Source organism: Desertibacillus haloalkaliphilus (assembly GCF_019039105.1).
In the GTDB taxonomy this organism is placed as follows: domain Bacteria; phylum Bacillota; class Bacilli; order Bacillales; family KJ1-10-99; genus Desertibacillus; species Desertibacillus haloalkaliphilus.
In genome coordinates this window covers 57672-115342 of record NZ_JAHPIV010000014.1, presented here as the reverse complement: position 1 = coordinate 115342, position 57671 = coordinate 57672, and the positions used below count along the sequence as shown (strand labels likewise).

The 57671-nt window shown below is 36.3% G+C and carries 70 protein-coding genes (1 of these 70 only partly in view); 62 read left to right on the top strand and 8 right to left on the bottom strand.

Annotated elements, in window-relative coordinates; all coding sequences use genetic code 11:
• The 19 genes from KH400_RS16275 to KH400_RS16190 all read left to right on the top strand — a co-directional run.
• Positions 1-1524, top strand: the 3' portion of a protein-coding gene (locus KH400_RS16275; protein ID WP_217226358.1) for a hypothetical protein. Its footprint begins 1092 nt before the window's first position; 1524 of the gene's 2616 nt are visible here — the last part of the coding sequence; its start codon lies beyond the left edge, outside the window; the stop codon is at positions 1522-1524.
• Between the two features lie 676 nt (positions 1525-2200).
• On the top strand, positions 2201-3289 hold the full coding sequence (gene ltrA, locus KH400_RS24185) for a group II intron reverse transcriptase/maturase (RefSeq protein ID WP_246589726.1): 1089 nt from the start codon (positions 2201-2203) through the stop codon (positions 3287-3289).
• Positions 3290-3303: 14 nt separating this feature from the next.
• On the top strand, positions 3304-4068 hold the full coding sequence (locus KH400_RS26430) for an HNH endonuclease (protein WP_312889229.1): 765 nt from the start codon (positions 3304-3306) through the stop codon (positions 4066-4068).
• 311 nt (positions 4069-4379) lie between these two features.
• The gene (locus KH400_RS16265) at positions 4380-5027 is read left to right on the top strand and encodes a hypothetical protein (RefSeq protein WP_217226357.1); all 648 of its coding nucleotides are present in this window, start codon (positions 4380-4382) and stop codon (positions 5025-5027) included.
• Positions 5028-5054: 27 nt separating this feature from the next.
• Positions 5055-6020, top strand: coding sequence for a hypothetical protein (locus KH400_RS16260; RefSeq protein WP_217226355.1), 966 nt, complete (start codon positions 5055-5057; stop codon positions 6018-6020).
• A 324-nt stretch (positions 6021-6344) separates the two neighbouring features.
• Positions 6345-7067 (top strand): hypothetical protein, encoded by a 723-nt coding sequence (locus KH400_RS16255; RefSeq protein WP_217226354.1) that lies wholly within the window; start codon positions 6345-6347, stop codon positions 7065-7067.
• Complete coding sequence (locus KH400_RS16250; RefSeq protein ID WP_217226353.1) at positions 7064-7645, top strand: hypothetical protein; 582 nt, start codon at positions 7064-7066, stop codon at positions 7643-7645. Before KH400_RS16255 ends, KH400_RS16250 begins: the two co-directional genes overlap by 4 nt.
• Before the next feature lie 21 nt (positions 7646-7666).
• Positions 7667-8308, top strand: a complete 642-nt coding sequence (locus KH400_RS16245; RefSeq protein ID WP_217226352.1) for a hypothetical protein — start codon at positions 7667-7669, stop codon at positions 8306-8308.
• Between the two features lie 18 nt (positions 8309-8326).
• Positions 8327-8659, top strand: a complete 333-nt coding sequence (locus KH400_RS16240; protein WP_217226351.1) for a hypothetical protein — start codon at positions 8327-8329, stop codon at positions 8657-8659.
• An 82-nt stretch (positions 8660-8741) separates the two neighbouring features.
• Positions 8742-9059, top strand: coding sequence for a hypothetical protein (locus tag KH400_RS16235; protein WP_217226349.1), 318 nt, complete (start codon positions 8742-8744; stop codon positions 9057-9059).
• 546 nt (positions 9060-9605) lie between these two features.
• Positions 9606-10970, top strand: coding sequence for a 5'-3' exonuclease (locus KH400_RS16230; RefSeq protein ID WP_217226348.1), 1365 nt, complete (start codon positions 9606-9608; stop codon positions 10968-10970).
• A 12-nt stretch (positions 10971-10982) separates the two neighbouring features.
• Entirely contained in the window at positions 10983-11267 is a 285-nt protein-coding gene (locus KH400_RS16225; protein ID WP_217226347.1) for a hypothetical protein, read from the top strand.
• Between the two features lie 356 nt (positions 11268-11623).
• On the top strand, positions 11624-11839 hold the full coding sequence (locus tag KH400_RS16220; protein WP_217226346.1) for a hypothetical protein: 216 nt from the start codon (positions 11624-11626) through the stop codon (positions 11837-11839).
• A gap of 74 nt (positions 11840-11913) precedes the next feature.
• Positions 11914-12309 (top strand): hypothetical protein, encoded by a 396-nt coding sequence (locus KH400_RS16215; protein ID WP_217226344.1) that lies wholly within the window; start codon positions 11914-11916, stop codon positions 12307-12309.
• Between the two features lie 37 nt (positions 12310-12346).
• Positions 12347-12646 carry a hypothetical protein gene (locus KH400_RS16210; RefSeq protein ID WP_217226343.1) on the top strand — a complete coding sequence of 100 codons (300 nt, stop codon included), beginning with the start codon at positions 12347-12349 and terminating at the stop codon, positions 12644-12646.
• A 103-nt stretch (positions 12647-12749) separates the two neighbouring features.
• Positions 12750-13625 (top strand): hypothetical protein, encoded by an 876-nt coding sequence (locus KH400_RS16205; RefSeq protein ID WP_217226342.1) that lies wholly within the window; start codon positions 12750-12752, stop codon positions 13623-13625.
• 64 nt (positions 13626-13689) lie between these two features.
• Positions 13690-15468 carry a phosphoadenosine phosphosulfate reductase domain-containing protein gene (locus KH400_RS16200; RefSeq protein WP_217226341.1) on the top strand — a complete coding sequence of 593 codons (1779 nt, stop codon included), beginning with the start codon at positions 13690-13692 and terminating at the stop codon, positions 15466-15468.
• 24 nt (positions 15469-15492) lie between these two features.
• Positions 15493-16041 (top strand): DUF6036 family nucleotidyltransferase, encoded by a 549-nt coding sequence (locus KH400_RS16195; protein ID WP_217226340.1) that lies wholly within the window; start codon positions 15493-15495, stop codon positions 16039-16041.
• A 5-nt stretch (positions 16042-16046) separates the two neighbouring features.
• Positions 16047-16532 (top strand): hypothetical protein, encoded by a 486-nt coding sequence (locus tag KH400_RS16190; RefSeq protein ID WP_217226338.1) that lies wholly within the window; start codon positions 16047-16049, stop codon positions 16530-16532.
• A 41-nt stretch (positions 16533-16573) separates the two neighbouring features.
• On the opposite strand, the gene KH400_RS25345 is transcribed toward KH400_RS16190, so the two are convergent.
• A complete protein-coding gene (locus tag KH400_RS25345; RefSeq protein ID WP_217226337.1) occupies positions 16574-17209 on the bottom strand; it encodes an RsfA family transcriptional regulator in 636 nt (211 codons plus the stop codon).
• A 325-nt stretch (positions 17210-17534) separates the two neighbouring features.
• On the opposite strand from KH400_RS25345, the gene KH400_RS16180 reads away from it, so the two are divergent.
• The 4 genes from KH400_RS16180 (at position 17535) to KH400_RS16165 (ending at position 20127) form a co-directional block, all read left to right on the top strand.
• Positions 17535-17894, top strand: a complete 360-nt coding sequence (locus KH400_RS16180) for a response regulator (RefSeq protein ID WP_217226336.1) — start codon at positions 17535-17537, stop codon at positions 17892-17894.
• 13 nt (positions 17895-17907) lie between these two features.
• Positions 17908-18396 (top strand): hypothetical protein, encoded by a 489-nt coding sequence (locus tag KH400_RS16175; protein WP_217226335.1) that lies wholly within the window; start codon positions 17908-17910, stop codon positions 18394-18396.
• Between the two features lie 169 nt (positions 18397-18565).
• Entirely contained in the window at positions 18566-19798 is a 1233-nt protein-coding gene (locus KH400_RS16170; RefSeq protein WP_217226333.1) for a DNA polymerase IV, read from the top strand.
• Positions 19795-20127: a YolD-like family protein gene (locus KH400_RS16165; RefSeq protein WP_217226332.1), complete on the top strand. Its 333-nt coding sequence runs from the start codon at positions 19795-19797 to the stop codon at positions 20125-20127. Before KH400_RS16170 ends, KH400_RS16165 begins: the two co-directional genes overlap by 4 nt.
• Before the next feature lie 129 nt (positions 20128-20256).
• On the opposite strand, the gene KH400_RS16160 is transcribed toward KH400_RS16165, so the two are convergent.
• Positions 20257-21090 (bottom strand): ATP-dependent DNA ligase, encoded by an 834-nt coding sequence (locus tag KH400_RS16160; protein ID WP_217226331.1) that lies wholly within the window; start codon positions 21088-21090, stop codon positions 20257-20259.
• 124 nt (positions 21091-21214) lie between these two features.
• Here KH400_RS16160 and KH400_RS16155 point away from each other — a divergent pair, with 124 nt between their 5' ends.
• From KH400_RS16155 to KH400_RS16140, 4 genes are all read left to right on the top strand, one after another.
• Complete coding sequence (locus KH400_RS16155; protein ID WP_217226330.1) at positions 21215-22681, top strand: stalk domain-containing protein; 1467 nt, start codon at positions 21215-21217, stop codon at positions 22679-22681.
• 509 nt (positions 22682-23190) lie between these two features.
• Positions 23191-24063, top strand: coding sequence for a DNA-processing protein DprA (locus KH400_RS16150; protein ID WP_217226329.1), 873 nt, complete (start codon positions 23191-23193; stop codon positions 24061-24063).
• 24 nt (positions 24064-24087) lie between these two features.
• Positions 24088-25236, top strand: coding sequence for a phosphoribosyltransferase (locus KH400_RS16145; protein WP_217226328.1), 1149 nt, complete (start codon positions 24088-24090; stop codon positions 25234-25236).
• Between the two features lie 977 nt (positions 25237-26213).
• On the top strand, positions 26214-26363 hold the full coding sequence (locus tag KH400_RS16140; protein ID WP_217226326.1) for an aspartyl-phosphate phosphatase Spo0E family protein: 150 nt from the start codon (positions 26214-26216) through the stop codon (positions 26361-26363).
• 450 nt (positions 26364-26813) lie between these two features.
• On the opposite strand, the gene KH400_RS16135 is transcribed toward KH400_RS16140, so the two are convergent.
• Positions 26814-27293 (bottom strand): hypothetical protein, encoded by a 480-nt coding sequence (locus tag KH400_RS16135; protein ID WP_217226325.1) that lies wholly within the window; start codon positions 27291-27293, stop codon positions 26814-26816.
• 70 nt (positions 27294-27363) lie between these two features.
• Entirely contained in the window at positions 27364-28449 is a 1086-nt protein-coding gene (locus KH400_RS16130; RefSeq protein WP_217226324.1) for a hypothetical protein, read from the bottom strand.
• 1020 nt (positions 28450-29469) lie between these two features.
• On the opposite strand from KH400_RS16130, the gene KH400_RS16125 reads away from it, so the two are divergent.
• The 9 genes from KH400_RS16125 to KH400_RS16085 all read left to right on the top strand — a co-directional run bounded on the left by KH400_RS16125 (position 29470) and on the right by KH400_RS16085 (position 34467).
• Positions 29470-30207: a helix-turn-helix transcriptional regulator gene (locus tag KH400_RS16125; protein ID WP_217226322.1), complete on the top strand. Its 738-nt coding sequence runs from the start codon at positions 29470-29472 to the stop codon at positions 30205-30207.
• 13 nt (positions 30208-30220) lie between these two features.
• The gene (locus tag KH400_RS16120; RefSeq protein WP_217226321.1) at positions 30221-30949 is read left to right on the top strand and encodes a hypothetical protein; all 729 of its coding nucleotides are present in this window, start codon (positions 30221-30223) and stop codon (positions 30947-30949) included.
• Positions 30950-31009: 60 nt separating this feature from the next.
• On the top strand, positions 31010-31336 hold the full coding sequence (locus KH400_RS16115) for a single-stranded DNA-binding protein (RefSeq protein ID WP_217226319.1): 327 nt from the start codon (positions 31010-31012) through the stop codon (positions 31334-31336).
• A gap of 35 nt (positions 31337-31371) precedes the next feature.
• On the top strand, positions 31372-31893 hold the full coding sequence (locus tag KH400_RS16110; protein ID WP_246589723.1) for a restriction endonuclease: 522 nt from the start codon (positions 31372-31374) through the stop codon (positions 31891-31893).
• 20 nt (positions 31894-31913) lie between these two features.
• The gene (locus tag KH400_RS16105) at positions 31914-32492 is read left to right on the top strand and encodes a hypothetical protein (protein WP_217226318.1); all 579 of its coding nucleotides are present in this window, start codon (positions 31914-31916) and stop codon (positions 32490-32492) included.
• An 85-nt stretch (positions 32493-32577) separates the two neighbouring features.
• Positions 32578-32817, top strand: coding sequence for a hypothetical protein (locus KH400_RS16100; RefSeq protein WP_217226317.1), 240 nt, complete (start codon positions 32578-32580; stop codon positions 32815-32817).
• Positions 32818-32895: 78 nt separating this feature from the next.
• Positions 32896-33201 carry a hypothetical protein gene (locus KH400_RS16095; protein ID WP_312889225.1) on the top strand — a complete coding sequence of 102 codons (306 nt, stop codon included), beginning with the start codon at positions 32896-32898 and terminating at the stop codon, positions 33199-33201.
• 483 nt (positions 33202-33684) lie between these two features.
• Entirely contained in the window at positions 33685-34005 is a 321-nt protein-coding gene (locus KH400_RS16090) for a hypothetical protein (protein WP_217226316.1), read from the top strand.
• Positions 34006-34194: 189 nt separating this feature from the next.
• Entirely contained in the window at positions 34195-34467 is a 273-nt protein-coding gene (locus KH400_RS16085; RefSeq protein WP_217226397.1) for a hypothetical protein, read from the top strand.
• 220 nt (positions 34468-34687) lie between these two features.
• Here the strand turns inward: KH400_RS16085 and KH400_RS16080 are convergent, their stop codons facing one another.
• Entirely contained in the window at positions 34688-35353 is a 666-nt protein-coding gene (locus KH400_RS16080; RefSeq protein WP_217226314.1) for a DUF421 domain-containing protein, read from the bottom strand.
• Positions 35354-35423: 70 nt separating this feature from the next.
• Positions 35424-36044 carry a lysophospholipid acyltransferase family protein gene (locus KH400_RS16075; RefSeq protein ID WP_217226313.1) on the bottom strand — a complete coding sequence of 207 codons (621 nt, stop codon included), beginning with the start codon at positions 36042-36044 and terminating at the stop codon, positions 35424-35426.
• 297 nt (positions 36045-36341) lie between these two features.
• On the opposite strand from KH400_RS16075, the gene KH400_RS16070 reads away from it, so the two are divergent.
• The 3 genes from KH400_RS16070 (at position 36342) to KH400_RS16060 (ending at position 37504) form a co-directional block, all read left to right on the top strand.
• Entirely contained in the window at positions 36342-36506 is a 165-nt protein-coding gene (locus KH400_RS16070) for a hypothetical protein (protein ID WP_217226312.1), read from the top strand.
• A 364-nt stretch (positions 36507-36870) separates the two neighbouring features.
• Positions 36871-37233 (top strand): hypothetical protein, encoded by a 363-nt coding sequence (locus KH400_RS16065; RefSeq protein WP_217226310.1) that lies wholly within the window; start codon positions 36871-36873, stop codon positions 37231-37233.
• A 169-nt stretch (positions 37234-37402) separates the two neighbouring features.
• A complete protein-coding gene (locus KH400_RS16060) occupies positions 37403-37504 on the top strand; it encodes a YjcZ family sporulation protein (protein ID WP_217226309.1) in 102 nt (33 codons plus the stop codon).
• A 69-nt stretch (positions 37505-37573) separates the two neighbouring features.
• Here the strand turns inward: KH400_RS16060 and KH400_RS16055 are convergent, their stop codons facing one another.
• A complete protein-coding gene (locus tag KH400_RS16055) occupies positions 37574-37759 on the bottom strand; it encodes a hypothetical protein (protein WP_217226308.1) in 186 nt (61 codons plus the stop codon).
• 725 nt (positions 37760-38484) lie between these two features.
• Between KH400_RS16055 and KH400_RS27440 the strand changes: the two genes are divergently transcribed.
• From KH400_RS27440 to KH400_RS16035, 4 genes are all read left to right on the top strand, one after another.
• The gene (locus KH400_RS27440) at positions 38485-38673 is read left to right on the top strand and encodes a single-stranded DNA-binding protein (protein WP_438821121.1); all 189 of its coding nucleotides are present in this window, start codon (positions 38485-38487) and stop codon (positions 38671-38673) included.
• Positions 38674-39466: 793 nt separating this feature from the next.
• Positions 39467-39613, top strand: a complete 147-nt coding sequence (locus KH400_RS16045) for a hypothetical protein (protein ID WP_217226307.1) — start codon at positions 39467-39469, stop codon at positions 39611-39613.
• Positions 39567-39890 carry a hypothetical protein gene (locus KH400_RS16040; protein WP_217226305.1) on the top strand — a complete coding sequence of 108 codons (324 nt, stop codon included), beginning with the start codon at positions 39567-39569 and terminating at the stop codon, positions 39888-39890. The genes KH400_RS16045 and KH400_RS16040 overlap by 47 nt, the downstream gene beginning before the upstream one ends.
• Positions 39891-40456: 566 nt before the next feature.
• Entirely contained in the window at positions 40457-41746 is a 1290-nt protein-coding gene (locus KH400_RS16035; RefSeq protein WP_217226304.1) for a replication initiation protein, read from the top strand.
• A gap of 135 nt (positions 41747-41881) precedes the next feature.
• Here the strand turns inward: KH400_RS16035 and KH400_RS16030 are convergent, their stop codons facing one another.
• Positions 41882-43078 carry a tyrosine-type recombinase/integrase gene (locus tag KH400_RS16030; protein WP_217226303.1) on the bottom strand — a complete coding sequence of 399 codons (1197 nt, stop codon included), beginning with the start codon at positions 43076-43078 and terminating at the stop codon, positions 41882-41884.
• Positions 43079-44240: 1162 nt separating this feature from the next.
• On the opposite strand from KH400_RS16030, the gene KH400_RS16025 reads away from it, so the two are divergent.
• The 19 genes from KH400_RS16025 (at position 44241) to KH400_RS15935 (ending at position 57401) form a co-directional block, all read left to right on the top strand.
• A complete protein-coding gene (locus KH400_RS16025) occupies positions 44241-44864 on the top strand; it encodes a metal-dependent hydrolase (protein ID WP_217226301.1) in 624 nt (207 codons plus the stop codon).
• Between the two features lie 72 nt (positions 44865-44936).
• Positions 44937-45326, top strand: a complete 390-nt coding sequence (locus KH400_RS16020; protein WP_217226300.1) for a hypothetical protein — start codon at positions 44937-44939, stop codon at positions 45324-45326.
• Positions 45323-46324, top strand: a complete 1002-nt coding sequence (locus tag KH400_RS16015; protein ID WP_217226298.1) for a helix-turn-helix domain-containing protein — start codon at positions 45323-45325, stop codon at positions 46322-46324. The genes KH400_RS16020 and KH400_RS16015 overlap by 4 nt, the downstream gene beginning before the upstream one ends.
• Positions 46312-46704 carry a DUF3895 domain-containing protein gene (locus KH400_RS16010; RefSeq protein ID WP_217226297.1) on the top strand — a complete coding sequence of 131 codons (393 nt, stop codon included), beginning with the start codon at positions 46312-46314 and terminating at the stop codon, positions 46702-46704. Before KH400_RS16015 ends, KH400_RS16010 begins: the two co-directional genes overlap by 13 nt.
• A gap of 31 nt (positions 46705-46735) precedes the next feature.
• On the top strand, positions 46736-47110 hold the full coding sequence (locus tag KH400_RS16005; protein ID WP_217226296.1) for a hypothetical protein: 375 nt from the start codon (positions 46736-46738) through the stop codon (positions 47108-47110).
• A gap of 225 nt (positions 47111-47335) precedes the next feature.
• Positions 47336-48184: a hypothetical protein gene (locus KH400_RS16000; protein ID WP_217226295.1), complete on the top strand. Its 849-nt coding sequence runs from the start codon at positions 47336-47338 to the stop codon at positions 48182-48184.
• Positions 48185-48493: 309 nt separating this feature from the next.
• Complete coding sequence (locus tag KH400_RS15995; RefSeq protein ID WP_217226293.1) at positions 48494-49162, top strand: LuxR C-terminal-related transcriptional regulator; 669 nt, start codon at positions 48494-48496, stop codon at positions 49160-49162.
• A gap of 204 nt (positions 49163-49366) precedes the next feature.
• A complete protein-coding gene (locus KH400_RS15990; RefSeq protein WP_217226292.1) occupies positions 49367-49975 on the top strand; it encodes a thermonuclease family protein in 609 nt (202 codons plus the stop codon).
• A gap of 97 nt (positions 49976-50072) precedes the next feature.
• Complete coding sequence (locus KH400_RS15985) at positions 50073-50375, top strand: DUF2325 domain-containing protein (RefSeq protein ID WP_217226291.1); 303 nt, start codon at positions 50073-50075, stop codon at positions 50373-50375.
• A 29-nt stretch (positions 50376-50404) separates the two neighbouring features.
• Entirely contained in the window at positions 50405-50545 is a 141-nt protein-coding gene (locus KH400_RS15980) for a Fur-regulated basic protein FbpA (protein WP_217226290.1), read from the top strand.
• A gap of 19 nt (positions 50546-50564) precedes the next feature.
• Complete coding sequence (locus KH400_RS15975; RefSeq protein WP_217226289.1) at positions 50565-50762, top strand: hypothetical protein; 198 nt, start codon at positions 50565-50567, stop codon at positions 50760-50762.
• A 158-nt stretch (positions 50763-50920) separates the two neighbouring features.
• Positions 50921-52099 (top strand): DUF1173 family protein, encoded by a 1179-nt coding sequence (locus KH400_RS15970; protein ID WP_217226287.1) that lies wholly within the window; start codon positions 50921-50923, stop codon positions 52097-52099.
• Between the two features lie 22 nt (positions 52100-52121).
• Positions 52122-52598 carry a hypothetical protein gene (locus KH400_RS15965; protein ID WP_217226285.1) on the top strand — a complete coding sequence of 159 codons (477 nt, stop codon included), beginning with the start codon at positions 52122-52124 and terminating at the stop codon, positions 52596-52598.
• A gap of 18 nt (positions 52599-52616) precedes the next feature.
• Positions 52617-53144 (top strand): hypothetical protein, encoded by a 528-nt coding sequence (locus KH400_RS15960; RefSeq protein WP_217226284.1) that lies wholly within the window; start codon positions 52617-52619, stop codon positions 53142-53144.
• Positions 53145-53472: 328 nt separating this feature from the next.
• The gene (locus tag KH400_RS15955; RefSeq protein WP_217226283.1) at positions 53473-53685 is read left to right on the top strand and encodes a hypothetical protein; all 213 of its coding nucleotides are present in this window, start codon (positions 53473-53475) and stop codon (positions 53683-53685) included.
• 79 nt (positions 53686-53764) lie between these two features.
• A complete protein-coding gene (locus KH400_RS15950) occupies positions 53765-54247 on the top strand; it encodes a thioredoxin family protein (RefSeq protein WP_217226282.1) in 483 nt (160 codons plus the stop codon).
• A gap of 11 nt (positions 54248-54258) precedes the next feature.
• The gene (locus KH400_RS15945; protein WP_217226280.1) at positions 54259-56412 is read left to right on the top strand and encodes a type IA DNA topoisomerase; all 2154 of its coding nucleotides are present in this window, start codon (positions 54259-54261) and stop codon (positions 56410-56412) included.
• Positions 56413-56652: 240 nt separating this feature from the next.
• Positions 56653-56943 (top strand): hypothetical protein, encoded by a 291-nt coding sequence (locus KH400_RS15940; RefSeq protein WP_217226279.1) that lies wholly within the window; start codon positions 56653-56655, stop codon positions 56941-56943.
• Positions 56944-56981: 38 nt separating this feature from the next.
• Positions 56982-57401, top strand: a complete 420-nt coding sequence (locus KH400_RS15935; protein ID WP_217226278.1) for a hypothetical protein — start codon at positions 56982-56984, stop codon at positions 57399-57401.
• Positions 57402-57671: the final 270 nt, after the last annotated feature.

Below are 57671 nucleotides of genomic sequence, written 5' to 3'. Positions count from 1 at the left end.
AATGAGGCTTTACAACTCTATCGAAAAGTACGGAATGGCTATCAACCCCAAGGATTAGAGTTTTATTTAGTTGGGATTGATAAAGCGAAAATGAGTCCAGAACCGTACTTTGGCGGTGTATGGAAACGAGTGAAAGGCACGAAATCTGAATATGGGTGGCATTGTCCTGATTGTGGTAATCAACTCATGAAAACGGTGGATGAGGAAATCCAACCGCTTGAATGGGGTGATTTAGCATATGGATGGCCGCCGTCTCATGAAGAGATCGAAGAAGCTCGTATGGGTGGAAAGCTTGGACCCAATGGTTTGATTGAAGGGCAAAAAGTTAAATGGCGTAAGTCTAGACGAGTAAAGAAATGTACTCATAATACGAATTTTTATAAAAATGAACCTGAAAAGGAAGAGTTTTTACAAGATCTTAAGGAACATGAGAGTGAGTGCCATACAAAGCTGTGGAGACCCGCGATTAAAAAGCGTGGGGAGACACGTATTCGTAAGCGCACAAACATCTCTAATGTTTTAAGGCGTATGAATGGCTGGTTTGACTTGTTTATCATGGATGAGGTGCACCAAGCAAAAGCTGGTGACTCAGGACGTGGTGATGCGTTTGCTCAAATGGTCAAAGCGGCAAAGAAGAATTTACTACTGACTGGAACTCTAACGACAGGTAAATCGACGAGTATTAAGGAGATTCTTTGGAGAACCGATGCGAAGTCACTACTTGAAGTTGATGTCAATCATAAAACGGGTGATATCACGTGGGCGGAACGATATGGGAAGCTTAAGCAAGTGGTGAAGTTAGACGACGAAGAAGAAACCGGTTGGACCACTCGCAGAAAGCGTAAAGCTCAAATGCCTACGGAGGAACCTGGGATTGCACCACAAATGACAACGCAATTCTTGTTACACAAGGCAGGGTTTTTAGAACTTGGTGATATGGGACTTCCATTGGTTGAACTTAAGGAGATGCCTATTTTCATAGATTTTGATCGTGAGCACGGTTCCTATTATCACAGCTTTCACGAAGAACTACACAAGCGTTGTAGTCTAGCTGCGATGGCTGGTGCAAAAGGAGCATTCTCAAAATTTATCCCCGCCACCATCAACTATGCTGATCGTCCAGACTTAGGTGCTTATGTACAGTTTGGGGATGATGATGATGGCGATGTCATTGGTGCTCCATCAATTGATGGACGTCATGCAAAAGAAAGAGAATTAATTAAGCTTGTGAAAAAAGAGCTTCGTGAGAATCGTCGTTGCGTCGTGTTCACTCAATATACAGGCAAATTTGGTATTAACGAACGGATTCAAGAGGTTTTAAGAGAAGAAGGGATTACGTGTCGTATTCTGAACGAGACGAATACCGATAAACGTTCAGATCGATTGGAAGAATTAAAAGAAGCGGAAATTCCAGTGGTCATCTGTAATATGGGATTAGTTGAGGTCGGTTTGGATCTATTATACTGGCCATCTATCATTTACTATCGTGCGCTCTGTTCTCAGACAATCCCTGTAGAAATATGAGGTAAAACTGAGGGTATCGAATCTGATACTAACTTTGTATCTGAATAGATAGGGGGAGTTCCTATCCGAGATTGAATGCTAGCAATCTTGCCCTAATACTCCGACGTGCGTCCTATTCTTATTAATAGGAGGTTCGAAGCTCGGTGAAGGCGGTGAAACACAGACCTGAGAAGTGGTTAGTAAAGTAATCGGGGGGCTATAAAATCACTATGCTTACTCATCAGGAATCCTCGTATGTACGGCTCGAAAGATGATGTATTACCGAATTAAAGGTAGTAGCTCCCAAAGGAGTTTAGCCGTGGACAAAGTATTGGTAGTTGCTTTGTCTGCACCTTTCTTCTAAAAGAAATGTGTCTTTAATCCGGCTAGCAGTGGATAAAAAGATGGCTAACGGGTCATAGAGGAGAGCTAAGGTGATTATGTAAAGCTAGGATACAAGGAACAGAGGAACTTCGGAAGAGTATGAGTAGGTGAATGAGCACCCAAGACTCTAAGTAATAGGAAATGATTACTGTATCCGAAGGACGGGAGCCCGTAGTAATGAGGAAGCACTTGTAATGAGTGTGGAGTGAAGGGGCATAGTCGTTGTTTACCTGACTAACACGTTAACCTGTTTAGGAAGCCGTTGTGCAAACCTGACTAAAACCAATAAAACCATCCAAAGGAGGTGGTTGCATTGGCTCAAAAATTAAACTATCCGAAATCAGAGAGTGAACTCCAAACAATAGTAGACACCTTCTTCACGAAAGCTAAAGAAGGAAAAGAGAGTGGAAGAATATTCGCATTTAAAGGTTTACTAGAAATTATAAATTCAGACGTAGTGATCCTAACGGCAATCCACAATATCAAAGGAAACCAAGGTAGCCAAACACCAGGTTCAGATGGAGAGAATATGCAAGAGGATATTCTAAAGAAGGATTATAACGAAGTAATTGAAAGGGTTAAATCAACTCTAATAAATTACAAACCACGACCGGTTAGAAGAGTTTTCATTCCGAAACCGGGAACAAGTGAAAAACGACCTCTAGGCATACCATCTATCATAGACAGAATCATACAAGAATGTGTAAGGATTGTCATTGAACCTATCGTAGAAGCACAATTCTTTGCACACTCATATGGTTTTCGTCCCATGAGAAGTGCACAAATGGCTATCGAAAGAACAACTGATATTGTCCGCAAAACTGGTTGTTACTGGGTAGTAGAAGGCGATATAAGTAAATTCTTTGACAACGTAAATCACCGTATACTCCTTAAGAAGTTATGGGGTATGGGTATACGGGATAAAAGGGTACTTATGATCATTAAATCAATGCTAGAAGCGGGAATTATGAACGAGGTTCAGAAAAACGAAATAGGGACACCTCAGGGTGGTATTATCTCCCCACTTCTAGCCAATGTGTATCTTGACAAGTTTGATAACTGGATAACAAGAGAGTGGGAAGAGAAACGAACCAAACACCAATACAGTACAGCTAGCAAAAGAAATAGAGCTCTAAGAAATGGTGGAGATCGTTTTAAACCTGCATACTTAATTAGATACGCAGATGATTGGATATTAATAACTAACTCAAAAAGAAATGCAGAAAAGTGGAAATATCGCATTGCCAAATACCTTAAAAGCAACCTAAAGCTGGATTTGTCCGAAGATAAAACGCATATCACTAATATCAAGAAGAAACCCATTCGATTCCTAGGATTCACTTTTAAAGTGATTAAAGGTAAATCACGAAGCGGATATATAAACCTGATGAGAGTAAACTGAAACCGAAGTTGAAAATGATAAGGAAAGACATTGTAGCTCTTAAAAAGGAGAAAGATAAGAAGAGATTAATACACAAAATCAACCTTATTAACTCCAAAATTAAAGGGCTCCACAACTATTATGAATGTGCGACTTATGTCAACGTCATATTCAATAGATATGCACGACATATTTATGATGCAGCCTATTGGACACTGCGGAGACATGGCGGGAAACTTATGCCAGCGAACAAGGTAGATAACTTAAGGTCAGTTCATCAGTCATACACCACCAAAATACCTTCTATAAGGTACGGTGAAATGACTATAGGTATCACACATCTTTTCTTTGTGAAGTACACTACTACTCGACTAAAGAACCAAAAGGAAACTCCTTACTCTTCGGAAGGGAGAAAACTTCACGAAAGAAGAACGGGGAAAATCCCTTTACTCAAAAGAGCCGATGAACTCCTTAATACAACCTTGTCCGAACGTATCGCTTACGGGCAAACAAGAAGTTTATACAACTTCGAGTACTTTCTCAACAGAGCGTACACATTCAATAGAGATAAAGGGAAATGCAGAGTCTGCGGTGAGAAAATCGAAGGGTTTAATCTAACGACACATCATATCAATCCCAGACTACCAACAGATAAGGTAAACAAGGTATCTAACCTTGCAACACTGCATATACAATGTCACTCCAAAATTCACAATGACAAAGACTATTCTAAGTTAGGGATTAAAGTTTGGAAGAAGATTCTCAATTTCCGAGAAAAGTTAACGGAGGAAGTCAAATAGGGCAACTGGTTTAAGTCAACCAGTTATGAAACGACGATGGGGCGCCGTATGAAGGGAAACCTTCACGTACGGTGCGAGCCGGGGGAAAAGAGATCCTAATAGGTAATGCTAAGGATATCTCTTACCTATCGGACCCGAAATGGGTAAATGCTACCCCTAATCCTCCCTAGTATTACTAGAAGGATTAGGGATGCATTACACAGCTAGATTATCAAATCTCTAAGATTCGTCAATCTAGCAGACGCGCGTGGCGCATTGGGCAGGATCAAGAGTGTCGCGTATACTACCTGGTGTATAACGGCAGTCAACAGATGGCGCAATTTTTAAAGATTATGAGTGCGAGAGGACATGCTCTATTAACGGAAGGTCGACTAGACAAGAGTGAACTAGCTCAATATAGTCGTGACGGTCAATCCTCGCTAGCATCCGATTTAGCTGATTGTTTTGCCTCGTCTGATGTTGCAAATGCTTGGACGGAGCTTGCAGCAAAGGATTTAGAAGATGTCGAAACGGTCAACGAGTCGGAGTTTAAAGATGTTCTATCTTCTAGAATGAAGGCTCTAGCGAGTCAAACCTTACGTATGTGTGGGATTGATCCAGAATCTAGTGATGATATTAGCATCAAAGACCAAATCATCTCATGGATTGAATCTACGCTTACATCGGTTCCAACCAAAAATGTGTTACTGAAGAAACTTGATGAAGTCGTGGACAAGGTTCAAGGTGGCATCCCTGGATTTTCGGTTCAGAATGGCATCCTGAAAGTTGATATGGTCGAAGCATTTGGTTTTACTTCAGCCCCGGATGGACAAATTCTTTATCACTTAACAGGTGATGAACAGCCGGAGGAACAAGACAATGCGTTTCGTCTTGTAGAAGCAGAAGTGAAGACAAAAAAGCGAAAGAAAACTGATGCGATTGAAGGACAATTGGCATTTGAGCTCATTTTTGACGAATGATTTTTAAATAATGGGAGGACGTTTTTCATGTATATATTGGTATCAGATTTAATAGCAATGGTGGCAATCACTTTTTACTACATCTTGGAATGGTACTGGATTGAAATAAATTTAAAGGCTTACTACGAAAAAGATAGTAAAAAGGAAACGAAATTAACAGATGCCGTAGGTTATGATCGTGAATTAATCGGTAAACTCTCATATTTACCTGATGGTTCTATCGATGCGTCAAGTTATAACGACCATTTCCATACGGTTGTTGAACCTAATTTCATGTCAGAATCCAGGGAAAAACATGTTGAACATTCTTCCATAGAAGAGGGGACAGGAGCTGACCAGCTTCTGTCTGATCTTCAAAACGATTTGATGGAAGATAGTGAATCTGTAGATCGGAAAGAACAGGAGCATGGGTATGTGGTACTTAGTGAAACGATTGAGGATGATGAGTTGTTAGATGAGTTATTGAATGAGGAAATGTCAGGAGAAGAAAAGAGTCATGATTTGTCAGGTTTACCTACTAGTAGTGTTAGTGAAACGAAACAATTAATTTTAGATAAGGATGTAAGTATTGATCAAGGAGACAAAGTAGGGCGAACAGGCCAAGTAGAGAGGGATATTGAAGAAGAGGATACCTCCTTCTTTTACATTTATGAAGAGGACATTTTAGATGAGAGTGAAAGCGAGAATGAAGAAAGATGGGCTCCGCTACCAGCAGACCTTGTTGATCATTTTTCGACCGCATATGTTGCTGATTCAAAGCAGGGAAATCAGCGATGGTTTGGCCGTGTGATTGGTAAACAAGGACATCACATTCATTTTGTAGATGAGAGTCAAAGAGTGTGGATTGAAATTGGGAAGTATAAAGTGGATCGCCTTCAGATTGACTCGTTAATTGGCCTCGATGTGACAAGGGATGGGGATGAAATTATCGCTAAAAACCTTGTCGTGGTTGAAGATAAAGAAATGGGGTTGATGAAGGCATCATCAGAATAAGAGGTTGCGACATATGTCGCCCTCTTCCTCAAAGATCCAAAAGAATTCGAGTAGGAACTTTGTCACTCAATATTGGGTATTTAAGGAAGAGGGGGGTAATTTAACCTCAACTTAGCAACTTAAAATAAGGTGGTGTTTGTCGAAATATATATGTAATATGTCGAAAAAAGTCTGTTAAATGAATGGTTTTCTAAAGTGAAAAAAATTATTCATTCTTTATGACTAATTTGGTTAAAAAACCATAGTTTAGGAAGAATTACCTAATATAAAAATTTCACTTATGATAAAATTTTTAATTGTCAACCAAAGAAGGGGGAACTTTGTATGATATTGTCGATAGAAAAAATCGAAGAATTAGTAAATGGATTAAAACAAAACGACATTGCTGTTAGTGAGGTAATGATGGAATACAGTCACCGCGAGGATCAAAACAGCTTTGCATTGCTTAAACCGAGAGGGCCAAAAGGAATCAGTTCTCGAGATGATTACTATGAAAATGTGTTCAATGAAATGGATTATGCGAACAATTATTGGTTTCATTTATTAACCAACCTTGTTCGTACAGATCTCAGCTTAAAAGTGAATACCTTAGCTACTGGCGAAATTGACCATTCTAGAATTTCTGCACGCATTAATATTGGTATCGATAAACGCAAAAAAGAAGAATGGTATGGATTTATATATAATGAATTTAGTCGATTGTTGGTTCTATCTAAATTCGCAAATCAAGTGACGTTTGTTGGACATCGGGGTACGCTATGTAACGTGTATTTGGATTTGGAGATTAATGGTTATGAAATTCCGAAACTAGTTAATGAAACCGAAAAGGTGAATCAGCAACTACTAGACCAGTGGACAGGAGTCTTAAATCATGTTAAACATTGGGCGGATAAAGAACAGTATTATACATACGAAATTCCTATCATTTGTGAAAAAATGAGATTTGATATTGCAAACCAAATGTTACAAGTAAAATCTTCAAAGAATGATCTTCTACCGGAAGAAAAATTGCTCAACCGCGAAACCAAGGAGTTGGTTAATCGGTGAAAATTTTATTTTCTGGCTTAGTAGCTATTTTCTTTCTATTTTCATTCCAATTACCGATGTTTGCGGAAGGATTTGACGTAAACACTTATAATCAGTCGGTCAATTCAAATGAGTCCATAACGGATGAAGGTCCATTGTCCTCTTTTACAAACTCTGTTAGCGGATGGATGCCATCCGCTTATACGATTGGCGTTAATGTTATTACGTTAATCTTCATTGCAGGTGTAATTGGCATGATTATGTCTATGATTTTACGAAATGGTGAATGGATGAAATGGGCAACCAATACGATGATTTTTTCATTCATTGCAATTTTAATTATTCGAGTAGGGCCTGTTTTTCTCTTGACAGGAACTTTAACAGATTTTACACTATTAGTAAGTGATGTTGTTCTTCTTTTGCAAGAGGTAAGTTTGTACTTGGCATTTGGGATGTTTTTAGTTGCAGCTATCGTTAAGATGTTTTATCAAATGCATGATCATCAAGACTACTTTCGATGGCAACGAGGGCTGAAAATCGGTGCTTTTTTAATGGGAACCTTATCCTTATTTATCCCTTATGTATTTCACGTCATTTAAAAAAACGGGGAGGGATCTAAGATGAATGATCTTGAATTAGTTGTCGATAATCATAAAAAAACAGGTGGTAATGAAATGAAGAAAACATGCCGTACGCATTGCTCTTATTTTGATAAAAAAACAAGTGAGTGTGGCATTTATCATAATGTTGAGGTTGATTCTCCACGTACCCCTCTCCGATGTTCGAAATTTGATGGGAAGGATAAAGGAGATCACCCATTAAGTAAGTACAAATTCACGTATCTTGATGATGAGTATGATATTGATTTTGAGGATGCGAACTTTCTGTTTGAGTTTATGGGTGAAGCGAACCGTGGTCAAGAAGACATGAATTATCCAGAACAACCAAGTACTCATCAGGTACATAAAGATGCTTATTGGTATGTTGCACCGGATCGGTCATTTGGCTGCTGGATCATTAATCATTATCCTCGTAAATTCATGCCGGTAACAGTTAGAGAAAACGTTCAAAAGGGATGGTTATCGACTATTTATAAATCCTTGGTGCCACTCCACGATCACAAGGCTTCTGAATCGTTACGCTCAAACATTTGCTGGTATGTGAACGACAAGGGTTTCGGTCAATATGTATTAGTGGTTAACGGAAAGATTCAAATGATTTCAGCGCCGAAACCGACAGATTGGTCTTATCCAACTTACTAAATGGAGAGGGGTTTTACGATGGTGAATCATAAAGAGGTTGTTATGAAAGAGTATGGGATTAAAGAAAAGGATATTTTACCTTTGGTCGAAAATGAAAACGTTGAATCTGCTTTCTTAATTAATGGTAAGACATCGTATGATGTGATCACGGTAGGGGCAATGGTCCATGAGGATGTATCTACAAACGTTCTATATCATTTTTCTAAAGAAGACCCATTTGAAGCAATGAAAGGCCTTTACCAAGTACTAAGTGAGAATAAACAGTGGGTTGTTCCTGATCTACTTGAGCATATGGCACAAGCAAAGGAAGCCATTGGCGAATTAGATCAACATCTCTCGCAAATCAAATAATTGATAACAAAAGGGGGAATCGATGCTAGTGTTAGCTGGTCGATTCCTTTTGTTTTAATACATGTCAAAAGGGGTGGTAGGTTTGGAACAAATAGACCTAATCGATTGGTTTGAAGATCAAGAAGATATTCAAGATATCAATCAGAAGAAACACATAGATGCTGAGGTTCAAGAAATGGTATCACCAATGGCCATTAACGATGAATTAGATATTGGAGATCGAGTAAAAGCTATCAAACCTACGGCAGACATGGATAGCGAGGACTATTATTACTTAGATCGATTCAAGGGGAAAAAGGGTGTTGTCACTCACCTATATCGCAACAAAGTTGTCTCTTACCAGGTTGAGTTTGGGTGTGATGTAGGTGTGTTTCATAGGGACGATTTAATCGCTGTATAGTGGGGAACTCATTTTTAATCAGTCGAAACGAGAGAAAGCAAAGATTAGAACATGATTAATTTTAGCGATAGTGAGTAGATGTTCGTACGTTGTAATTATTAAGTGAATAGGAAGGGGAGCACTGATGATAAAAGAGACATTTGTAACATTCGGATTCCTTTTATTAAGTATGATTTCAGTTTCAATGCTATTAGTTGCACCAATTGTAGCTTCTCAATTCGAAAACGATTTAGTGAAAATGGGAGTGGTACTGATAGCGGTGATGATCATTATCCTTCCATTTGTTATAGGTGAAATCAGGAATAATAAGTATTAACTAGATATATTTTGGAAATCAGTTAAAAACTTTGATATGATAGATTTACATCCAATTTTACTTTGTACTTTATTTTTTGCGACCAAACATTGGTCAGCAGCATTTGTTTTTTTGAGAAATGGAGCCTTTTGGGTTCATGAAGTTTAGATGACTTGTTACAAGTCTGTCTATCTTTTTGAATTCAAAAGGCTTTTTTTGTGTGTTTAAAACTTTTTAGGGAGGATGTTTTGATGAGTGTATTTGTGATGTTTCCTAAGCTGTTAACAGAGAAGACGTTGTTATGTGCGTTGAAAAGCGTATCAGAGCGACTAAAAAGGCAAAATAACAACATCGTCCAAGAGGTTTCCTATGATCAAATGAATCGTTTATCGTTCGATGTCTCGAATAAAGGGGGGCCATTGGCGCAACAAGGATCAGATATGGATAGCTTATTTGCATTTGTTGAGCCTGCTAACAACGTGGAGGTTAAAACAAGAGAAGAGGGAGATCTAGTCATTGTAGATTGTATGTTTATTGAAGGTAATGTTGCTTCTGATGTTAGTGTTGCGATTGATAAAGTGGTTCAAACCGTATTTGATCAATGCAGTACAGGTGCTCTTGTTCAGGGTTTTACAGCTGATGAAGGTTCTTTTTCTGTTACAATGAAATCTGTTCAACAACCTGTAAAGGAGCATGTAGAGCCAGTGAAAACAACCACGGAAGATGATTGTAAAGAGAAGTTATTATTGATTGATGGAAGCAATCTATTGGCTAAAGGCTACTTTGCCACCTCATGGAGAGGGGATTTAAAACCGAATTCTAATGGCCTTTATACAAATGGTGTTTATGTCTTCATGAAATCACTCTTTCGCTTAATACGGCAATATGAGCCTACCCATGTCATCACTTGCTGGGATCGAGACTCCAAAAAGACGTTTAGAAAACAAATGTATCCTGAGTACAAGGCTGGAAGAGAAAGTGACGAAGAATTAAAACAGCAATTTCCTCTTTGCGAAACGCTGTTACACGCCATGAATGTGCCTTACTTCTCCCATGAGACGTGGGAAGCTGATGATTACATTGGAACTCTTGCTACTCAATGGAAAAAACACCATGATGGTGAGGTATTGATTGCATCAAGTGATAAGGACTTATTCCAATTGTTAGATGATCGAACTCACCAATTGTTTAAGCGTCAAGGTGAAGACGAGTCCATGTTTACAGCTGCTGACTTCCAAAAGCAATATGGCATCGCCACGAGCCAGTGGTTAACTGCTAAAGCGATACTCGGTGATAAGTCGGATAATATTCCAGGTATTAAAGGTGTTGGTGAGAAGTTTTTACCTGCCTTAGCTGATTATAAGATATTTCACATTGAAGATTTGTACAATGATGAAGTAATCGAAGCATTAAAAGAGAGTCCGTATAAACGTTATGTTAACAAGATTGAAGGGTCTAAAGAGGTTGCTGAACTAAGTTATGAGCTTTCTAAAATCGTTTGTGACATTGAAGGTTGCCAAGTGGATTTTAACGATCTCGTATTAAATGTCAATAAAGAAGCAATGGAAGTGCAACTTGAAGAATTAGAGTTAACAAAGTTAATTGGAGAATTTTAAGGAGGTTTTTTGATGGATCACTTAGACTTATTTAGCTTTACTGAAATCGACATGAGCGGTCATGAAGAGAGTCATGATGAAAGAGGGACGGATCAACGTACAACAGCGAATGATGCTAGTCCACAGGGAGATTTTAAAAGGAATGAGATGGTTTATTATTCGAGTGGGTATTCGAGTAATAAGGAGATCTTAACGAATTTCTTACACTTTTATAATGAAAGTGGTTCCTTATCAGCCATTCGTATGGATGGAGCATATACCGTTGTTCTAACGAGTGCTTTAAGGAAGGTTGATTAATCGTATCTATAGAACAAACTCACCCTAAACGATGATCAATCGGGGTGAGTTTTTTTATGGGAGAAAATATAGTCTTGTTTTCTCAACATAACCAATTATGTTATAATGAAGTTATCTATTAATTATCTTATTTACTTTATTTCTTGCGACATCAAGCGATGTCTGCAGCATGTGTTTTTGATTTCAACGCGCTCTTTTGGAGTGAACTTTTTTAGAACAGACTAGCACACACTACAAGTCTGTCTATTTACGTTCGTTCTGAAAGGGCGCTTTTTTGCGTTCTTTTACGAAATGGGTGGACACCACGGTCTTTGATCGTGTGTTTATATAGTTTCATATTGAGAGGAGTTGATTCTATGTACAATCGTCAAGATTTTAAACAACGTTTGACGTTGGGGAATGTTTTATTGGGTTGTATGGCGTTTGTGGTGCTTATGTTTATGTTCATGACACCCTACACGCTAGTAAAGCTAGGACTTACATTTGTTTTTATTGTAGCACTAGTTTTATGGGGAGTATTTAATTTGGCTATGGTTGTGCTTCGTATGCATGAAGCCTTGCAAAAACCATGAGAGATGGAAAGTACGAATCTATGATTTTAGGTTCGTGCTTTTTTTATTGAACATTTTAGAAAGGGTGTTTTGTTATGAGTGTAGATTTTGAGAGTTTTAATCGAGAGTTTTTCGAGAGTGTTGAAGGTAGTCAAGAGATCCACTGGTTTAACAAAAAAGGGGTTTGGTCTTTGAATGAGTACGTAAATGCTGAAATTTATGTCATCACCAATGGTGTTCATGGAACCTATCGAGGATTTTCAGTATCGATCATTCATAAAACAAACGGCTGCATCACATCACATGTCTTCTTATTCGATGAATACATGAAGAAACGGGATGATGAACGGAACGACTACAATGGTGGTTTTTCCATCGTTGAAGATTGTTGCAGGCAAGGGACAGCTGATTGGTATATTGCCAGACCAAGCGTAAGAGAAGTTGAAGCAATGGCTCACCAAATCAATGTCTATCTGAACTTTTGGCGTTAATTTGAGAGTTTGAACTTTTTAGAGAGGATGATTTGAAATGAATATGACGGTATATCAAGTGACGGAGCGAGTAGATACTTGCCCAGCTTGTCATGGGATTGGAGAGTTTTTAATGAATGCACATTCTGAACATGGTATTATAGCTTGTTATGAAAGGCCATGTGCACGATGTGGTGGATTTGCTGAAATCACCTTTACAGAATGGTTTATTGAGCGTTGTGCGTCATGTGAGGAAGAATATGAAGTGATCGATGCTCCATTTCAATTGAGCAAAGAGGATAAGGCATTTATTGAAGAACATGGCTACCGTATCGGTAAGTGTAACACGTGTTACTAGAGGTAAGATAGCGATAGTAAGAATGATAAATCAATAGAAGGGGGGATTTCCCATCTGCAGAAGCGGAGGGGATCTCCTCTCATTCTGTTGATGGGATATAAATATGGAACATATCGATTTATTTGAGGTGTTTGAAGACATTGAAATGGAGCAATTGCAACAAGAATCGGACGAAGAAATGACTCCAGATCAACTGGTTACTGGTGATATTGTCCGTTTTAAAGATAATCTTGGGAAGTATCGAGAAGGAATCTTTGTTACTAAAGGTTTTTGGGATGGTCGTGATCAAGGGAACGAGGTTTTCTACTATTTCGAGGTTAAGGAGGATGATCGATCCTTTTTTATGGAGATTAACCCTTACCGCAACAAATGGGTAAAAATCGGTCATGACGATGACTATTGTCCTCCATCGAAACTTGATGTGAAGGAACGTCTTATAAAAGCGTTAAAACTGTTACCATTCGAAAAGCGACTCGATTGTTACAAGTGGTGGTTTACCAATCAGTATCCGCATCTCTCCTATGAATACCATCCACTTATTAGTCAGGCCTGGGATGATGCTCTTATTGAAATTAGTACAGAGGAAGAGGCTGCCGAATCCTTTAAAAAGGATGGGCATATCTATAAGTTTCCTCGCTCAGTAAAAGAGTGGTTAAAAGATATTTTTGAATCTGACTGTTCATTATTTGAAGTCGAGAGTAAATTTGATGAGATTAGAACACTGCGTTGGATTGAGAAAGAGGGTGACATGCACCTGCTTTGTCAATTGAACAAGCGTGATTACACCTTTTATAAACACCTATTGTCGCATTATATAGAGAATGCAAAGTCGTTTAAGAATTTTCTTGTTTTCTGCGGGAAATGGGGAGTTTTACGTAACTATGTAGGTGAAGATAGCAATCGATTTAACATTAATATCTATAAGAAAAAGTTTAATACAGATGAGTTGAACGGGATTTTGTGGCAAATAGAAGAATAGATAAGGGAGGTGAGCCCTCAGGTATAAGAGGGGGCTTTCCTCTCTTATATTGTATGGGCGTATTATGGACAAAATACAGGTGATTAAAGAACATTTAAGAGAGATTTATTTACTAGATAAAAAAGAATGGATGTTGATGATTTCATACGGGAAAGACTCTAGCTTTCTAGCTACATTGGTTTGTGAAATGTTAGAGGACTTGCCAACCCATCAAAGGAATAAAAAGGTGCATTTTATTACATCGGATACCTTAGCGGAAACACCAATGATGAGTGATTTTGTTCGTCGTAGCAATCAATCGGTGAATGACTATGCAATGGCTAATAAACTGCCTATGGTTGGACATTTAGTTTACCCTGATGTTGAGAACGACTATTTCTATCAGACGTTAGCCAAAGGGAATCCAACACCCGTTAGTAATTTAGGCAGATGGTGTACGAGCCGATTGAAACAGAAGCCGACGCAACAGAAGATACAAGAGATCTTGTCACAGTTGGATCGCTCGGTTGAAATGGTGGAACTTAATGGTGAAGTTGATGAGTACGATTGTTATATGCTACTAGGTGTACGAGAAGAAGAATCGGCAAGGCGCAAGTCATCTATTGAAAAGCATCAAATTGATGATAGTTTTTCACGTCATTCTGATTATCCGAATCAAATCCGAGTCTATAATCCTATTCGATTTGTGACATCTGACGAGCTTTGGTTTTATCTGGCTGAACGCCACATCTTTCCTTGGGGGATCGAAGTTCAAGACATGCAGATTCAATATGGTGAGAACTTTCTTGAGTGTGGCATTCAACATAGTTCACAGCAGGAATCATCTTGTGGTTCGAAAAATTCAAGAAGCGGTTGTTGGACGTGTAGCATGGTGAAGAAAGATAAAATGCTCTATCAGCTGATTGATGAGGGGTACTCGGATATGGAGTATTTACTAGAATGGAAAGAGACGATGATGCAACTCCGAAACGATATTCGTTACCGTGAGCCTGTCAAACGTAATAAGGTGAAACAGCAGCAGAAACGGTTGAACCATCAGCGTGATAACCAGCATATGGATCTGTTTTCAAGTGTTGTTGATACGAATGTATCTCATTACTTTGAAAATAAAAAGCTTCGCGAATATGACACTTATGATCGTGCTAATGATACAGAGTACGAACCAGGATCATTAGCGATCCAAGGCAGAAAGTTGATGTTGCAAAAGTTGCTTTATATTCAAGAGGTTATTGGTCAAACGTTGATACGTGATGAAGTTGTACACGCAATTATAGAGACGTGGCAAGACGAGGGTTACAACCTATCGTTGGAAGATTGTCCAGCTCAAGACTTCACCTATGATGGTGCATTAGTTCTTGAAGGTGACGGATCGTTAAATATAAGGGAAACAACGAATCCTTATCCTGTTTTTACGTTAAATCGTGATTTCTCACAGGGACGTGACGAGTTGATCGAATACCTAAATGATAGAAAGAAGAAAAAGAACGAGAGTATTTATTACTTCCTCTCTAATGTTGATATGGGAGAGAAAGAACAATTCGCATGGAACGTCGGCATATTTGTCATTTGTCATCGTGATATCCAAACAGAAGAACAAGCAAATCAATACCTTGATGATTGGATCTATGAACCGCAAGTGCCGAATGAACCCCCAATGGATTGGGATGCATTTGCCAAGCGTTATTACGATGCTGCTAGGGAGTTAGTGAAAGACCCAGAGTATGATATAGAGAGCTTACAGAAGATTAATCAAATACTGGTGACATTAGGATACGAAACGGTAAAACCGTATCGCAAAGACAATGATATGGATTACTGTGTTGATTTGTTGGAGATTATATAAAGAATTATAGGAGGATGTTTATCGATGAAGAAATTTAGAACTTCTAGAGATGTAGTCGAAAATTTAATCAATCTAGATTATGAGTTATCGAATATGAATATCTCACAAAAAATCGAGATTGTTATTTTTGGGGGGACTGCAATATTGTTAAGGGATAGTAATCGTTTTACAAGTGATATAGATGCTATCATTAACCTAGAAAAAGAAGACTTACGGGTACGTAAAGTATTACATCAGTTCTCTGTAAATGAAAATATGAGAAGTGTAATGGAAGTTCCTCCATTTGAAGATTTTTATCCTAGGTCGGTACCTTTAAGTATTCCTCTTAAAAATTTAGTCGTTCGTGTACCAATAGTTGAGGACTTAATTATCTCTAAATTATTTTCTAGTCGTCAATCTGAGCAGGATGAAAAAGATTTGATTGAAACAGAATTGTTGGATCAAGCAAATATGAATAAATTATGGGATATGTATGAAGAATATAAAAAAGATGTATTTTTTCCAATGAATCGGTATAATAGTCTTGAGAACATATTAGAAAAGCGTAACGAATTTAAAAAACGAAAGAAGTGATAAGAATGGACTTAAAAACATTCTTTGAAAAAGTGGAACAAGAACAAAAATATTTAGCTGGTGGTGATTATTCTTTTGAGGAATTGTTGAGAATTAGCCGGAAGAACCACCGAATCAGAAAAGTTTTTGTTTTTTATGCTTTATCTAATAGAGAGTATTTCAATAAATTTTCCCTTTTGTCTTCTAGGACTTATTTTGTTCGGCGACTAAAGGATGGTCTTTTAAAAGCATTAATGCAAGTGGAAAGAAATGAAATGAATCGAATTGAAGCCATTCAATTAGCGAGGTTGTTAAAGCTGAAATTTTTCAAAAATGATACCGTAGTCTATCATCAGTCTTCGAATGCCTTAGCCGAAGATTTTGAAAAGTTTTTAACTACATTGGTTAATGAGTATGAATCTGGACGTAACGACTCAAAAGAGAGGCAAACTTACCGACAGAATGTTTTGAAAGCGGTTGATATGAATAATTTATTTGCAAATTTAAAATAAAAATCCAAGCATCTCATTCTTGAGGTGCTCGGATTTATTTATTAAGCATTCTCTTTTATGTTGTTGTCGCTTTTTTCTAGAATCCCTCTACGTTGTGCTCTACCTATAATTTTCATAAACCCTTCATAGTCTTCTTTAATCTCATCGTACTCTTGCTTCATATCTTTTAGTTGTTTCTTAAGTACTTTGTTTTCTTCTTCTAACTCATTCAACCGTTTCTTTCTGTCTTCCTCTCGTTCAGTTTTTACGAGATTCTCAATGATCTGATTCACAAGTGAGGCCTGTTCTTCCGTTAATCCTTCTATATTGATCGTTGAAAATGTTTTATCATTAGTTGTAGCGGTAAACGTAACGTTATTATCGCTGTTGATCGTAGTTGCCTCATCTATTTCTGTTTGAACGATGTCCTCTTCTTGATCACTATCATTCGCCTTTTTACGTTTTATCAATTTGTTTCGATGCGTTTTCGCTAATTCCATCGCCGATTTATACTGTTTGCGAACCGTGTGATTCCAACGAAAACCACATGCGGATGAACTTCTTTCTAGTTTTTCTCCCACTTCTGCAAACGCACGTAATTGAGTACTTCCTGTTCGTATATGTCGCAATACCGTTTCGGCTAGCATTAAATCATCTTCATGTGTCCAGCTATCACTTCTTTTTTTCTTATTAGTCATATATTTCACTCCTTGTTCAACTGATTTTCCGTCTTTTTTAGCTACCAATAGTAATGGTCAAATCGAAGACTAGTTATACGAATGGGTCTATATTTTAATGTGATTGACAAATGAGTTTGTATTAGTATACGATTTTATTAATGGAATATTACCAATAGATGGGACGCCCCACTGGTAGTGTAGAAAAAACAACTTTCGAAAGTTGTTTAGTTTTCTATGCTCTCAGTGGGGCTTTTTGTTGTTTGAGGGGTGGTATGTAGTTGATCTATTAATATGCTAGTGTTTGTGTCTAAAAATGAAAATAAATAGAAGGGTGGAGTAATGTATGGCAAGAATCGTAGTAACTGATGACGCAATGTTCATGAGGATGCAATTAAAAGATATGTTAACCCAAGCTGGCCATGAAGTCGTGGGAGAAGCTGAGAATGGGTTGCAGTCTGTAGAGCAATTTAAAATGGAACAACCAGATCTAGTAACAATGGACATAACAATGCCAGAGATGGACGGGATTGAGGCGTTAAAAAAGATTAAAGAAATCGATGCAAATGCGAAAGTTATTATGTGTTCTGCAATGGGTCAACAAGGAAAAGTCGTAGATGCCATTAAGGCAGGTGCTTCAGATTTTGTTGTAAAGCCTTTAAAGGAAGATCGAGTTAACGAAGCTGTGCAGAAGGCGTTAGGATAAGGGGGAAGATCGGATGAAAAAAATAATTTTAGTGTTATGGGTAGCTACTAGTCTATTAACTGGCTGTTTCGGTTCTTCGGATGACTCCCAAGAACAGTCGAACTCTGTAAATAACTACGTTACATCATTTCAAGAAATTATCGATGAGTCTAATCAATTGTTGTCACAATATAGAGAAAACCTTGACAAACTGTATACCAATGAGGTCTCCGAAAATCAATTTGCTAGCATTGTAAAGAACATGGTACCTAAATCAAGAGAGATAGGTACTGGGTTAGATGATCAGTTGTATACAGTTGATAACTCATTGTACGACTTTCATCGGGACGTCATTAGACTTGTGAATGATCAGCATCAGTTGTTCTTAAAAACATTAGAAGAAGCTAATGAAGAGAGTGAAATGAATAGAGATACTCTATATGATGATTATCACAAAATCAAAGAAATCCAGACTGAACTAGTGGAACAACTTAAAGCATTGACGCTAGGTGGAGCAGAATAAATGCCGTTTATGAGTGGATCAAATATAGTATTTGGTCCATTTTTATATGCATTAAGAGAATGATCAATAATAAATCATTAATAATGTATTTATTTCCACTTCTAAAAGAACCCACGTTCGTATATAATAAAAGAACATAAGTTCTGTTCGGAAGGTGGATTGCGTGGTTATGAAAAAAAAGGTCATTTTTCTTGTCGATATGGAATCCTTCTATGCCAGTGTGGAGAAAGCTGATAACTCTACATACAGAGACAGACCAGTCGTCGTTTCCGGTGATCCTGAACGTCGCTCGGGCGTCATTTTAGCTGCATGTCCGTTAGCTAAACGAGAGGGGATAAAAAACGGTGAAAGGTTATGGGAAGCGCAACAAAAGTGTCCAGAAGCGATTGTTGTTCGACCACGTATGCAACGGTATATTGATGTTTCTTTGCAGATCACTGAGATTCTTGAACAATTCACAGATCTAGTTGAGCCGTTTTCCATCGACGAGGTGTTTGTTGACGTGACTGGTAGCCAACGACTATTCGGTGGTCCTCACTCTATCGCAAGGCAGATGCAAAAAGAAATTATGGACGTGACAGGCGTTCGAGCCAGAGTCGGGATAGGCACTAATAAGGTTTTAGCTAAGACGGCGTGCGACAATTTTGCTAAAAAAAATAAGAACGGGATTTTTGAATTGACGGAAGGTAACTTAAAAGAACATGCGTGGCCATTACCAGTTGGGAAGTTGTTTGGCGTTGGAAGTCGTATGGAACGTCACTTTTTACGATTAGGGATTCGCACGATTGGGCATTTGGCAAACTTTCCAGTAGAGCAGCTAAAGAAAAAATGGGGAGTGAACGGTCAAGTTCTCTGGATGACCGCTAATGGTAAAGACCATTCACCAGTTACTACAACTTCTCACGACGGTCAAAAGGCGATTGGTCATGGCTTGACGCTACCTAGAGACTATTCGACGGAAGATGATATTAAGGTAGTACTACTTGAACTATGTGAAGAAGTATGTCGTAGGGCAAGAGATGCCAATGTGATGGGTTCAACCATTTCGGTTAGTAGTCGCGGTGCCGATTTCAATCATCCAACGGGGTTTCATCGGCAAGTGAAGCTGCTTGATGCCACGAACAATACAATGGAAATGTTCACGTATGCGTGGAGGCTATTTCTTAAACATTGGGATCGTCAGCCCATTCGTAGAATCGGTGTTAACATGTCCAGTTTTGGTCGTGATAATGCTTGGCAATTGAGCCTATTTGAAAACCGTGAAAACAAACGTGAGATTGGCTATGTGATGGATCATATTAAAGATCGGTTTGGGGCGACAGCCATCATGAGAGCATCATCATTAAAGGCGGCAGGGCAAGCGTTTGAAAGAGCTGAAAAGATTGGAGGACATTATCGATGAATGAAGAGTTAAGAAGAGGGAACATTCTTTGGGAGTCAAGTCGTATGTTCTTACCGGAACACAAGGAAGCATTAATGAAAAAGAAGCTTGAAAAAAAGGAATATACCCCTCCTGAGTTAGATGAAGACCAGTTTGAAGAAATGAATCGCATCCTGATGGAGTCGATTGAACTGGACAACGCAGTTACGGTCACATATACAGAACAGTTTGGTGAGACGAGTTTTTGGGGGTGGGTGACAAAAGTGGACCCGGTTACTAAAACAATAAAACTGATTAATGATGAAGATCACTTAATCCTATCATTCGATAAGATTATTGAAGTTGACTAAAAAAGTCGGAGCACTAGCTCCGACGAATGACTAAATCCCATTTTGTCTCAACCCTATAGTTTTATTGTTCTAATTGTATGATGAGGAAAGTTAATCGTGTTTATAAAGTAATGAATTTAAGTAAAATGACTATAGGAACTCTACGAACGATGGAATCCTCAGCAAACCATTTTTTGTTAGATTTCTGTACTTAACTCGGCAACTAACACCTGGGTATATGTAAGCGATCTGGTCTTTTTCTTCTTTCTTCATATCTTTAACCATTTGATAGAATTGTTTTCTGTCCTTCGTAGGCATAAACTCCATCACCCCAAGAAAACGCTTGTCGTTGATATCTGAAAGGATAAGGCCGAACACCCCCTTTTTATACCCAGTGATGATTACATCTAAATAAGAATAATTGATACACTTTAGCCAGCTGCTCGATCTTTTTCCTATCTCATATGTAGAATGAATGTCCTTAAAAACACACCCTTCCAATTGATTCTCTTTACATAGATTGAAAAAGCTTTTCCCATTTCCAATCATCCACTTGATTTTTGCTATTTTGTTCGTATCCTGTGGAATGATCGTATCTAACAATGCCTTTCTTTCAAGATACGGCAGGGATGTCACTTGTTTTCCTTTGTAGTAAATGACGTCAAAAACAACATACTGAACGGGGATTGTCTTTGAGTATCGTCTAGTCCGAAATCGACGCATAACCGCCTCGAAATCAGGTTTCCCTTGGTTATCAAGGGCGATAATCTCACCGTCTAATATCGTGTCTGAGGGAATAGAAAGTATTTGTTTCTCATCAAACATCGTAGTTACGTCATTTTGATGTCTTGTATAAATGCTAACCTTAGAGTTATAGGTACTATAAATAGCCCTAAAACCATCCATCTTTAGCTCAACAGCATATTGTTTATTATCATCCTCGAAAGGCTCATTAACCATTTCTAGAAGCATCGGTCGAATCATTCGATCACCTCATGTTAGAGGTTCCCTTATGTTACAGCTAATATAGATTAATTAGAAAAGTTTAAAAGGATTTTGGGGAAATTTGTAAAAGTAAGTAGAGAAAGAAAACAAGGGAGGGGAAAGCATGAACAAGTTAGCAAAGGTATGTTTACTACCTTTAATGGCTCTAATGATCCTTTTGCCACAAGATGCGCAAGCGCAAGGTGTATCCGTCATTATTGATGACGTTGCGCAGGATTATAGTCAACCGCCGGTCATTAAAGACGGAAGTACCTTAGTACCATTGAGAGGAATATTCGAGACATTAGGTGCGGATGTAAATTGGAATCAACTAGAACAAAAGGTGACAGCTACTCAAGATCAAACAACAATAGAGTTAGTGATAGGGTCCGGGACCGCTACGATTAACAATCAAGAACACCAGTTATCGGTACCAGGGCAAATCGTTAACAACAGCACAATGGTTCCTTTACGCTTTGTTAGTGAAGCATTAGGGGCGGAAGTCAGTTGGGATCAATCGACAAAAACAGTAAATATCACATCATCGAGCAACGATGGATCATCTGTAGTGACAAATGATGATATGGAGATCCACTTTCTAGACGTAGGACAGGGTGATTCAACATTGGTCATTCTACCTAATGATAAGACACTTCTTATTGACGCTGGGTCACGTTCAGCAGGGGAGAAGATCGTTTCCTATTTAAAGAAAGCTGGTATAACGACCATTGATTACGCCGTTGCTACACATCCTCATGAAGATCATATTGGTGGATTTATCGATGTATTTAATGAGTTTGAAGTGAAAAACGTTTTAGATAGTGGGTATGTACATACGACACTTACCTTTGAGAATTATCTTGATTTCATTTATGACAACGATATCGGATTTGAAGTTGCTGAGAGAGGTGCTACAATCGATTTAGACCCAGGCATTGATATAACTGTATTAACGGATGGGGCAGACGAAAACAGCATTGGACACGCACATGATTTTTCCGTATCGTTATACATTGAATATAATGATTTTAGTGCCATTTTTACAGGAGACGCTGAAACGGAATTAGAATCTGACATGGTAAATCATTATGGTGATCAGTTGAACGCACAGATTTATCAAGTGGGGCATCATGGGTCAAACACTTCATCTACTCAGTTGTTTCTTGACCATGTTCAGCCAGAGATTGCATACTTCTCATTTGGAGAAGGTAATGCCTATGGTCATCCTCATGATGAAGTCGTTCAACGTATGGCAGCCATGAACATCGAAATGTACTATGCGACGCAAGGGGACTTGATCGTAACGACTAATGGAAAGAACTATTCAACGAATCAGGAACCTCAATCGATCGAAATCGATGATGCAAAAAAAGATGCTGATGAATCAGAGGAGCATACGGGTCTAATTAACATTAATACGGCTGATAAGGAATTGTTGCAAGAAATTACGGGTGTTGGTCCAGCTATTGCAAAGCGAATCATTGAATACCGTGAAAACAATGGTCCATTTGAGCGTATTGAGCAAATCATGAATGTGAGTGGGATTGCAGAAGGTCGTTTTGCAGATATGAAAGATGAAATTACGGTATAATAAGTGTAACAGACTGATACCGGATTAGATGAAAGATCACACAGATTTAAAATAATGTCGCGTAGTATTACCCCTTTGGATTTTCTAAAGGGGTGTTTCCACGTAAGACTTACTTAATTAAGCGGTTCAGTGTAAGCTGAATCCTTATGAAAAAGGTAATAGTGGGCAGTAATGTGGATTAAGAAAGTCATCGTCTTTACTGTGTAGTAGACTTTTTACTGGGCAACAAATGTCTTTGTTCATGAAATAAAGTACTTTATTAAAAAGGTTTTATTTGTCGTGTAGGTGTTACAATAGGTCCATATTTTGGAATGAAACGATTTTCAAATCATGGGATTTTAAAATAGTTGGTTTTAAGTTAAAGGAAAGTTATCCTAAAAGTGAAGAATTAATAAAAGAGAGGATACAAACCCTCTACATAAAAATTTTTTTGAATAAAACCACAAATTTATTATCAAATGGTATAAAATGGGTGATAGGTCCTTGTTCGGACTAGGGAGGAAGGTATAATGAATTTCAAGGAAGCGATCTTCGTGTTATATGACCTGGGTATTTCTTTGTCTGCACTTAGTAAAATATATAAGGAAGCCAATGAAGAACAGGTACATGAGATTCTCGAAGGAGATTTTCTAAGTGTGCAATTTTCACTAGGAGCTTTTAGTGATAAAGATATTGACCTACTTTCTTCCAAAGAATCTGTTGATAAAAGCAAGGCTTACATATCAAAGCTGTTAATTGAGTTCTCAATAAAAAAAATACACTATTTCTTTTATTATGATAAGGAATTCCCTAAAATGTTAAAGGGAATTTCGTCTCCTCCTTTTCTTATTTTTACAAAGGGTAATCTGAGTTTGTTAGAAGAGAATTTTATATGTTCCATTGTCGGAACAAGAAAACCAACAAATCATACGTTAAAACAAATAGAAGAGAGTGTCAAGGAAATGGTTGCTGCTGGCGTAGTGGTAGCCAGCGGTCTAGCTTTAGGCACAGACATTCACGCACATCGAAGTACATTAAAAAATAAAGGTAAGACTCTAGCTGTACTTCCTTCACCTTTAGACAATATAACGCCTAAAAGTCACATAGCTGACGCTAACGAAATAATTGATAAAGATGGTTTATTAATCAGTGAGTATTATAAAAGAGGATCATTCTTTAGAAAAGCTAATTATGTCGATCGCAACAGAATCATTTCTGGTTTAAGTAATGCTGTCTTGATAGCAGAGTGCTCAGAGAAAAGTGGTACTATGCACACTGCGCGATTTGCATATAAACAAAACAGACCTCTCTATTGTTTTAACAACGAGTCTTCTGGTGTTCAGAAAATCCTAAATAGTAATACGGCAAGGATTTATAAGAACATAACTGACTTACATATCTAATATTTACAAAGGGGAGGTAAGGGCTTGGAAAAAAATGTTGTGTTAACTAGACTTACTGTTTTTAATGAAAGTTTCCAGATGTATGACGGTATTAAGGAGCTCTTTGAATCATTAAATAGTGAAGGTCATAATTTAATTGTAATTTCTCATGATCAACAAAGTATTGCAATTATGCAAAGATTCTTCCAAAAAAATTTTCAATTTGATGTTCGTTGCGAGTTTCGTAGATTTATTCGTGTAATTGTTGATGAAACAAATGCAAAAGATTATATCTTAGTTGGGAGCAGTAATGATGACTTAGTGCTAGCTGCCAACAAGAGAATGTTAATCATTAATCCTGGGTGGAGTGTAAAGCAAGATGAGAAACCGGCACGATACGGTATAACACTTAATACACCATTCCAGTTACTCGAAGCAATTAGACTGATTGCAAACCAAAATAAGTGGTACTTCAAGTTAGAAGTTCCTGATGCAACTCAAGTTTTGGCATTAACTTCCGCGAATACGATGAATAGGGATGTAGAATATACAGAGCGTCAAATCTTAGACGGTTTTGAAGGATTATTAAAAGCTGGAGATCGAAAGTATTTCAATACTCTGTACTTTCATTTGATTTCTGGCGTTATGAAAAATCCAGAGTTGCGAAATGTTGAGTTATGGGGGACTTTCCCAACATCCAGTGGTACAGTAAATGAGGAGCTAGAAGAATTAAAAGAAAGATGTCGTTATTTAACAGGAAGAAGAATGACTGAGCCTTTATTTATTAGACATACAAAAGTAGAAAAAAGTCGCAATACATCCCCAGATACCCGTTTGAATCAAGGGTGTAAAAAACACTTTGACTCGGTAATTCTGAATCCATACTACAACTCAAGTAGAATTCGAGGTAAAGTAGTTTGTGTTCTGGATGATTATCTGACCAATGGTATATCATTTGAATCAGCAAGAAACTTATTGCTTCAAGCAGGTGCAAGAAAAGTGATCTTATTGGCGTTAGGCCGATATAGAAGAGGGTCTCAAGGAGTATATCAACAAGAAGTTTATAACTTAACGGGTAGGATTAATAAACCGGGATATAATTATGAACTTGTTTCTAGAAGAAATTTAGTAGGTACATATGACCCTGAAGCAAGAGATGAGGTAAATCGTATTTATGAAATTCTAAATGGATAATGAATACTTTTTATGGATACGGATTCTAAATACTAACAGTTTCTATTTTCGAGTACAAAAAGTTAAATAAGATGTTAATTAGCAGTCAGATTCATATATGATTTTGACTGCTTCTTTTTGCTAATCCATATGTTAAAAACGATGACAATTATCTTAACGAACGAATTTCTTATTTATTAAATCTAAATCGCATTGGTAGATATTTCTGTTGAAAATAAGAAAGAGGTTCTTCAACTAACTAAGTTTATTAGTGGAACAAGATGAACAACTAATAAAGAGCCTAAGTCAATTAATAATTGGATTGAGAAAGCACATAATTAATTGTTTCTATCTTCAATTAACGGTATTTAATTGAACAAGAAAATACATAAATTTAGCTGATTCATTTGTTGCACAGTGTACTGCGCATTCAAATTACATTATCTGACTAACTCTGTGAAAGAATGTACTTAACGTACGAACGGGTAACTGCTTTATTTAAAAGATCGGTTCCTAAACTTAAAGGAAAGAATCTTTCTATGCTCTTTTTGCTTAACGTTGCAAATACGCAATTTCCTGACGTTACCCCTTTTTGCAAATTAATTTAATAATTGTGAATTCGAGCACAGATTCTAAATACATTTCCTGCTAAATTATAATTGTCGAAAGGGAAATGCGACAGTGAGAAGGGGGAAGGAGGGAAGAGAAGAGGATAGCTTTGGGCGGCTGTCTTTTTCTCGTTTGTCGGACCAGTGCAATCATAACTGATTTCGATGAATGATCACGTTATCCTCATCGGGCCTTTTTAGGTATGACGAACTGTGATTGTTTTGTTGCTCGATCAATCACTCATATAATTGTTAAAAGCTTAATAATAAATAGAACAATTTTGACAATATATCTCCATCTATCACTATCCTTAGTATGATATTTTTGTTAAAATAAGTTTCGTATCTTTAAAACTGTCATGAAATAAAATTTGAGAGGCATAGTTAGTTATGAATCAAAGTGAGCGATTACTAGAAGAAATAGATATGATGAGAGAGAAGTTAGTGAACTACGGTTTGAACTATGGTTTAGGCCACGAAAAGACATTGGAATATAGCCAATACTTAGATGCACTTTTAAACGAGTACATGATGAACTAAAGTGGCAGATGAACCAGTGTCGCAACTGTTAGCAATGAGTGTGTTTGAGGTCATTTTCAAGAACTATCTTTCGGATGAAATGACAGAAAGAAGAACATGATAGAGTGATACAAATTCGTTGATGATTCGGAGCATATAACTGATCGAAAAACAGCCGGATTCTAATTAGAAATCGGCTGTTTTTAAGGTCGTGTCGAAATAGGTTCTTAATGGAATTCATTTATTATAGCTGATTAAATAGACTTTTAAAGCTCCTCAGTTTCCACTAACATTGTCCAACCAGACTTGTATTTACAACAGTAATTAAATGCAATGCCTCCCAGTTTTTATGTCGGAATTTTTCTTATTATTTGCGGGAGAATTGGTACATTAATTGTTCAAGGTGTTCTAAACTATACTACATAGCTTCATGACTTACTCAAGGATAGTTCAAAAGAATTTTTCAGGTTTCTAAAAATCATTTACAAAATTTTCGAATATCTCGATTATGTGTTTATTATTAGTATCAAAGGAAGTGTTTTGGGGATATAAAATCTCTCCTAATTGAATGTTGATATCTTCTATAGAATCATGTAATGAACTGGACTTTTCTAAATTATGATCATCCGAGGTAATATAATTTAAGTTTTTATTCAATGTTTGAATAAAAACTTGATAAGAACGATTAACGTCTTCATCCATAAATGAAATAACTTCTAGTTTAGGAAGAGAATCCTTTAATTTGGTTTGGTCTATGTCCTTTTTGCCTAACTCATTTTCTATGTCATCTAATGATAACATTAAACTTCTTAATTGCTGAAACATTATTCTCTCTTCGATGCTGGTTATTTTATTATTTAAATCAATGTTTTGTTTTGCAAAATATGCAGTAGTTAACGCCATGATGCAAGTTGCAATTACTAGGATTCCTATTATTGATTTTTTTATCACTTGATTGCAACTCCTAACATACAGTTTATTTTTAGAAAAAAGAGTGTTTCAAAGAACACTCTTTTTTTCATTAATCATACCAGACAGTTACATTACCATCTACTATTACATATTCTCGATAGTTACCAACAATTTCGTAGTTCAGCCAAGTGTTTACATCCACTTCAATATATCCATAAGAGTTACGAGGAGTATCTGAATTGAATATGTAATCTTGTTGGGTTAATATACCTTCATCATTGTTACCCTCTTCATAGTTTCTTGCACCTTTTAACCACCAATAATATTCAACTGATTGAGGATTGGAATAACCTGGTTCAGTAACATCTGTATCTGATGTTTTTACATCTATCTCAAAGTCTTCACCTTTTATTGTAAAAGGGATTGTCATAGTTTCATCGCTGTCATCCGCAGGTTTGATTGAATTAAAAGTAGAATAAGCTGGTGCATCACCCTCTGAGAACGCTCTATAAATACCTACACGAGTAATCTCATTTTCACTTTGTTCAGCCAAATCAATTGCGTCACTTTCTTTAGTCCATAATCTTGTAATCCAAGGAGTAGATTCTGTCCGGTTTTTATACCCTTGAACTTCCAATTTTAATCCTTTTTTAGACAATCCTATTAATGTATCAAAATTTGACTTACTTGAAATTTGAAACATTGGATTTAACTCGTCTTTTATTACTTCTCTTTTTTTACCTGAAACAGAGCTGCCATCTAAATGAATTGTAAATGGGTTAATTCTGTTATTCTCATCATCTGTTTCGAAAATATTAATTGATGCCTCATCACCCTCTAAAAGAAACAGTTCAAATTTTAGTTCCCCTTTATTTACATCTCCTCGATAACCAGTATATCCGTTTTCTTCAAATTCCTCTTTAGACGATAGGCGATACGTAGTTTTGCCTTCTTGTGAATCAACACGGATATTCCCACTAACTCCATTTTCACTTATAACAACGTCAGCTTCAACAGGAAGCCCTTTTTGTTCTATGGTGCTTACTAACTCTTCAGAAATTCGTTCTTCCGTATGTTGAATAACATTAACATACCCTGATTCCTCCAATTTTCTCGTTTCATCATTACTGGCAAGAACACCAATAGAAGATAGAGCGAAAACTAGTCCCATAGAAAATATTGCTTTTTTTAACAAAATACCCCTCCTAATCTATTAATACGAGTTCATTTTACACATTTTATTTACCACTATCAACCTAAATTGGTTATATTTTCAACTACAGGAAATAAAAACTACGGATATCTTCCACTCGCAAAATAAAATCTTTTTTGTTCATAGGAAAAAAGCGATGACGGTTCCTATTTGACATATGTTGCCGAACATCCTAGCATTGGTTCGATTCAATACATTAGTTTGTGTGGAAGGAGATGACCATGTGTTAGTGGCTGTACGTATTACCAAAATTTATGAGGACGTTGTTTGTTATGTCAGATGAAAAGGTCAAAGGATACAAGAAAAAAGGTGCACTCAAAAAATATTGAAAAAGACCATCGGAACTGGGTTTAAAAGCCTCTTGATCAGTTTATAGAATATGGCCACGAATACGAAACGTACCCAGAATCACCTAACGGCGACTAAATCTTTAATAAGTGAACCGAAGAAGGCTCTTAATGACAAATCAGTACTAAACATAGGAGACATATAATTCAATCCCTTGATAAATAGTCTTTTAGAGTATGTATTATAATTCTTTATACCCCATACCCCACATCCCATCTCCTCCCTCTCATCCTCTGCCTATGCTCACATGCTACCCCACCACGCATAGACTTCTATCCGTTTATCCATCCATTCACCCTAACTACCCTCTATTCTTTTCCCAATATGCACAGCATAACCTTTCAACTCATCGCACCCCATCCCACACGCGAACGACCACCCACACCATCAAACCAAAAAGTAAATGTGTACGTACTCAGTCACTTCGTAACGTAACAATAAATTGAAAACGTACCTAGTAAAACAAGCACTTGGAATGGTTGCTGAAGGAATAGGATGAGTGTGAATAGCGATGGAGGGGTGGAGAGCCGCATGTCGAAATTTGTGTGTTTTTTTGGATGGGAAGGGAGGAACTAGGAGGTGGTGTGTAGAATGTATACTCTATAAGACTATATAATAATGGAACAATATAGAAGTAAGGAGAATCAATTTAAGATGAAAAAGAATATTACGATGATTTCTGATTGCCTTACAACACGAACTCACTTCCGAAATTATTTTCAAAAAGAGTTTACAGTCACTAGCTTGTCGTCGAAAAAAATAGAAGATGCTGAGGTGTCGGGGGATAACCACATGGATGCTTTCGTGATTCATGATGTTCAAGGGAGCGAGAAGACCACTCTTCTCCTTCATACCATTCGTCAATCTCATCCAAATACATTCATCTATGTGCTATCACAATTGATGGATAACGAGTGTGTGAGGACGTTCATTTACGAAGGCGCTGATGGATTTTTCACGTTAGATCAAAGCTTTTCAGTCTTTAGTCGTCTGAAAGAATGTATCCATCAAGGATATGCTTATCTGGATGAGCATTCCTTGCCCTTCATCTGGAATGAATGTCTGCAATTGATACATGGACCAAAGAACCCTGAATGGAAGCGTGAGCCTTTGCCTCTAAAAAATGAGCTCTTTTCTAAACGAGAAACCATCATCCTATACCTCATATGCAATGGTTTAACCAATGATGAAGTCGCTCAAACTCTGTTCCTTAGCAAACATACCGTTTATACGCATGTTCGAAATGTAATCAAAAAACTCAATGTGCCTGATCGTACAGCAGCCATTGTCATGGCCATTAAAAACGAATGGATCACTCTTTATTCAAACAAGGAGGAATTAGAACAATCGGTCATCTTACATGAACAAGCGGACGTTAAAATGCAACCATAAGGTGGTGAACATAATGGAAAAACAACAAGCTCTTACTCAACAAGAGTTCTACAAACTATTTATCTTAAAAGAGTTGCAACGGTTTGATCAAAGTGTGTCGGACATGTATGAGTCCTTGCATCGAGAGTTTCCTCACAAACCGCATAGCCGTAATCACTTCTTTGTCTCAGCATCCAAACTCAAAGATAACCATGAAATCGTCCTTGCTTACCAGGAAGGGAGAAACAAGGTCTATACGGTTACAACGAAAGGAAAGCAACTCTACGACTCTTATATCAAGCAATTTAAGGATCGGTTTCTTGCCCTTAAAAAAGTAGCCGACCGCTTTGTCTATGAGATCTCTGGAACCGGTAAAGCCGTACCCGTTGGAGAGGTTAGTGATGAAGACCGCAACTTTTTCAGTACACTTGTCTCAGTCAAAGACGTCGTTCGCTATGTTCTACTAAAACAAGCGATGAATCAGCCCGTCATTGTCATTAGCGAAACTCAAGAATACATTAAAGACCGATTCGGATGGTCAAGCAGTAAAGCTTTTATCTATAATATCGCTCATGAAATGGAAGAGGATGAAACTGGACCCTTAATCCTTGGTCGGTGGGGGAGTGAACGTCGCTTTAAGCGTGAGTACCGTATTCAACCTCGTGGCAACGAAGTGTTTAAGCAAATTGCGGATGCGGCGGAGACAAATGTACGTCAGGCCCAGCATTTTTTAGGAGATGCGTTGAAACTATTTGAATCATAGATTTTATAATCATCGAACTAACTATTACATTTTTGGTTACAAAGGACAGGTGAGAGAACAATGGTAGACATTAACCGCGTAACCATATCGGGACGATTGGTCGCTGATCCCGAACTACATTATACCGAATCACAAGTCGCCATCTGTCGCTTCACAGTGGCTTCAGATCGAGACTATCAAACGAAGAAAGGGGATCGTGCTGATTTTATCCCCGTCCTTGTTTGGCGAGCATATGGGGAACGGTGCGCCAATAATTTAGAAAAGGGACAAGAAGTGATCATCGATGGGAAGATCCGGTCTAGAAATGGGACTGATCAACAAGGGGATAAAAGGACATTCATCGAGCTTCATGCGGAACAAATCAAGTTTGGAGCAAAAGTTAAATAATAACCCGTGGTTCTACAGACTTTAAGGAGTGTTTTATGGAAAATTTTTTTAGAAGTTTTTATATCTTGGTTGATATTCTTTTCACCGATCCTTTAATTCTAGTTTTTCTAATAACACTCATATTAATGGTTATAATTGCCACTGTTATAGGAATAATTCGAGATCGGTTGTATCACCAGAGGTTATTATCATCTGGCATTTTAGAAGTAGATAAGATGAACGGAAGACAGTTTGAAGAATTTTTAGGTGCTCACTTTAGGGATGATGGATATCATGTAAAGTTCACACCGAAATCTCGTGATTATGGTGCCGATCTCATTATTAAAAAAAGAAACGAGAAGATAGTTGTACAAGCCAAACGTTATAAGAAAAATGCTGTTGGTATTAAAGCTGTTCAAGAGGTTTATGCAGCGAAAAACTATTACAATGCTAATCATGCTTGGGTCATAACGAACAACACTTTTTCTTCACCAGCTCAAAAACTTGCAAAAAAGAATGGCGTAAAATTAATCCCTAGAGATCAGTTAATTGATCTTCTTAATAAAAAAGCTAGTTAAGAGACAAGGATGTTTGAATAATGGATACATATTCTAACAATCAATTATATAAAGACATAGTTAGGGAATTACGAGAGCCATTCCCTCCTGGAACCGTTCAATCACGAAACAATAATCCTCACAGCCAATACATCCCTGCACAAGCCTACGAGGAACGTCTTGAAGAAGTCGCAGACATGTATTGGTCTTGGTCGTTAAAAGGCGAACCGATCATTTATGAGCGTGAAAACGAAGTTCAAATCACTGGTACATTAAAGATAGTTGATGCTGAGCGCGATGGGACCGGTTTTGCGACGTTTCAACGATTTCCAGAGGGGAAGATCAAGAACCTTAAATATGCGATTCGTGCTGCGGCCCAAGATGCCTTACGCGATGCGTGTGATCACTTTCAGATGGGTTGGGTGAATCTTGGGAAGAATTCGCATACAGGAAATAAAGTAAAACCAAAATCTAGCGAAATTTCTAGTAACCAAAATGAGAATAAATCCTGCATGGTTTGTAAAGTTAAATTAACACAAAAAGAAGTTGATATATTGAGAGATAATGGAATCAAATTATGGTATTGTAGCAATCATTTGCCAAAGCATTTGGTTAAGTAATTCTATTAATAAATAACAGGCACTTATTGAACAGACAGATATTAGTTAAATTTTAGGGCAATAAAAATGGTAGGAGGAGGTTAAGATGAACAAAATTCTTTTTTTCTTTTGTAATCTAATAGCTGTTATAGGAATTTTTATATTGTTAATAACAAATATTTTGAATGAAGTATTTCCTATAATGGGACGGGTTGCTTTTCAGGCTGCGATGGCAGGAAGCTATTCCCCAAGTGACTATACAGTTAATTTCACTGTGATCAACCTATTTGCTTTTTTATTAATTCTGATAGGTGTGGTAACAGGTTATAAGATTTATAAAAAGTGATATTTTTGATGCCGAAAACCACTCTTTTGTATGCTCGTTGCGTAGGATATACGAAAAGTAGAAAAAGGATGGTACTAAATGAGTCATATACCGATCACTGGATTAATCTTCTCTGATGGTGAAGGTTCTCTCCATTCACATCACCTTTATATTACGATTTGGGATGGCAAGTCCCTTCACACTCATGAGCTTAAAGCGGTTACGTCATTTGATGTTGGTCATGATCACCGCTATGCTGCAACAACTGAACCCTCCCGATCGGTATTCAGCACACCCATCACTTTAATACCTTTACGACGTTTGATAATGGTCATAAACAAGTTATTCGGGGTGATACAAGACCAGCAACTTTTGTTCCAGGCGGGGGACATTACCACGAATTAGAGGAGTTACCTCGATTGATGGTATGGAACCGCATAGACACAAATATGAAGGCCGAACAAGTTTGTAAATTAGTTAATTAAGCCAACCTTAACAGTATAAAAATTTTGTCTGGAGAAGGGGAGACAAAGGAAATAATGAAATATTTTCAGAAACTTGGGAACCGGGAGGTGAGTTGGAAAGGAGACCGGTATCCCAAGTTAAATAAATAAAGAACGATCCTATTATATGCAGATATCTAAAATAAATGTACTTCCTGAAGGTTATTAAAGCTGTTAAAGTAAATAAATCAGGTGTTTCCTCATTAAAAAGGCAATGTTTATGAATATTTTTAAATAAAAAGCTCTAAGAATAATTCGTTTTTAACTGTTTAATCTAATCACCTGAGAGGGTGATTCAAATGATAAAGAAGTTCTTTTAGTCGTTCTTTTAACATGTATATTATGCTTATCGGGCTTTAATAATAATCCAGAGGAATTAGAGATAATGTCTGTCATCCATACGATGGTTACTGCAATAAATGAACAAGATCCAGAGACCTATATAAGTGTTTTAAACGATTATTTCATATTAGTGACGTATGGTAGCAAGGAGTACATTAGACAGAATATAGATCAAATTGGAACTATAAATTCAGTAAGATTACATGTTAAAGCTATTAGCTCCTATTATTCGATTGTAGAATATAGGTTAAAATATACAGAAAAGGACGGCCAAGAAATAAAATTTAAAGGTGAAATCATATTAGAGAGAACAATAGATAATGAATGGAAAATTTATTTTGTATCTGAAGAAATAGTTGTATAATAGATTTTATTAGGCGAAACAGTTACTCTACGGAGACGGTTTCGCAGTGGGCATACAACCTCAAACATTAACAGCAGTGATCCACTATAACAGAAAAGTAATATATTTAATAAAATTTACCCAAAGACAGCTAACCGTTTAGTGAATACAACATATGCTAAAGTGTATTAACTAAAAGGAGCTAAATTTATGGATCACCGTTATTTGACTGACGTAAACCGAACCCCAACCTCTTTTCCCAGTCAACCATTTTACTTTTCCCCCGAAACTTATCAATTAAAACATCACACTTTGTCTACGGTAGAACCAATCGTTCAATACGGGCTAAAGGAAGCCCAAGTGACTTCATATGTACATGCCATGAGAGAAGTTGCTGCAATAAGTTATTTAATGGGCAGAGGTTATAATACCAAAACAGCTCACGAGATTGTTGAATCTTGGGAAGTAAATGAAATGTTTTAATGTAGGCGGATAAATAACTCTTAGATGCAGGACAGGGTAATGTAACCCTGTCTTTATTTTTCAAAGCAGGAAGTTAGCTAGCATAACTAGTTATTAGGTTTTACAAATGTTTGTGGAAATAGGAAATGTTTTATGTACTAAATTGGACAGCATAAGAATGCCATTAAAAATTTCACTGTTATGTCCGTAATAGAGGTACCATTTTATTACACACAAAAAATTAATTATAAGGAAAAATGATTAACGATTTTTTCTTATACTTAACGTAGGCGTAAAAAATTGATCGAATATCATAATACTCATTTTGTTCTAATTCCCTTTTTAACCACTCTTCTGTTTTATTAATAAAAATAAGATTTTCATGCTTAATATTTCCATCTTCAATAACAGTTATAGGAAAGTCTGAGTGTTCAATATCTAGGTTTAAATCCTTTGGTGTTAAAGGCCGTAAATTATTTTTAGGGAGTACACTTATTTCTCCATTTGGTTCTAAAATAGCATACTGGATACCTTGAATATCTGGGTAACCCGCTGATCGAACTGTAGATAATAATTCCGTTAAAGAATAACGAAGTTGTTTTAAATTTTTTTGTATGATCTCCCCATCTTTTATTAAAATAGTGGGATGGCCTATGATGAAATGACGTAATTGCTCATTTAAACTTACTCTAGATAACAACATATAAAATCCGCCAATGATTGTAATACATATGACTGCATGAAGGAACCCTTGAATGTTTACGGCCCCTAATGCTGCGTATGATAAAAAAATTATTGTGACTAGATCATAGGCAGTCCACTGTGATAATAAAGTTTTACCTAGTAGACGCATAATAGTAAAAACCAGTATAAATAAACCGGATAATTTTATCGTTTCCATGACCATGAATACTACCTCTCTTACACAATAGCTCAATACTAATTTTTTTAGGGATAACCTTTGTAAAAATATACCTTTATATTTTCGGTTCTGTTTGAAATTGTGTTTTGTTCTTTTCTTCTAAATAGACTTTATCCAACCTATAAATTCTTCCCATGATATGTTCGGAAATTTTAAGATAATCAGTAGTATTGAATTCTCTAACATCCGCTAGCGGTCCGATAATGACTTTAACTGGCTGTCGAAAACCTCTTCCGACCTCAGTAATTGCTATTGGTAAAATAGGAGCTTCAGTATTGTATGTAAAGAAGCCAACCCCTTTTTTAGGTTTTACTCTCTTACCATTTTTACACCGTGTCCCCTCTGGGAATATTCCATAAACATTACCATTCCTAATCAGATGTAAAGAGTGACGAACCGGGCGAATGACCATACCACTTTGACGGTTAACTGGAATAACATTCATTTGGTTAAAGAACCATCGTAAAAGTCTGTATTTAAATAGTTCCTGTTTTGCCAAAAAGTGGATTTTCCTTGATGAGAGCCCGATTAACAAAATGGGATCATAATTGCTTGTATGGTTGGCTGCAATAATAACAGGGCCTTCTCTAGGAATATTCTCAATACCGTATACCTCCAACTTAAATTTAAAATAAATGATTACTTTTGCAATGAATTGAAAAAAGTTATAGATCATGTTTATTTCACCTTATTTACTCTTGTGAGTTGATTTGTTGTGTTACCTGTCTGAAGGGGATTTTATAGTAAAAAAATTGGTAATCAATAGGTGTACTGTTATGCCATAGAGGAGGCACTGCAAACATATCGGTTGATTTTTTAAATATGAGCGATGAACTTAGTGGTTATGTTCACCCGCTTTAGGATTTCCAAAAGATTTTAATTTCAAACCTTATAAACACGTGAATAATTCGCATTTATTTTACAAATATTGTATTTTGTAACTGATGAATCTTTAAATGTAAGGAGAATGTGTATGAATTACGAAAAGTTAATTGTTCCTACAGTAATTAGAAAAAAAGGGGACCATTTTAATTTAGAGGAGATGAGTAAGTTGTTTGAAAAACCCCTTCTTCACCGTCAAGTTCATGGCGATGAAGTTTATGTACCACTTGATACGAAGAGGCTGTGGGGATTCTAACGACAAATAATATCGAAAAATATAAATAACTAAAGCTAGATAACATAAAGGGGAGTTTGAAAATAAAAAAATCATATGTACTTAACTTTTTACTGATCTCTATCATCTTTACGATATATAAGTTGCCAACCTGGGTTATACCTCCTACCTATAGATAAATCTGGTTAGGGTAATAGTCAAAACCAGCAAGCTACTATAATTAGACTCGATTTAGGGAACTACGATTACTTCCTTTAATCTGGTTTTCTTTGTCATGAAATATAAAACTCCTGTTTCATGAAAACTGGGCGCTTGCCGTTGCGGGCATCAAAATAACACATAGACTGAACTTGACTTTAGTTATTTAAAGGAGGAGAGGGTACGAATGTATTATTATTATCCAATGACATCTCAGATGCCCCAATATGATTATGGTTTTTATAATTATCCTTATAGTTACAGAATGAATGAACAAGAAACGAAAGAAAAGGAAGGACATAAAGATAACATGGATCTTATCCATGAATCCGAAAATGAAGAGAGTCCTCAGTTAGACCTCGTTCCTAGTGATGTACAAACAGAAAGCTTACCAAGGACTAGTGAAATAATCAATGATAGTGGAAAGTCTGTAGATGAGGATATGGAAGTTGACAGTCGTGATTTCACTCAATTGGCCATTAATGAATTACAAGAAATACGAAAACTATTAGAGGAAATAACTAATAAGGGAAACATTTCAAAAGCATGATACATCAAGCACAGTGCCCCTCTCATTTGGGGCACTTAAAGTATGTATTAGTCTATCAGTAAACCAAAAACTCAGCTTAAGATTTTCATACTATTTTTAAAGCAAGCGCCCGATCAAGTTACCTATTTCAACATATGATACCGTATCTAATGGGAAGGGAGGCATTCAAATGAGTTATACAGGTGGACACGGTTATGGAGGAGGTTTCGCATTAATCGTTGTTCTCTTTATTTTACTGATTATTGTCGGTGCCGCTTTCGTTGGATACTAGAATGATAAAAGCATTATTTATTAGGTAAGCAGGGGTCTATGATCCTTGCTTCTAAAGTTTTATGGCTTTTTATTCATACAGTTCTACCTCTAACACCTCCACATTTGATTTAATGTGACCGATCAATTGAATATTATCTGTTTTACAGGACGGACAAATCCAAGTTTCATTAAAGATAAAGCGCTCATTTATTAAAAAATTAAAACCAGAGCTTTCATTTTCACACGAGATTACTTTCAATACTTTTACCTTCAATAAAATCACTTCCTAGTAATTGGGTCTTTTTACTCATTTTAACAGAAAACTTTGGATTTTAATATAATAACTTAATTTCTAGTTAGAACTACCACCACATCCGTACTAATGCGCTTACATTTCATGTTGACGAATCAATCATTAGTAACCGCTTTGATATTGCAAATGATTTCACTTTTTCTCTTCGGTTAGTTAAGCACAGCATTTTTTAAGGGAGGCGTTGAAACTGTTTAATCAATAATTAGTAGTCAAAATTAGAAGTTAGAAAGTGTTAATATTGTTATTTAAAATTTTATTAATAACCCCTTTAATAATAGCCATGCCTCTTTCCATGTTTCACGCCACCATTATGTCGTTTTCTGGATAACTTACGATCTTCTTATCCATAACTTCAGCTGGTTATTTAGTAGCTTATTACCGTGTTTTCACAAACCTGCCCCTGAAGATTTAATTGATATGAGCAAACTGAGTATAAGATATATCTCTTTAGTGGTTGCTCCTATTATTGAAGCGATTTCTGATGGATATTTACATAAGATTTTATTAAGGGGGCCACTTACATTTATAGTAGGGGAGGTACTTAATTGCAGACATTAACCGCGTGACCCTTTCAGGACGATTGGTAGCTGAGCCAGTATTACATTATACTGAGTCACAAGTTACCATCTGTCGCTTCAGACCGTGATTATCAAACAAAGAGAGGGGATAATGCTGACTTTATCCCAGTGCTCGTCTGGCGAGCGTATGGGGAACGGTGCGCCAAAAATTTAGAAAAGGGACAAGAAGTGCTCATTGATGGGAAACTTCGGTTACGAAATGGAAAAGATCATCAGGGTAACAACCAAACATTTATTGAATTACATGCAGAACAAATTAAGTTTGGACACAGGCTCAATCATAAAATTGACCCATAATGTGCAGTAGTCAAATTCCCATAACAAGCGTAGTTCTTATCATTTATGATTCATAGGCTAAATGAGCTGACTTATTGATAAAAGATCAAGAAGATAAGTAAACAAAATTATTAGAGTGTCGTTAAAATTGTATATATAACATTCAGAAGGGGCAGCATTCCCTTCTGAATGTCTACCAAATATAGTACCTTAGCCCTTTCTGAAAAAATGATGTTGCTACGTTTATATACCATTAGTGTTTTTTATAACTGTTAAAATTATAAAAGTGATTTGTTACTTAAAAAAAGAACAACGAAGTTAACAGCACTAAAGAAACAATAGCGAAAAATGGGAAGAATATCCCGTCAGATCCTGTACTAAGATAGACCCCGTGTGGCGTGACATATTTCAGAGTACCCCGATAGCATTTGCCATAACAATCCCTAATTTCCACAGGTCTACCTACATATTTACAAGCTGTGTGGTAGAGAGATTGGCCCATAATTTTCCGCCCTCCTTTCTAATGTGACTATATTAATATATGAAATAGAAAAGAAAGTGTAAGGGACAAAGCTGTAAAGCTAATGTGGATTTTTTAATTTAAGTAACTTGTATTGCCATAGTACGATTCTGATCTGAAATATAGCGAGTTGATTTATATATGGATAACCAAAAACTAGAATTATATCGATCTATCATGAAAAAGCTACGACACCCTTTCCCGCTAGGAACAGTCAAATCACGCAACAACAACCCTAACAGCTAATACATCCCTGCACAAGCCTACGAGGAACGCCTCGAGAATGTTGCAGGGATGTATTGGTCTTGGTCGTTGAAAGGCGATCTAATGATTTATGAACGTGAGAATGAAGTGCAAGTCACTGGTACGTTAAAGACAATGGAGACGGAACGCGATGGAATTGGCTTTGCGACGTTTACGGTTTCCAGAGGGGAAGATTAAGAACCTAAAATATGCGATTCGTGCTGCGGCTCAAGATGCCTTACGTGATGCGTGTGATCACTTTCAGATGGGTTGGGTAGATCTTGGCAAGACATCATCTTCTGTTAATTCTACACACCGTCAATCGAATAAAGAGCACAGCAAATCACAGAATAAGTCCGATGTTTGTATGGTATGTAAGACTGAATTAAGTCAAACAGAAGTTGATCTATTGAAGGGAAATGGCATTAAGCTCAAGTATTGTAATGAGCATTTGCCTAAACATTTCTTTAAATAAGTAACTTTGATCAAGGCGTACATTTGATTTTATTATAAATATCCTTTTAAACTATCACCACTAAAGGAGTATTTTTTACTCCTTTAGTGGTGATAGTTTAAATAACACTCCTCTTGTAGTGATAGGAATACTCCTTCAATAGTGATAGTTTACTCCCTTAGTGGTGATAATAATACTCCTCTAGTAGTGATAGTTTACTCCCTTAGTGGTGATAGAAAATCGCTGGAACACTTGCTACATCAGCTTAAAATCGAACCTAAAACATTAAATTAATTATGTTAAACGTTAAATATATATGTAAAACAAATGATTAAACTCCTCTAATAGTGATATCTTTTAATTAAAAATAAATGAAACTTAAAAACTCCCCTTTTAGTGATAGTTAGCATTATTACGCTATCTATTAAAATTTTAAGCATCCATAGATAATTTTTTTGAAAGATTTCTAACCGCTTACTAAGAATTTATCATTTTAAAAGTATCACCAAAGAGGGAGTGGAAATCACTTATAACATGGTTTATATTAAATTTATACATATATTTGTCGGAATAAAGGGGAATAAACCGTGGGCTATCAACAGCTTTCATTACTAGAAAATACTTCAACAGTTTCACCCGAATATTGGGTAAATCAACACAATACTTTATTACAAACTCCTAATAACCTAACAATACAAGAAAGAAGAATTATTTATACACTAGCATCTTTAATACAACCTGAAGATGAAGACTTTCAAATTCATCGAATTCGTGTTAAAGACCTTGCTGATATGTTAGGTATTAAGGAGAAAAATTTTTATTCAAAGGTAAGTAAAGTTATTAAAGGTTTGAGGAATAAAGAAATTACGATTAAAACAGAGCACTCTACATTAGAAATGAAATGGCTAGCATCATCCGAATACTTTGATAAAAAGGGTATGGTTGAGCTAGAATTTTCTAGAAAAATGGCTCCTTTTCTCCTACAATTAAAAGAAAATTATACCCCATTTAAATTAAGAAATGTCTTGCAGTTAAGAAGTGAGTATTCCTTTAAGATATATGAACTTCTTAAGCAATATGAAAATTTAAAAAAGCGTACCTTTACAATTGAAGAATTAAAATACTATTTATTAATAGCTCCCGATAAATATAAACTTTATGGTCATTTAAAAAATAAAGTTATTAAAAAAGCTCAAGATGAATTAAAAGAAAAAACCGATATTGCATTCGATTTTGAAGAGAAGCGAACAGGGAATAAAGTCACTAGTATTACTTTCTATATTAAAAAGAACTCGCAAATCATAGAAGAAGTTCTTAACGATGAAAAATTAAATAAAGATGCTTATGCTTTACTTATTCGTTTTGGTTTAAAACCTAGTACTGCAAAGAAAATGGTGGAACAATACTCCGAAAAGAGAATTAAGCGAAACATAAATTATGTCCTAACTACTAAAAGTAAAAATGACATTGATAATATAAGCGGCTATGTTTACTCTGCTATCATTGATGATTACGTCGGTGTAGATGATCGTAAATCGGATCTTGAACAGAGAAAAGTTATTGAAAGTGATACAGATAAAAATATAATTAATGAAAACATAAATGAAAATAAACCTGTAGAAGTTGTCATAAGCGAAATAAATGAATTTATTAAAGGGTTAAACAACTTCTATAGTATGTTAGTTCAAGCGAATAGGCTGACATATGAAGGGAAAAATATACAAATAAGAAAGCAATTAAAACCTTATTTATATAAAACATTACAATCAGAAATAAATATGGATTGTTTAAATACTATCAACTTTGAAGATATACATGATGCTACTGGTAGAGAAATTTTCCGAGAGGTATACAATGAAGTGTTTGATGAGGTATAAGAATCCCCAAAATAACAAAGACGTAATTATTTTAGGGATTCTCACACTCTCACCATTTTGCGATAACTTCTACATCTGAAATAAATAGAAATTATCTTTAGCATTGTATTGTTTTTCAAGATGTTTTTTATACACCTACAGATAGTCCTCTTCATCCCACAACAACCCAACGTTATTTCGATCATCATAATCCTTTTGTATGTAACGTTCCGTTGTTGATCTTGACTTATGACCAACGGTTTTCTGTACATCTGATAGGCTTTTCGCTTTCTTCTCACTTGTCGTCACAAAGTAATGTCGGAACCAGTGAGGACTCACTTGCTTTTCTTTATGCTTTACCCATTCCAACCGCGGATCACCTGATTCACCGGCTGCTTTTATGATTTTAACAACATAGTTGCTCAAGTATTTGAAATGATAGAAGTTACCTTGGCGATTGGGTAGTAAAGGAGAGTCGTCACTAGGATTCATTTCTACATTAAACCCTCGACATTCTCTAAATTCTTTGATTCTCTTTAGTGTTGCCCCCATGATATACGCCCGTCTTGGCACATTCCCTTTTCCAATCACCTGTAGATAGAATCTTTCAACTGAGCTGTTGTAATAGAGATCGTTAAATTTAGCATTGGCAATTTCGCGTATTCGTAAACCGGTAGTTGCTAATAAAACAATCAAACAACTATTAATAGGATGGTCATCATAGTAATCGATGAGACTCCGCACTTCTTGATAGCTTAAATCACGTTTTGGAAAGTCATCACTCTTATTTTTCTCCCTTTTGAAAGCCCCATGTAACGGCAATTCAATATAATCATTCTCATATAACCATCGTAAAAAACTTTTAATGACCGCAACCTTACGACGTCTCGTGCTTTTGCTGTATCCTTCTTTTCCTCTAACATTCACACCTTCTTTTAACCAATTGTGATAACTAGTGATATGTCGTGGGTGTAGGTTTTTGAGTAGTGATCCCTCTTCAAATCCAACGACATCCTCCTGGATAAACGTTTTATTTACTTGCAGCTGCATATAAAACTGAAGTAAATCTCTCAAATATTCCTTGTTACTATCGAGTGATCGATTATCTTCTTCATCAATATGTGTATCTTGATGGACAAAGCAATAAATGACTTCTAAATCGGTTAAGGAGTCTAACTTCGATCTACCGTATCGTTCGTTATCAACCATAATCATTTCAAATTGACTCATGTGTTGTTTAGTAACAAGAACTGGTTTCAATTTATTTAATACATCTATTACCTGACTGTCACTTGTTATATCATTTAAATTCGGTTGAATAAATGATATGAACTTATTCTCTTCAATTGACAATTTAACCACTCCTAACAGAATGAGTTTTCTTTATAATAATTAAAATTTTACCATATAAGAAGACATAATTTTAAAGGTACTTAGTGATGATCTAATTTATATCAAGAAAGAAAAACCGCTAATTTTTCTACTATGAAATAATATTATAAATAACTTATATAAATCGTATTTTTATCACAACTAATTTTGTACCTTTTTAATTAAATTAATTAATTTATACCTTTTTAGTAAAATTATATTTAAATGTACTTTAACACATGTTAAACTAAAAGCACAAACGAATGATATACATTCATTTTGTTGTTGATATTAATGCTAATATAATGGAGGTGACTAAGTCGTATTGGTTCACAGCCCAAAACTACAACCTACATAGCAACAATAGAAGCAAATGAGATATAAAATATGAATCAATTATGGGAAATCATGCACGGAAAAGGGCTAAATGTTATAGGTTGTTCAATCGCTATAATTGCGATGGCAGTATTTTGAGTTAACCATCTATTTGTTAAATACAGAGATCCCGGTGGTTACTGAATTGTTACACATTGAAAACGTTAAAAAGGTTCCATATGATGTGATTTAATAACCAAGGAAGGAACGCTTGAAGGAGGGTATTCACCAATGCTTATGAACCAGACGGTAAATGATTTGATCTATCGTTTTAATCTGATTAAAAATCTTTGGAATAAGACCCCGGCCTTCATACATACACAGCTGGTTGAACAACGAGGGGATTTACCTGCCAAACATAATTGTCACAAAAACAGAATTTGCATAGGAGTTCGTAGGGGATCTGATCAAACAGATACATTGTACATTGTTAGGTACAAGCACGAGATAGAAAATTAGAACTGACTTGCCGATTTGAAATGATTCCTCTTGATGAATTGATACAGTTGCTAGCACCAAGCACCTTTCATATGTCGTGTGATGAATGTGGAGAATTTACAACCACACTTAATGCCACTGGTAGATGTATCGATTGCGAGGAGTATAATGATTCAAGGAACAAATTCAAGCAGGGACATGCTCTTTAATGACAAAAAGTGGATGTTTCTCAGGAGTCCTGAGAGAAAATTAGTTTAGAGTATATAAATGGTTGGGTTTAACACATCAATCTAGAAACCAACCATTATTCGCATTGATTTGGGAGGAAAAAATGAGAGGGAGTAGTCACTTAATCATTGGTACTGCTTGTGGAGTTGCTATTTCACAAGTAGGAGATTTCACTTCAAATGAAACGATAGCCATCGTAGCAACAAGTGCTATAGCGGGATTAGTACCTGATTTAGATACGAATGGAAAACTTCGAAACAAACTTACTTTTTACCGAACATTGATCTATAGCTTGTTCACGTTGGTTGGATTGGCAATCATGGGATATGCGTTTTGGAAAGGCGTTGGATATCAGCAATGGATAGGTGGTACACTTGGTTTTTCATTGCTGATCCTACCTCGTATAGTTCTTACACCAAAAGTGCTGTTATTTGTTACTGGGGTAGCTTTTATAATTGCGGGCTTTACTATAGAGGAATGGTGGTTACTTGGTTTTGGACTATATACCGCTATTGCATCTCAATTATCCCATAGAGGTTTGACGCACTCAGTTTTAGGGTTAGTTGCTTTTGGTTGGATTGTATTTGAGTTAGAAAAATCATTAGGTCTACAAGGTGTTATGCTATCAGGGGTTATCGGGTATTTGTCCCATTTAATAGCTGATATGCGGTTGTTCAACAAAAAAGGTGTTCGTTTATTTCAACCGTTTAATAAAAAGGAGTTGTAGTCGTATTTTACCTAATATAGAAGAATCATTAATTAAACGTTTGTTTAAATACGTTAAGAATTGAGTGATTTTATGTTTATTCAAATCAAAAAATCTGATATTAAGCCGATTATTGAGATTTTTAAATCGGAATCATACATCAAAAGAGTCGAAGAATCGGTTAATAGCGTGCGGATATACGGTGAAGATAGTTATCTTTTACTAAAGTCTGGACCGAACCAGCAATTAGTTGTATTTCTTTTTCATCTACGATTAGATTCTGTTCGATTAAATCTATTGAAAGAGATTGAATCGATTGCCACATCTTTAGGTTTTAATGGTATCGAAATTGAGTCTGTCAAAGGAAGTAAATTTATATCTCTACTACAAAGATTAGAGTACAAACCGAAAAGTGGAAAGTTGCTTACGGATCACCCTAGTCATTTTATAAAAGATTTAGAGAAGGCGAGTGAGCAAGCATGAAAAGTAATGACTTTTTCACAATCAAAGACGTAGCATCCATGCTAAATATCAGTGAACCAGCTGTTTATAATCATATTAAAAATGGGAAATTTCACCCATATAACAAAAAACACAAGCATATTCATGGTGGTTATCGCTTTTCATTTGAAGAAGTGGAACGAATTAGCCAAGAGTTTGAGAAGCCTGGACTGACAACGAAGGATATGGCGGACAATCTAGGTGTGTCCATCAACACCATTTTAAACTATATCCATAATAGTCGATTACCATCATTCCAAAAAGAGTATCGTGGACGAGTGCGTAACTTTGTTTGTGAGGAGGACTTTGAATTATTTAAATCTACATTTCTCCAGAAAAAAAGGGAGAAAAGTGCTTTTTACTCAAGGAAAACGGGATTCTTTCTGTTTCAACCTTTTAGGAACACCAAGACAAATGACTTTGCTAGAATTATGGAGTTCTCAGATGGGGAAGGGATTGCTGTGACGACATCACACGAAGAGATCCATACGGATGATTTAAAAGAGAAAGGGTATGAGCCTCTCATCGAGTTGCCTCATGTTAAAATGAACCAAAAGAGAGGGTATGTCACATTTACATTTCCGAATCCTTCACACGTAAACTCACCAGTGTATTCTTTACTTGATTTCTTCATTAAAACCGTCGGCCCCAAAAATATGAAGATAATCCATGAGGAACATGCAATTAAAGTCAAAGTTAAGCCGACGTTACTACCGCTTGATCCAAACGTTGACCATGAGGAAGTAGCTTTGATACAGCAACACTTAACTGAAGGGAAGCTCACGCTATTACCAGATGAACTATTTATCGATAGTGACTTAGAAATCATTAAGACGTATATTCCATCTGAAAAAAAAGAACGGTTGAAAAAAGAAGCAAAGGATCTCGGTATGTCTTTAGAGGAGTTTGTTGCACATAAGTTGCTGGGAAATCCACAACAACATTTGAAACAAGGAGGATCTAATGGATGGAACAATTAAGTTTGTTTGGGGAACCTGCTCCCAATACGAAAGACGATGAAAACTTATCACAAAAAGATGATGTAGCAAGCAAATTACCTAAGATGGTTCGTAGTTTTGGGCCTGTTTATTATGACCGAATCATTGATGGCATAAATAAGGGGTTAAACGCAAAAGAAATTTGTGAAAATCTCATTAATAAACATGGTGCTCCGAGTGATACATTCTCGCAAGGAACACCACGTATTTATCCTTTGTTGATGATTTATTTAGAATTTCTGGCTGAAGAGATTGAAATGACCCATGTCGATCAGGTGGGAAATGGAACCTTTACGCCACTCACTAACGCAAGTGAAAGACCTCAAATAATCTTAAATGCAAAATTCCAAATAAAAAAGTAATTATAAATTAATAATGAAAGGTGTAGTACATATGTCGAATTCAAACATAACTGACCTTAATGGGTATAAGGTAGAAAAGTCAATCATACCCCACATCCAAAAGCTAGAAGAACAACAGGAACTGTTCATTGAGTATCATGATTACTATGATGATGTCGGAACGGTGCAGATCACCGACAACCAAGAAGATAAGAAAATTGCTTTTATCGTAATTATTGATTGTGATAGTAATACGATTCATTTCATAACCGTTACGAAACATGTTGCCCGACAGCTTCAAAAAGATAATGATATTATGCGTATTATTGAAGAAGAAGAACGGCACGCGATTGTCATAGACGAAGCCTATCCGATTAATGAGAGTATGATCCGCGGTGCCGCTTTTTCCCTATATATGAAATTATAATTTCTTTTTGATAACAGGAGTAGTCATGTGTGGTTGCTGCTGTTTGTCTTTTGAGCAGAACAATCTATTTAAAGACACTCATTTAAATCATGTTTGATATATATTTAATATCGTAGTATTTCATTAATGGAAGTGATAAGTAAGATGAGGAACTTTCTTAAACAAAGTGTCCAAGATTAAGAATTGAGAACCAATTAGAATAAATGATATAGGGAGGTGCTAATAATGTTTAAACACGGATTAAGCAGAACAAAAATATATAAAATTTGGAAATCGATGCGAGTTAAGTGCTATAGCAGTAATAAGGGTAATCATCATAAAAAGGGAGAAATATGGATCTGCGATGAGTGGAAAGATGACCCTGTAGCTTTTGTTAATTGGGCCAAGCAAAATGGTTATAAAGAAGGTTTACAATTAGTAAGAAAAGACAAGGAAGATGGCTATTATCCCGAGAACTGCGCCTTTCTAAAAATAGAAGAAGCAAATAAAACCCACGGAATGAGGTGGACTAGATTATATAACATTTGGACTCAAATGCTCCAAAGATGCACGAATAAAACCCTGGGACATTATGATAGATATGGTGGAAGAGGAATAACAGTTTGTGATGAATGGAAAGATTTTGAGGTTTTTGCAGAATGGGCCAAGGAGAATGGCTATAAAGAAGGTTTAACGATTGATCGTATAAATGTAGACGGGAATTACGAACCGAAAAACTGTAAATGGAGTACTGATATTGAACAAGCCAGAAACAAAAGGACAAGTCGATATATAACAATTAAAGGAGAAACTAAAACTCTAGCTGAATGGGCAGAAATAAGCGGCTTACCTTATAAAACGATCCAAAGAAGACTTTATACCGAGTGCTCAGAAGAAAATTTGTTAGCTCCAGTAGGAACAATCTATAAACACAAATTCCTTATCGAAATTAACGGAGAAAAGAAAACAATGAATCAATGGGCTAAAGAAGCAGGACTACCTTTCTCTACTGTTAAAAGAAGATATCAAAGAGGTGTTAGAGGAGATGATTTGCTTAAAAAAGGAAGACTAAATAAAAATGCTGATAATCAATAATTGTCTTTCAACCTTTAAAATAAGTGGACCGAGTATGACATCGAGATGCAAGAATGCTAGCTGTAATATTTATTAGAAGTGATTAAAATAGAGGGTCTTTCAGTTCACTGAGTTAATTGATTGAATAATTTATAAATGATATACTATAATTTGTTATTTAATATAATTAAAGGTATTCATCGAATCGTCTTCTAAAAAAATAAATCAATTCATTAGTAATGGGACGCCCCACGCTAATAAATACACAGCTCAAGTGTGTGTTTATTTTAGCGTGGGGTTTTTTGCGTCGTTATAAAGGAGTTTTGATATATGAAAAAAGAAAAAATTGCAGTCATCGACGATCATTTATCTTTCAGAGAAGGTTTGAAAAAAATCTTATCAATTACAGGAACGTTTGATATTTTATCGGCTGGTAGTTGGAACATGGAAAAAGTTATACAGTTTGAACCGTCCATTATTTTATTAGATCGAGACTGTGAATACCTGAATGTTTTTACGGTCATTGAATTAATCAAGAAGGAATTACCACTTTCAAAAATGATTATTGTATCAAGTGTTGCCGAGGATGAAGAGGTAATGCAGTTTGTCAAAAATGGAGTATTAGGATTTTTACTGAAAGATGTGTATGTCGAAACATTTATACATGCGATAAATGTTGTTCGGAATGGTCAGTCATACATGCACCACAAGGCTACAAATATTCTACTACATGATTACCTTCGTATATCGAATGGGGGGCAGAGTAGAAACTTTCAACCCCCTAAACAATTTTCGAAACGAGAATACCAAGTCTTAGAGCTATTAGTGCACGGATTAAGTAATAGAGAAATAGGGGAAAGACTTCTCATTTCGAGTTCCACAGTAAAAAATCACGTAAACAATCTGATGAAAAAAATCAATGTAAATGACCGTACAACCGCTGCAGTTACAGCCATAAAAAAAGGGTGGGTCCAAATTGAAATGGAGGGAGAGGTTTAACATGAATACTCACATTAGTGTCTTTTGCTGTCTGTTCACAGCATCAATAAGCAACATTATGTTGGTCTTGGCAGGCATTTACTTATTATTTATCTCTTATACCTTTGGTGGGTTAGTGGTGTTGGGGCTGTCAGCCATACTTACTTATTTTAGTCTTTGTGTATCAAGGAAATATGTAACTTTAATCTATAAGGAGTGTTAACAATGAGAAAAGCAATGATTCCATTATTACTATCAACCGGTCTTATTACTGGTTGTGCCAATGAGTTTGACCCTATTGAACATGCAACAGGTGAAAGTGAGAGTGAAGAACAAACTGAACAGGTGAAGGATCAAGATGCCGAATCTTCAAGCTATTCATTTTGGCCCGTTGAACCTCAACTTCCGATGAAAGAAGTTGAGGTAAGTCTAATCAATGATGGGGATACCTTAACACTCAGTGAAGAAACTGCTTTTAATTCAGATGGAAGAGTTCGTTTCACAGGTATAGACACACCTGAAATGAATTATGACACGAAGGAAGAACCTGAACCGTTTGCAATCGAAGCAACGGACTATACCGAGAATATGATTCATAGCAGAAGTTTGTATGTAGAATATAACCCCGAGCATCTAGAAGATATGTATGAACGCACCTTGGGCTATGTATGGATTGATATCGAAGAAGATGGTGTCTTAGTGATGCTGAATGCACTTTTAGTAGAACAAGGTTTAGCTACGGTGATGGCAATCGAACCGAATACCACGTATGCTCACGTATTTGAATCCTTAGAAATTGAAGCAAGACAAAATCAAGTAGGTTTGTGGAAATAAATTAGACGTATTGACAGCTCTCCCTTTCCAGACTATAATTTCAATTAGTTAACTATTTATTAAAGTTTATTTAATAGGGAAAGGGAGGCTTTTTGCTATGAACAAAACAATTGCGATTATTGGTGGAACACAGTATCAAACGTTTCAAAAAATCGGTAAGAAGAACGGCTGCGATGTATTATTCCACGACGGTAAAGCAGTTTCTCCAATCAAAAAGGAATTACGAAACATGATTCGTAAAGCTGATTGTGTTGTGATTCTGTTGGGTGCATGTTCTCATTCTTCAATGGGTGTAGCAAAGGAGATGGCGAATAAATTTGGCAAACAGATTTGTTATCAAGAAGGTCGGGGTGCAACGGGTGCTATTCAAACGGCTCTTCAACATCTTTCGGCTGCTTAACCAAAAGATGAAAATGTTTTAGAGGGTTAATGATGAACGACAAAGATCAATTGATTCAACAACTCATTGAATTGGAAGTTTATAAGAATAGCGAAGGTAGACAGCTATACGAGCTTGATAACGATGAATTAACAACGTTATTAGTAGATGCAATGAAAAGAGCAGGATAATTATTGGAGGTTGTTGTAAATGTCAGTCCTAAAACTAATTCCAAATTATGCTGAAATTAAGACGGTTACAAATGAGAAATTCACAAAGCCTGGGAAAGTTATCACGTATAAGTTAACGGATAAAGAGTTAGAAGAATATCGTTCGATGCCAGTCGAAGAGTTTGATCCAAAAGATAAGCCGAATCTAAGTTTGTGGTACTTCAATTATACAATTTGAGATATACGAGTAGATGGTCCTGCTTTTAATCTATGGCTGTAGAGAGCAGAAACCACCATTTCGTATATTTCCCCACTAAAAACACCACTTGTTTACATAACATAGTATAACCGTCTAACCGTTATTGGTAAAGCAGTCATCAAAAGGGGGGCATCTATATGGAAGTTCGAGTGGACAATGAAGTCATTGAGTTAAGTGGTCGTAAGCTAAATGAGATAAAAAAATTATATCAGCAATGGCATACTTCTAATCGTCAGCAACCTGCTATCATTGAATGTTTATGTCGAGGTCGATATAAGAAAAATAACCCAAAGCTTCACGTGATGAAATCAAAAACTGGAAAGTATGTTTTACGAAATAACCCTAACAATCAAGAGAATGGGTTAGAGCACGATTTCACTTGTACATTAGCAATTGATGGTTTTCATAATCTTGCGCATCATCATGGGATTAAGATCGATGATGAGCAAAATATTGAGTGCCGCATGAATTTTAAGAAAAAGAAAGCATCTAATAAATCTAGACTTTCTTCTGATCCAAATAAATCGAGACAAAAATCTGGATCATCCATCACCTTTGGGAATTCTAGCTTACATACGCTTTTTTATACTCTTCTTCAACAGCAAAGATTCCATCAATATCGACCTCGTAATCGGCGAGAGGTTGTCAAATATTTGTATGCATCGGCATGCCGAACAACGGTGAACAAAGAACAACTCAAATCGATGATATTTATTGCGAATCAAGGGTTTAACGTAGGGTATCGACAAAAACTTTTGATCGGCTGGGGGAGTAAAGAGGCAACATTTGATCGAGATGAAAGTCACAATTTCTTGGTTAAGATTCCGCTGTTTAACCTCGATAACCATGAAGAATTTATTGACTATGTACGAGTTCCCGATTGGAAGTACAAAGAAGCATTAGATTCTTGCCGTATTCATGTCAAACAAGGGTATTGGGTTATCTGGAGAGATTACGAGCATAAAGATGATCGTTTCTTAAAAGTAGAAAAGGTCATTTTTGTTCCAGCTGAATCAGATTCGAAAATACCAGTTGAGTCTTCCTACGAGGAAGCGATGATTCAGTATTTAGTGAAGAAAAGGCGACATTTTTTAAAGCCGTTGATTGGTAATGTGACAAATATGTTTTTAGACGAACGTCCAGATATGGTTTTGTATGATACAAATCCTCAAACAATTATCGAAGTAGCAGGAATGAAAAACAAGGATGGTTATCAAAAGAAATTGAAACAAAAGGCTGACGTATATCAAAAGAGGGGTTATAGATATTTAGAGTGGGATGGTGCAGAGTCTATAGAAACACTTTTTAATAAATAGAATACGAAAGGGAGTAGATAATGTGATAAAGTCAATTTTTCAAAAAATCATGCCTGAGAGAAGATCAGATGATATAGAAGATCGTGTTGATTCATCCCTTTATAATATGATGTTTAGTTATATAAAAGAGGAATGGGAAAAGATTGGGGCTAAAGTTTCTATTGTTAACTGTATGTCTTTCGATGAATTAAAATCCTTACCTAAGCAAGTAAGCAAAGATGAAATTCAAATTGCAATCTTATTCTGGAAATCAAAAGGTGTAGATATAGTTAATGTTACTAGACATACTTGCAGTTTAGAATATCCTTTGAATGGTAGGTTTACAGAATTAGATATTGACCAATTAAAGATAATGAAAGTTTTACCGGTTAAATCTAACTGTATTAGATGCTCGGAGTTCTCGACAAACATTAATATTGATGATTTATGTGAAGGTTGTGTTGAGCTGTCTGAGTTGGAGATCAACAATCATAAGGATTTTATATCAGGAGGACAATAGTAATAAAGGAGGAAACCTATGTTTTATTTCTTTTTGGGATACTGGTTAGGCTCGTCAGATGATAATAATAATGGTGGTGGTTGCCTCTTTCCATTCTTTATGGTCGGTTTAATAGGAGTCGTTTTCCAAGTCATCTTTGCGGTAAATCGATGGTTTGACCAACTTGCTGAAGATAAGGGCATTTTTTCATTTCTATTCTCTCCTTATATAATTCAGCAACTATTAGATAGTGAGGGCATCAGTATACTTTTTATATCAGTGGCAGTAAATACTATTTCTCTCATCATCATAAACCTATTAATAAAATTGAGCTTTGGTATGGAGAAAAACCTTGTAAATATAATTGGAGTTGTTTTAGTTGAGCTATACTTATGCGGATTAATATTCAGACAAATTGTTGTAGGTGGCTCTTTCTTATACGGAATTGATTTTACATACGTGATTATGTGGTATATTGCTGGATTTCTAAGTATTAGTATTACTATCGGTATTATGACGGGCATACATTCTGACAACTTTAAGCGAGCTAAAGCCCATAACCATTGAAGTGGATTCAATAATATTATTATTTTTAAGAAGGGAGAAATAGCAGAAAACCTAAACAATTATAGTCCCGGCCCCTTAAAAGGTAAAACAGGAGTTAAAGCGGAATTAATTTGTCCTTAAATATATTAGAGAAATTAAGCAATCGCGAGGATCTATTAACCTTGAAACCGTAGATACAAAGAGAGGCGTTGACAACCGTACATCTGAAAAAAGAGCCGATTGATCAAAGTATACGGTTATGAAGACGTGTTATGAACATCGGAGAACTGTCATTAACCACTAAAAATATGAGTGAAAAAATTAGAAATCTGTTTAGGGGAGGGGCAAGATGGATTTACCAGTACGCTCTTATAATGAAGCTATGGAGCGGCTTGAATATCTCATAAGAAGGCATCAAACGCTATCTTCTCAATTCGAAACGATAGAAGATGTGCAAGTTCTTGATGAAGTTAAAGCCGTTGAGAAAGAAATGCAGTTAATTACCGGAGGAGAACCTTTGGACCATATTCAACAAATGGTGAAAGAACATTTCCATAGTTAACATATTGGTCAATGTAACCTTTTCTCATGGTATAGAAAAGGGAGATGTCGAAATTACATAACAAGGAGAATTAGAGTCTATGATTCGAAATAAACCTCTAAAAGTAGTCGTATCATTTTTATTAATCATTGCAGTTATATTTGGCGCTTTAGCATGGGTCACAAATGCTAAAAATGAGCAAAAGGCAAGTGGAAATCCTTATAATAAGGGCCTCCATCCAGCTACTATTCAACAATTAGAAAATCCTTTATATGAAAATATCATATTGCCCGATGAGCTTAATGAACGGTTAGAGAATGAAGAGAATGTAACTGTTTATTTCCAAAATCCAACGTGCCCAGCCTGTAAGGAAGCCACTCCAATTCTTATTCCATTGGCTGATTCATTAGGAATTGATTTAGTGAATTTTAATTTACTAGAATTTGAACATGGATGGGGTGATTTCAAAATTAATGGAACCCCAACAATTGTCCACTATGAAAATGGCATAGAAGTCAATCGTATCGAAGGTTTACAAGAGGAAGATGGCTATAAACAATGGTATGAACAAATCAGTAGATAGGAGTTTTTCCAATGAATAGTGTTGTCGTATTAGCCGAAAAACCGCAACAGGCCGAAGCGATTGCTTCGGCCTTTACATATAGAAAAACCAAAACTCATATCGACATTGCCCCCTGTGATTTGCTTCCTCACGGGGCGAAAGTCGTTTGGTGTATTGGTTTTTTAGTAACGCTGAAGGAACCGGAAGATTATGATCCTGTGTATGCAGAATGGAACCTTGATCAACTTCCTATTTTGATAGATAAAGTCCAAACAAAGGTCATTAAAGACAAGCAATCTCAGTTTACCATCGTAAGTAAAGCACTGAGAGAAGCGGATGAAATCATTATTGCTACTGACCCTGCGCTTGTCGGTGCTGAAATCGGCTATTCAACCATCTTTAAAGCAGGGACAGCCAGCAAACCGATTCGTTATTTGTGGGCGAAATCGCTCACTAAGAATGGTATACGAAAAGCGTTTGGTTCATTAAGAAGTAAGGAAGAAACGATTAAACTTTATCACGCTAGCCTAGCAAGGAGTATTAGTGATTGGACCATCGGTCTCAACTTAAGCCGCTGTTATACACTGTTATTACAAGAGAAGATGAAGGCAGGTAGTGATCTTCATACAGGTGTGTTTAGTGTAGGAAGGATTCAAACGGTATTGCTCAAGGCGCTGTATGATCGAGAAATAGCAATTGAAAACTTCAAAAGCAAACCATTCTGGGAGGTTTTTGTCGATCTGAAATATGGTGATAAAACGATTCGAGGGAAATGGTTTACAACAGATCAGGATCGTTTAGAGGACAAGCAAATGGCAGAAAAACTAGCGTCTCATTGCAAGGCGAAACCGAGTAAGGTGCTGTCGGTAAAGAAGGATAGGAAAGAATTCAAACCGCCTCACCTCTTCAATTTATCAACGTTGCAAGCAACTGCTAATAATAAGTGGGGGATGGAGGCGAAAAAAGTATTGAGCACTGTCCAGTCTTTATACGAACGAAAATATTGCTCATACCCTCGAACATCCTCACAACATATCACGCAAGAAGAAGCGTATGAGCTACCGAAGATCATGAGTGGTTTAAGCCAATTAGAAGAATATCATCATTTATTCCCAACACACCTTGAACCTGGGCAATTATCGAATAGATATATTGATGAAAACAAAGTCGAAGATCATTATGCGCTAATACCAACAGAAAAAGTTCCTAATCTTAAAGAATTAAAAGACGACGAACGAAAAATATATGACTTAATCGTAAAGTCTGTTATTGCAGCTCACTATGAAAATGCTGTTTATGATTATACATCCATTGTGTCATTAGTAGATAATCGCTTTACTTTTGAAAGTAAAGGGAAACAGGTAATTAAAGACGGGTGGCATACCGTCTTTGAAAATGATAATAAGGAAACTGATGATCCAGATGATGTCATTCTTCCTTTATTAAGAGAAGGTGAAAGTGGAACAGTGGCTACAACAGAAATGCAGGAAGGTAAGACTAAACCTCCGAGTCGGTTGAAAGAAGGTTCATTAATAACGTATATGAAATCAAATAACTTAGCTACCGAAGCTACACGTAGCGGTATGATCGAGACTCTATATGCTCGGAACTATATGGAAAAAATCAAAGGTTCACAACTCGGGATTACTGCAAAAGGACGAATGATTATAGAAGCTATTAATAAAAACTCTCCTTTACTTGATATTAAAACAACATCGGTCTGGGAGGAATACCTCGAAAAAGTGAGTCGAGGCGATAAATCAGCACGCCCTTTCATTGAAAGGGCGAAAGAGTTAACCAAAGTATTAATTGATGAAGCGATTGCTGAATCGAAAGAATGGGACTTCACTGAGCACGAGAATAAAATGAAGGAAGACGAAGTGATCGGATATTGTCCGCAATGCAATGAAGCTGTGATTGAAAAACAAACAAAGGACGGTCACTCCTTTTATGGGTGTAAAGGCTATGCTACTGTTAATTGCAATTATCGCATACCAAGTAAAATGCTGAACAAAAAGATCTCGGTTGCCAATGCAAAGCGACTAATGGAAAAAGGAAAAACAAATCTGATCAAAGGATTTAAAAGTAAGAGGAAAGGATCTACATTCGACGCGTTCCTCGTTTACGATATAAACAAGAATCAACTCAGCTTTGATTTTCCTCCTAAACCCACAAAAAAGAGCTAATATAGTGCTACTATGGTAAACTATTCTAGGCTGCTGTGATATTCCAACCGTCTATACAGCCGGACAGCACAATAAATGTATTTATTGTGCTGTCTCAATATGGTAAAATATACTTTAATTGACGATTAAGCACAACGGGACGCCCCGACTGCTTTCATAGAATAAATAGGGTATCTAGTACCTTTTATTTGTCTATGGAGTGGTTGGGGCTTTTTTGTGTGGAAAAAAGGGGGGAGATGGGTGAGTTTTCTAAAAAAGGTGAAATCGGGTGCTTCTGATCTTGGAAAGCGAGCGCAAACAACCGTGGAAATTAACCGTTTTAAAGCACAAATTGCAATGAAACAGAAGGAGATTGACAGCAAGTACACAGAAATTGGGAAGATGGTTTATACAGCGAATGAAAACAACATATATCATAATGCCAAAGCCGACGTGCAATCATTATGTGCAGAGATCCATCAGTTAAATGAGGAGATCGATAACATTCAAAAGAAAATTCGTCATGCTAAAACTGAGACGACTGAAGACTAATTAAACGAATTGTAAGACGCAAATGAAGGAGGAATATAATGAAACAATTTACCGATGTTCGTCACGCTTTAAGAAGCTGGATGACACAGTATGGATGGGTTAGTAAGCTATTGCCCTTTCACTTGTATCTACTATTTGGTGGAATAGCGGTTATCCTTACAGACGAGATTATATGGCAACTATTCGGAGGTTCATTTTTTGTTTTGGAACTTGTACGAGCCTTTGCCTATTGGGCTTTTATATTAGGTATTTTTCTAACATTAATCAGCTCGTCCATTAAATATCTACCGTATGGTTTATGGTTATATTCAATTCAGATGTTATTTCCATTTCCATTTTCATTCTTTTCACTTCCAGTGTTAGTTAGCGCTCTCGTGTATGGATATTTGGGCTTGCTGGCTTTCAGATATTCTGCCATTGAAATCGAGCAATTTGATCAGCAGAAACAAATCAACTAGTAAACCTTTCCCATCTTGATGTATGACTAGCAGATGCTTGAGAAAGGCTTACAATTATAGTATTATGGTGAAAAGGAAAATTTTATGAGCGGAAAAAAGGGACGCCCCTAATAAGCTGCACAGCACAACTGTGTCTTATTAGGGGCGTTTTTTTGTATGAAAGGAGTTTATCCCATGAAAAAAACCCTCTTACTTCTAGTATTATCGGTCTGTATATTTTCATACAGTCCTTTCCAACTTCACGCACCTGTAGAACTTAAGATGAGCACG

What these genes read in the sequence shown, in the direction of transcription:
- KH400_RS26430 (WP_312889229.1), top strand. Translation starts at nt 3,304, where the DNA reads ATGATAAGGAAAGACATTGTAGCTCTTAAAAAGGAGAAAGATAAGAAG.
- KH400_RS16265 (WP_217226357.1), top strand. Translation starts at nt 4,380, where the DNA reads ATGGCGCAATTTTTAAAGATTATGAGTGCGAGAGGACATGCTCTATTA.
- KH400_RS16260 (WP_217226355.1), top strand. Translation starts at nt 5,055, where the DNA reads ATGTATATATTGGTATCAGATTTAATAGCAATGGTGGCAATCACTTTT.
- KH400_RS16255 (WP_217226354.1), top strand. Translation starts at nt 6,345, where the DNA reads ATGATATTGTCGATAGAAAAAATCGAAGAATTAGTAAATGGATTAAAA.
- KH400_RS16245 (WP_217226352.1), top strand. Translation starts at nt 7,667, where the DNA reads ATGAATGATCTTGAATTAGTTGTCGATAATCATAAAAAAACAGGTGGT.
- KH400_RS16240 (WP_217226351.1), top strand. Translation starts at nt 8,327, where the DNA reads ATGGTGAATCATAAAGAGGTTGTTATGAAAGAGTATGGGATTAAAGAA.
- KH400_RS16230 (WP_217226348.1), top strand. Translation starts at nt 9,606, where the DNA reads ATGAGTGTATTTGTGATGTTTCCTAAGCTGTTAACAGAGAAGACGTTG.
- KH400_RS16225 (WP_217226347.1), top strand. Translation starts at nt 10,983, where the DNA reads ATGGATCACTTAGACTTATTTAGCTTTACTGAAATCGACATGAGCGGT.
- KH400_RS16220 (WP_217226346.1), top strand. Translation starts at nt 11,624, where the DNA reads ATGTACAATCGTCAAGATTTTAAACAACGTTTGACGTTGGGGAATGTT.
- KH400_RS16215 (WP_217226344.1), top strand. Translation starts at nt 11,914, where the DNA reads ATGAGTGTAGATTTTGAGAGTTTTAATCGAGAGTTTTTCGAGAGTGTT.
- KH400_RS16210 (WP_217226343.1), top strand. Translation starts at nt 12,347, where the DNA reads ATGAATATGACGGTATATCAAGTGACGGAGCGAGTAGATACTTGCCCA.
- KH400_RS16205 (WP_217226342.1), top strand. Translation starts at nt 12,750, where the DNA reads ATGGAACATATCGATTTATTTGAGGTGTTTGAAGACATTGAAATGGAG.
- KH400_RS16200 (WP_217226341.1), top strand. Translation starts at nt 13,690, where the DNA reads ATGGACAAAATACAGGTGATTAAAGAACATTTAAGAGAGATTTATTTA.
- KH400_RS16195 (WP_217226340.1), top strand. Translation starts at nt 15,493, where the DNA reads ATGAAGAAATTTAGAACTTCTAGAGATGTAGTCGAAAATTTAATCAAT.
- KH400_RS16190 (WP_217226338.1), top strand. Translation starts at nt 16,047, where the DNA reads ATGGACTTAAAAACATTCTTTGAAAAAGTGGAACAAGAACAAAAATAT.
- KH400_RS25345 (WP_217226337.1), bottom strand. Translation starts at nt 17,209, where the DNA reads ATGACTAATAAGAAAAAAAGAAGTGATAGCTGGACACATGAAGATGAT.
- KH400_RS16180 (WP_217226336.1), top strand. Translation starts at nt 17,535, where the DNA reads ATGGCAAGAATCGTAGTAACTGATGACGCAATGTTCATGAGGATGCAA.
- KH400_RS16175 (WP_217226335.1), top strand. Translation starts at nt 17,908, where the DNA reads ATGAAAAAAATAATTTTAGTGTTATGGGTAGCTACTAGTCTATTAACT.
- KH400_RS16170 (WP_217226333.1), top strand. Translation starts at nt 18,566, where the DNA reads ATGAAAAAAAAGGTCATTTTTCTTGTCGATATGGAATCCTTCTATGCC.
- KH400_RS16165 (WP_217226332.1), top strand. Translation starts at nt 19,795, where the DNA reads ATGAATGAAGAGTTAAGAAGAGGGAACATTCTTTGGGAGTCAAGTCGT.
- KH400_RS16160 (WP_217226331.1), bottom strand. Translation starts at nt 21,090, where the DNA reads ATGATTCGACCGATGCTTCTAGAAATGGTTAATGAGCCTTTCGAGGAT.
- KH400_RS16155 (WP_217226330.1), top strand. Translation starts at nt 21,215, where the DNA reads ATGAACAAGTTAGCAAAGGTATGTTTACTACCTTTAATGGCTCTAATG.
- KH400_RS16150 (WP_217226329.1), top strand. Translation starts at nt 23,191, where the DNA reads ATGAATTTCAAGGAAGCGATCTTCGTGTTATATGACCTGGGTATTTCT.
- KH400_RS16140 (WP_217226326.1), top strand. Translation starts at nt 26,214, where the DNA reads ATGAATCAAAGTGAGCGATTACTAGAAGAAATAGATATGATGAGAGAG.
- KH400_RS16125 (WP_217226322.1), top strand. Translation starts at nt 29,470, where the DNA reads ATGAAAAAGAATATTACGATGATTTCTGATTGCCTTACAACACGAACT.
- KH400_RS16120 (WP_217226321.1), top strand. Translation starts at nt 30,221, where the DNA reads ATGGAAAAACAACAAGCTCTTACTCAACAAGAGTTCTACAAACTATTT.
- KH400_RS16115 (WP_217226319.1), top strand. Translation starts at nt 31,010, where the DNA reads ATGGTAGACATTAACCGCGTAACCATATCGGGACGATTGGTCGCTGAT.
- KH400_RS16110 (WP_246589723.1), top strand. Translation starts at nt 31,372, where the DNA reads ATGGAAAATTTTTTTAGAAGTTTTTATATCTTGGTTGATATTCTTTTC.
- KH400_RS16105 (WP_217226318.1), top strand. Translation starts at nt 31,914, where the DNA reads ATGGATACATATTCTAACAATCAATTATATAAAGACATAGTTAGGGAA.
- KH400_RS16100 (WP_217226317.1), top strand. Translation starts at nt 32,578, where the DNA reads ATGAACAAAATTCTTTTTTTCTTTTGTAATCTAATAGCTGTTATAGGA.
- KH400_RS16095 (WP_312889225.1), top strand. Translation starts at nt 32,896, where the DNA reads ATGAGTCATATACCGATCACTGGATTAATCTTCTCTGATGGTGAAGGT.
- KH400_RS16090 (WP_217226316.1), top strand. Translation starts at nt 33,685, where the DNA reads ATGTCTGTCATCCATACGATGGTTACTGCAATAAATGAACAAGATCCA.
- KH400_RS16085 (WP_217226397.1), top strand. Translation starts at nt 34,195, where the DNA reads ATGGATCACCGTTATTTGACTGACGTAAACCGAACCCCAACCTCTTTT.
- KH400_RS16080 (WP_217226314.1), bottom strand. Translation starts at nt 35,353, where the DNA reads ATGGTCATGGAAACGATAAAATTATCCGGTTTATTTATACTGGTTTTT.
- KH400_RS16075 (WP_217226313.1), bottom strand. Translation starts at nt 36,044, where the DNA reads ATGATCTATAACTTTTTTCAATTCATTGCAAAAGTAATCATTTATTTT.
- KH400_RS16070 (WP_217226312.1), top strand. Translation starts at nt 36,342, where the DNA reads ATGAATTACGAAAAGTTAATTGTTCCTACAGTAATTAGAAAAAAAGGG.
- KH400_RS16065 (WP_217226310.1), top strand. Translation starts at nt 36,871, where the DNA reads ATGTATTATTATTATCCAATGACATCTCAGATGCCCCAATATGATTAT.
- KH400_RS16060 (WP_217226309.1), top strand. Translation starts at nt 37,403, where the DNA reads ATGAGTTATACAGGTGGACACGGTTATGGAGGAGGTTTCGCATTAATC.
- KH400_RS16045 (WP_217226307.1), top strand. Translation starts at nt 39,467, where the DNA reads ATGTATTGGTCTTGGTCGTTGAAAGGCGATCTAATGATTTATGAACGT.
- KH400_RS16040 (WP_217226305.1), top strand. Translation starts at nt 39,567, where the DNA reads ATGGAATTGGCTTTGCGACGTTTACGGTTTCCAGAGGGGAAGATTAAG.
- KH400_RS16025 (WP_217226301.1), top strand. Translation starts at nt 44,241, where the DNA reads ATGAGAGGGAGTAGTCACTTAATCATTGGTACTGCTTGTGGAGTTGCT.
- KH400_RS16020 (WP_217226300.1), top strand. Translation starts at nt 44,937, where the DNA reads ATGTTTATTCAAATCAAAAAATCTGATATTAAGCCGATTATTGAGATT.
- KH400_RS16015 (WP_217226298.1), top strand. Translation starts at nt 45,323, where the DNA reads ATGAAAAGTAATGACTTTTTCACAATCAAAGACGTAGCATCCATGCTA.
- KH400_RS16010 (WP_217226297.1), top strand. Translation starts at nt 46,312, where the DNA reads ATGGAACAATTAAGTTTGTTTGGGGAACCTGCTCCCAATACGAAAGAC.
- KH400_RS16005 (WP_217226296.1), top strand. Translation starts at nt 46,736, where the DNA reads ATGTCGAATTCAAACATAACTGACCTTAATGGGTATAAGGTAGAAAAG.
- KH400_RS16000 (WP_217226295.1), top strand. Translation starts at nt 47,336, where the DNA reads ATGTTTAAACACGGATTAAGCAGAACAAAAATATATAAAATTTGGAAA.
- KH400_RS15995 (WP_217226293.1), top strand. Translation starts at nt 48,494, where the DNA reads ATGAAAAAAGAAAAAATTGCAGTCATCGACGATCATTTATCTTTCAGA.
- KH400_RS15990 (WP_217226292.1), top strand. Translation starts at nt 49,367, where the DNA reads ATGAGAAAAGCAATGATTCCATTATTACTATCAACCGGTCTTATTACT.
- KH400_RS15985 (WP_217226291.1), top strand. Translation starts at nt 50,073, where the DNA reads ATGAACAAAACAATTGCGATTATTGGTGGAACACAGTATCAAACGTTT.
- KH400_RS15980 (WP_217226290.1), top strand. Translation starts at nt 50,405, where the DNA reads ATGATGAACGACAAAGATCAATTGATTCAACAACTCATTGAATTGGAA.
- KH400_RS15975 (WP_217226289.1), top strand. Translation starts at nt 50,565, where the DNA reads ATGTCAGTCCTAAAACTAATTCCAAATTATGCTGAAATTAAGACGGTT.
- KH400_RS15970 (WP_217226287.1), top strand. Translation starts at nt 50,921, where the DNA reads ATGGAAGTTCGAGTGGACAATGAAGTCATTGAGTTAAGTGGTCGTAAG.
- KH400_RS15960 (WP_217226284.1), top strand. Translation starts at nt 52,617, where the DNA reads ATGTTTTATTTCTTTTTGGGATACTGGTTAGGCTCGTCAGATGATAAT.
- KH400_RS15955 (WP_217226283.1), top strand. Translation starts at nt 53,473, where the DNA reads ATGGATTTACCAGTACGCTCTTATAATGAAGCTATGGAGCGGCTTGAA.
- KH400_RS15950 (WP_217226282.1), top strand. Translation starts at nt 53,765, where the DNA reads ATGATTCGAAATAAACCTCTAAAAGTAGTCGTATCATTTTTATTAATC.
- KH400_RS15945 (WP_217226280.1), top strand. Translation starts at nt 54,259, where the DNA reads ATGAATAGTGTTGTCGTATTAGCCGAAAAACCGCAACAGGCCGAAGCG.
- KH400_RS15935 (WP_217226278.1), top strand. Translation starts at nt 56,982, where the DNA reads ATGAAACAATTTACCGATGTTCGTCACGCTTTAAGAAGCTGGATGACA.